General features: G+C 36.5%; 33 protein-coding genes and 2 pseudogenes. 24 read left to right on the top strand and 11 right to left on the bottom strand.

Annotated features, from left to right (window positions below; genetic code table 11):
- The first annotated feature begins 332 nt into the window (after positions 1-332).
- A complete protein-coding gene (locus J3U16_RS11065) occupies positions 333-1,052 on the top strand; it encodes a DUF4184 family protein (RefSeq protein WP_267331116.1) in 720 nt (239 codons plus the stop codon).
- 36 nt (positions 1,053-1,088) lie between these two features.
- On the opposite strand, the gene gmhB is transcribed toward J3U16_RS11065, so the two are convergent.
- Positions 1,089-1,625, bottom strand: coding sequence for a D-glycero-beta-D-manno-heptose 1,7-bisphosphate 7-phosphatase (gene gmhB / locus J3U16_RS11060; RefSeq protein WP_065562818.1), 537 nt, complete (start codon positions 1,623-1,625; stop codon positions 1,089-1,091).
- 116 nt (positions 1,626-1,741) lie between these two features.
- On the opposite strand from gmhB, the gene metN reads away from it, so the two are divergent.
- From metN to tsaA, 4 genes are all read left to right on the top strand, one after another.
- Entirely contained in the window at positions 1,742-2,773 is a 1,032-nt protein-coding gene (gene metN / locus J3U16_RS11055; protein ID WP_065562817.1) for a methionine ABC transporter ATP-binding protein MetN, read from the top strand.
- Between the two features lie 112 nt (positions 2,774-2,885).
- Positions 2,886-3,545, top strand: coding sequence for a methionine ABC transporter permease (locus tag J3U16_RS11050; RefSeq protein ID WP_065562822.1), 660 nt, complete (start codon positions 2,886-2,888; stop codon positions 3,543-3,545).
- A gap of 14 nt (positions 3,546-3,559) precedes the next feature.
- Complete coding sequence (gene metQ / locus J3U16_RS11045) at positions 3,560-4,459, top strand: methionine ABC transporter substrate-binding lipoprotein MetQ (protein WP_065733723.1); 900 nt, start codon at positions 3,560-3,562, stop codon at positions 4,457-4,459.
- A 79-nt stretch (positions 4,460-4,538) separates the two neighbouring features.
- Positions 4,539-5,246, top strand: a complete 708-nt coding sequence (tsaA, locus tag J3U16_RS11040) for a tRNA (N6-threonylcarbamoyladenosine(37)-N6)-methyltransferase TrmO (protein WP_267331115.1) — start codon at positions 4,539-4,541, stop codon at positions 5,244-5,246.
- 211 nt (positions 5,247-5,457) lie between these two features.
- Here tsaA and hslO read toward each other — a convergent pair whose 3' ends face one another.
- The 3 genes from hslO to J3U16_RS11025 are packed head-to-tail and all read right to left on the bottom strand — an operon-like array spanning position 5,458 to position 8,325.
- Positions 5,458-6,345 (bottom strand): Hsp33 family molecular chaperone HslO, encoded by an 888-nt coding sequence (gene hslO, locus J3U16_RS11035; RefSeq protein ID WP_065733721.1) that lies wholly within the window; start codon positions 6,343-6,345, stop codon positions 5,458-5,460.
- The gene (gene hslR, locus J3U16_RS11030; RefSeq protein ID WP_065733720.1) at positions 6,323-6,715 is read right to left on the bottom strand and encodes a ribosome-associated heat shock protein Hsp15; all 393 of its coding nucleotides are present in this window, start codon (positions 6,713-6,715) and stop codon (positions 6,323-6,325) included. The genes hslO and hslR overlap by 23 nt, the downstream gene beginning before the upstream one ends.
- A gap of 59 nt (positions 6,716-6,774) precedes the next feature.
- Positions 6,775-8,325, bottom strand: coding sequence for a hypothetical protein (locus J3U16_RS11025; RefSeq protein WP_267343051.1), 1,551 nt, complete (start codon positions 8,323-8,325; stop codon positions 6,775-6,777).
- Positions 8,326-8,601: 276 nt separating this feature from the next.
- Here J3U16_RS11025 and greA point away from each other — a divergent pair, with 276 nt between their 5' ends.
- Positions 8,602-9,078 (top strand): transcription elongation factor GreA, encoded by a 477-nt coding sequence (greA, locus tag J3U16_RS11020; protein ID WP_065562811.1) that lies wholly within the window; start codon positions 8,602-8,604, stop codon positions 9,076-9,078.
- A gap of 44 nt (positions 9,079-9,122) precedes the next feature.
- On the opposite strand, the gene yhbY is transcribed toward greA, so the two are convergent.
- Positions 9,123-9,416 carry a ribosome assembly RNA-binding protein YhbY gene (yhbY, locus tag J3U16_RS11015; RefSeq protein WP_065562810.1) on the bottom strand — a complete coding sequence of 98 codons (294 nt, stop codon included), beginning with the start codon at positions 9,414-9,416 and terminating at the stop codon, positions 9,123-9,125.
- Between the two features lie 98 nt (positions 9,417-9,514).
- Between yhbY and rlmE the strand changes: the two genes are divergently transcribed.
- From rlmE to folP, 3 genes and pseudogenes are all read left to right on the top strand, one after another.
- Entirely contained in the window at positions 9,515-10,141 is a 627-nt protein-coding gene (gene rlmE / locus J3U16_RS11010; RefSeq protein WP_065562809.1) for a 23S rRNA (uridine(2552)-2'-O)-methyltransferase RlmE, read from the top strand.
- A gap of 75 nt (positions 10,142-10,216) precedes the next feature.
- Positions 10,217-12,070, top strand: a pseudogene (ftsH, locus tag J3U16_RS11005) (ATP-dependent zinc metalloprotease FtsH); the annotation flags it as partial.
- Positions 12,071-12,262: 192 nt separating this feature from the next.
- Positions 12,263-13,099: a dihydropteroate synthase gene (folP, locus tag J3U16_RS11000; RefSeq protein ID WP_267331113.1), complete on the top strand. Its 837-nt coding sequence runs from the start codon at positions 12,263-12,265 to the stop codon at positions 13,097-13,099.
- 132 nt (positions 13,100-13,231) lie between these two features.
- Here the strand turns inward: folP and ubiA are convergent, their stop codons facing one another.
- The 5 genes from ubiA to J3U16_RS10975 all read right to left on the bottom strand — a co-directional run bounded on the left by ubiA (position 13,232) and on the right by J3U16_RS10975 (position 18,781).
- Complete coding sequence (gene ubiA, locus J3U16_RS10995) at positions 13,232-14,062, bottom strand: 4-hydroxybenzoate octaprenyltransferase (RefSeq protein WP_065733716.1); 831 nt, start codon at positions 14,060-14,062, stop codon at positions 13,232-13,234.
- A 180-nt stretch (positions 14,063-14,242) separates the two neighbouring features.
- Entirely contained in the window at positions 14,243-14,818 is a 576-nt protein-coding gene (locus J3U16_RS10990) for a TorD/DmsD family molecular chaperone (protein WP_065733715.1), read from the bottom strand.
- Positions 14,819-14,853: 35 nt separating this feature from the next.
- Entirely contained in the window at positions 14,854-15,693 is an 840-nt protein-coding gene (locus J3U16_RS10985; RefSeq protein WP_267331112.1) for a dimethyl sulfoxide reductase anchor subunit family protein, read from the bottom strand.
- A gap of 1 nt (position 15,694) precedes the next feature.
- Positions 15,695-16,309: a DMSO/selenate family reductase complex B subunit gene (locus J3U16_RS10980; protein ID WP_267343381.1), complete on the bottom strand. Its 615-nt coding sequence runs from the start codon at positions 16,307-16,309 to the stop codon at positions 15,695-15,697.
- Positions 16,310-16,330: 21 nt separating this feature from the next.
- Positions 16,331-18,781 (bottom strand): DMSO/selenate family reductase complex A subunit, encoded by a 2,451-nt coding sequence (locus J3U16_RS10975; protein WP_267331110.1) that lies wholly within the window; start codon positions 18,779-18,781, stop codon positions 16,331-16,333.
- 223 nt (positions 18,782-19,004) lie between these two features.
- Here J3U16_RS10975 and parE point away from each other — a divergent pair, with 223 nt between their 5' ends.
- From parE to J3U16_RS10920, 11 genes are all read left to right on the top strand, one after another.
- The gene (gene parE, locus J3U16_RS10970) at positions 19,005-20,894 is read left to right on the top strand and encodes a DNA topoisomerase IV subunit B (protein ID WP_065733711.1); all 1,890 of its coding nucleotides are present in this window, start codon (positions 19,005-19,007) and stop codon (positions 20,892-20,894) included.
- A 27-nt stretch (positions 20,895-20,921) separates the two neighbouring features.
- A complete protein-coding gene (parC, locus tag J3U16_RS10965; RefSeq protein WP_220225393.1) occupies positions 20,922-23,150 on the top strand; it encodes a DNA topoisomerase IV subunit A in 2,229 nt (742 codons plus the stop codon).
- 1 nt (position 23,151) lies between these two features.
- On the top strand, positions 23,152-23,991 hold the full coding sequence (gene djlA / locus J3U16_RS10960; RefSeq protein ID WP_220225394.1) for a co-chaperone DjlA: 840 nt from the start codon (positions 23,152-23,154) through the stop codon (positions 23,989-23,991).
- A gap of 14 nt (positions 23,992-24,005) precedes the next feature.
- Positions 24,006-25,451, top strand: a complete 1,446-nt coding sequence (locus tag J3U16_RS10955) for a TrkH family potassium uptake protein (RefSeq protein WP_065733732.1) — start codon at positions 24,006-24,008, stop codon at positions 25,449-25,451.
- Between the two features lie 143 nt (positions 25,452-25,594).
- Complete coding sequence (locus tag J3U16_RS10950; RefSeq protein ID WP_065562799.1) at positions 25,595-27,169, top strand: TerC family protein; 1,575 nt, start codon at positions 25,595-25,597, stop codon at positions 27,167-27,169.
- Between the two features lie 275 nt (positions 27,170-27,444).
- Entirely contained in the window at positions 27,445-28,755 is a 1,311-nt protein-coding gene (locus tag J3U16_RS10945; RefSeq protein ID WP_065562798.1) for an NCS2 family permease, read from the top strand.
- A gap of 443 nt (positions 28,756-29,198) precedes the next feature.
- Positions 29,199-30,641 (top strand): D-xylose transporter XylE, encoded by a 1,443-nt coding sequence (xylE, locus tag J3U16_RS10940; RefSeq protein ID WP_065562797.1) that lies wholly within the window; start codon positions 29,199-29,201, stop codon positions 30,639-30,641.
- 39 nt (positions 30,642-30,680) lie between these two features.
- Positions 30,681-32,000 (top strand): xylose isomerase, encoded by a 1,320-nt coding sequence (gene xylA / locus J3U16_RS10935; protein WP_267331109.1) that lies wholly within the window; start codon positions 30,681-30,683, stop codon positions 31,998-32,000.
- A gap of 70 nt (positions 32,001-32,070) precedes the next feature.
- Positions 32,071-33,528, top strand: a complete 1,458-nt coding sequence (gene xylB, locus J3U16_RS10930) for a xylulokinase (protein ID WP_267331108.1) — start codon at positions 32,071-32,073, stop codon at positions 33,526-33,528.
- Between the two features lie 359 nt (positions 33,529-33,887).
- The gene (locus tag J3U16_RS10925) at positions 33,888-35,534 is read left to right on the top strand and encodes a family 43 glycosylhydrolase (protein WP_267343049.1); all 1,647 of its coding nucleotides are present in this window, start codon (positions 33,888-33,890) and stop codon (positions 35,532-35,534) included.
- Between the two features lie 18 nt (positions 35,535-35,552).
- Entirely contained in the window at positions 35,553-36,788 is a 1,236-nt protein-coding gene (locus J3U16_RS10920) for an MFS transporter (RefSeq protein ID WP_267331106.1), read from the top strand.
- 69 nt (positions 36,789-36,857) lie between these two features.
- Here the strand turns inward: J3U16_RS10920 and J3U16_RS10915 are convergent, their stop codons facing one another.
- A complete protein-coding gene (locus J3U16_RS10915; protein WP_416379963.1) occupies positions 36,858-38,045 on the bottom strand; it encodes a XylR family transcriptional regulator in 1,188 nt (395 codons plus the stop codon).
- Between the two features lie 427 nt (positions 38,046-38,472).
- Here J3U16_RS10915 and rpsL point away from each other — a divergent pair, with 427 nt between their 5' ends.
- From rpsL to J3U16_RS10895, 4 genes and pseudogenes are all read left to right on the top strand, one after another.
- The gene (rpsL, locus tag J3U16_RS10910; protein WP_034883792.1) at positions 38,473-38,847 is read left to right on the top strand and encodes a 30S ribosomal protein S12; all 375 of its coding nucleotides are present in this window, start codon (positions 38,473-38,475) and stop codon (positions 38,845-38,847) included.
- Between the two features lie 100 nt (positions 38,848-38,947).
- Positions 38,948-39,418 carry a 30S ribosomal protein S7 gene (gene rpsG / locus J3U16_RS10905; protein WP_034883788.1) on the top strand — a complete coding sequence of 157 codons (471 nt, stop codon included), beginning with the start codon at positions 38,948-38,950 and terminating at the stop codon, positions 39,416-39,418.
- A 109-nt stretch (positions 39,419-39,527) separates the two neighbouring features.
- Positions 39,528-41,633 carry an elongation factor G gene (fusA, locus tag J3U16_RS10900; RefSeq protein ID WP_065562791.1) on the top strand — a complete coding sequence of 702 codons (2,106 nt, stop codon included), beginning with the start codon at positions 39,528-39,530 and terminating at the stop codon, positions 41,631-41,633.
- Positions 41,634-41,701: 68 nt separating this feature from the next.
- A pseudogene (locus J3U16_RS10895) lies at positions 41,702-41,778 on the top strand (elongation factor Tu); the annotation flags it as partial.

Genomic DNA, 41,778 nt, shown 5'->3' with positions numbered 1-41,778 from the left:
GATTTCTTGCTTCAGTTTGCTGTCTCAAGGGCTGCGTATACTACGCTACACCTTTTTATTCGTCAAGATCTTTTTTTAAAAAATTTGATCTTGTTCACCAACTTCATTATCGCCTGCTTTCGCTGACGCCGTGTCAGTGGATGCGCATTATAGAGCCTTAGAAAAATCATGCAAGCGATTATTGCAAATTTATTTCCGTTTGTGTTTTTTTTACACATAGCGCTGTGAAAATAAACTAATTCTATACAAATTTTACAAACTTTCTTTAATTTACTATTGATTATATAATTGCTTTTTTTCTATTTCAGTCTAACTTTTTAAGTGGATTTTTTATGCCTTTCACTTTTGCACATCCAGCAATTGTTTTACCTTTTTACAAAAAGCCTAAATTTTTTTCCATGACAACCTTAATTATAGGTAGTATGTCACCTGACTTTGAATATTTTCTTAGAATGAAAATAAAAAGTGATATGAGCCATACTTTATTAGGTATCTTTTATTTTGATCTACCAATAACATTAATGGTTGCTTTTATCTTTCACTTTATTATTCGTAATGAATTGATCAAGAATTTGCCCCATTTTCTTTATAAACGATTTGCTCATTATCTAAATTTTAATTGGAGTGAATATTGCTACCATCACTGGTTTATTGTCATAACTTCTGCATTAATTGGCGCACTATCTCATTTAGGTTGGGATAGTTTTACCCACTTAACGGGCTTTTTTGTACAGCACCTACCTTTTTTACAACAGACAATTTCATTAAAAAATACTAATATTCCTATCTACCAATTACTCCAACATGGAAGTACTTTGATAGGATTTAGTTTAATATGTCTCTTTATTTTCAGATTACCGATCTTGGTTGATAAGACAAATAAAATTAGCTTTCTATATTGGGGGACAGTGTTTTTGATTTTTTTAAGTTGTTTTTCTCTTTTTTTCGCCAATACTATTCATACCTTTGGTCAAAGTGTGGTGAACTTTATTAATGCACTATTTTTGGGGTTAATATTATCACCTCTTATCGTGAAAATTATACGGCACTAATTTTAAATGCCGTATAACAATAGTATTTTTAGAAAATTATGACTCTGCTTTTATTTTATTGGGTAAATCCGCCAAGCTATCAATTACCCAATCAGCTTGCGCTAATGCTTCTTCAGTAATGGCATCACCGGTTTTCACCAAAACCGTTTTTTTAACTCCGGCCTTTTTCCCCGACAATAAATCAGACACTCGGTCACCGACCATATAAGAGTTGGCAATATCAATTTTTAACTCTTTCGCTGCTGTTTGTATCATACCGGGATTTGGTTTTCGGCATTCACAGTCATCAACCAGAGGATCATGTGGGCAATAATAAACACCATCAATGTCAACACCTCGGTCTTGTAATGACCAATCCATCCATTCTGTTAAGGTATTGAATTGCTCGTCAGTAAATATGTTTCTCGCAATACCAGATTGGTTAGTTGTAATAACAAGTAAAAAACCCATTTCTTTGAGTTCTCGCATTGCATCAATTACACCATCAATAAAGTGGAATTTATCAATAGTGTGTACATAATTGTAATCTATATTAATTGTACCATCTCGATCTAAAAATATAGCAGGCTTCATGTTTAATCATCTTCCTTTTATAGAGGTGTCTATCTAGCTTTATATAGGATATTATCGATTGACATAGATGTCTAGACGTCTTAATATTTATCCATTCCTTTTTATTAGTATATATCATGATAAAACTTGAACACATCTCAAAAAATTTTGAGCACAATAAAACCACTATCCATGCTTTAAAGGACATTTCATTAAATGTTCCTCAAGGTAAAATTTATGGTGTTATTGGCAAGTCAGGCGCAGGTAAAAGCACATTAATACGTTGTGTCAATCTATTAGAAAAACCAACCAGTGGAAAAATATTTTTTGACAACCAAGATATCACCCATTTATCTAATCGAAAATTAATTGAAGTACGCCGAAAGATTAGCATGATTTTTCAGCATTTTAATTTGTTATCATCTAGAACTGTATTCGATAACATTGCTTTTCCACTTGAACTAAATAAAACACCTAAAAAGGTAATCAAGCAAAAAGTAAATGAGCTTATTGAACTTGTAGGTTTAAGTGAAAAGGCTGATGTCTATCCAGCTAATTTATCGGGTGGACAAAAACAACGCGTCGCTATTGCTAGAGCGTTAGCAAGTGATCCTAAAGTATTATTATGTGATGAAGCAACCAGTGCCCTTGACCCTGAAACAACACGTTCTATTTTAGCATTATTAAAAGATATCAACCAAAAACTAGGTTTAACCATTTTATTAATCACTCATGAAATGGATGTTGTTAAACAGATTTGCGACCAAGTAGCAGTTATTAGTAACGGAGAATTAGTTGAACAATCTTCAGTCGGTGAAATGTTTTCGCATGCTAAAACAGATATTGCAAGGCAATTCATTCAATCAACATTACACCTTACTATTCCAGATGATTATTTAGCTAGACTAACACCAGTACATAAAGAAGGACTTAATCCACTTGTTCGTTTGGAATTTTCTGGTGTATCGGTAGATTTACCTTTACTGTCTCAAATAGCTAAAGAATTCGAAGTTGATAGTAATATTATCAGCGCTCAGATGGATTATGCGGGTGGCGTTAAATTTGGTTTGATGTTAACTGAAATGAAAGGAAAACAGAAAAGTACTGCATCAGCAATTGCGTTTCTAGAAAAAAATAATACTAAAGTTGAGGTTTTAGGCTATGTTTGATTTTATTCCTTCATTTAAACCATTTGAATCGATTTTTCGCTATTTAGCTCAACATGGTTTCTGGGAAGATTTTGTTACCTTTTGTTCTTCATTTAATGGTTTTAGTGAAGCAATGCTATTCAAAATGGCACAAGCAACCGATGATACTATTTATATGGTGTTGTTATCAGGTTTTTATGGAACGTTAATTGGATTACCATTAGGTATATTGTTGTATGTCACCCGAAAAGGTAACATACTTGAAAATGACATTGTAAATTTTACATTCTCTTTTCTCACAAATATATTTCGAGCAATTCCTTTTATTATATTAATTTTATGGATAAAACCTTTCACAGTAGAAGTAATGGACATTATAACCGGCCAAGCCACCTTTTTAGGTAGACAAGGTGTTATTGTTCCGCTTAGTGTAGGTGTTGCACCTTTAATTGCAAAAATGATTGAAAATGCTTTACTGGATATTCCTAAAGGTTTAATTGAAGCTGCTCGTTCAATGGGAGCCACACCATTACAGATTATATATAAAGTTCTTATTCCCGAATCTCTACCTATTATTATTAATAGCATGACAATAACACTGATAACATTAACAGGCTATATTGCACTCAGTGGAGCTGTTGGAGCTGGAGGCTTAGGGCAATTGGCTATTCAATATGGCTATAATAGTTACAAACCCGCTATAATGAATACAGTTGTTATTTTATTAGTTATATTAGTATTCCTAATCCAAGCTATTGGCAATAGGATTGTAAGGTATGTTACTCATCATTAATTTTGGAGAAAATTATGTCAATTAAACAGCTAGCACTAGCCACTACTTTGGTAAGTGCATTTTTTTTAACAGGTTGTGATAATAAACAATCGTCTGTAACTGATAACAAACCAGCAGAACCAGCAAAAGTAAGTACTATTAAAGTTGGTGTAATTTCAGGTCCTGAACAAGAAGTAGCAGAAGTAGCCAAACAACAAGCTAAAAGCCTTTATAATCTTGATGTTGAACTTGTGATTTTTAATGATTACGTTACTCCAAATCAAGCATTAAATGATGGATTAATTGATATTAACGCTTTTCAACATAAACCATATTTAGATGAACAAATCAAAGAAAGAGGTTATAAATTAACTGTTGTTGGTAACTCATTTGTTTACCCTATTGCAAGTTACTCACACAAATTAAAACCGATTGAGAATAACAGTGAAACTGGGGAAGGTGTAAAAGTAACCTCACCTCGAGGCGAAACGTTCTTTATTCCAGCTAAATCAACAATTGCCATTCCTAATGACCCTACAAATTTAGGTCGTGCATTACTTTTATTACAACATGAAGGTTTAATTACTGTTGATAAGACAAAAGGTTTATTGCCAACTGTACTTGATATCACAAGTAACCCATATGAATATAAAATTATCGAACTAGAAGCTCCGATGCTACCTCGTTCGCTAGATGATTCGCAAGTCGATCTTGCTATTATTAACAATGCATTTGCTGGACAAGCAAATTTAACACCAAGCAAAGATGGTATTTTTGTTGAAGATAAAGAGTCTCCATATGTTAACATTATCGTATCGCGTGAAGCGGATAAAGATAATGAAAATGTAAAAAACTTTGTTAAAGCTTACCAAACTGATGCAGTAGCGCAAAAAGCTGACCAAATTTTTAATGGTGGCGCAATTCGTGGTTGGTAAATTAGCAAGCTATAATTTATTATATTCCGTCGGCATTCGTCGACGGAAATCATTAAAATAATTAAATAAAGAATCAACAATGACATATCAATTTGAACCAATTGGTATCATCCAGTCACCTTATGTTGAAAAATTTGCAGTGCCTCGTCAACCCAATCTGGTCAAAGCTGCTCAAGGTGAACTACATTTACTTACACCATATAACAATCCTATCAGTGTCAAAGGATTAGAACAGTTTTCTCATCTATGGCTTTTATTTCATTTCCACCATATTGAGCCAACCAAGAGGAGATTAACGGTACGTCCACCTCGTTTAGGAGGAAACAAAAGTTTAGGCGTATTTGCAACAAGATCTCCATATAGACCTAATAATATTGGTCTTTCAGTTGTTGAATTAATAGATATTATTGTTGAAAAAAATCAGGTGATTTTGAAGTTAGGGGGATTAGATCTCGTAGATGGCACACCTATAATTGATATAAAACCCTACTTACCTTACTGTGATAGCCATCCTGATGCGAAAGCGGGTTACGCTCAAATGCTCCCTGAACATAAACTTGAAGTTTCATTCTCAGCTAACGCTAAATTATTTATTGAATCCCAACAAGATTATCCACAACTAACCGAATTAATTGAACAAGTAATATCTCAAGATCCAAGACCAGCTTATAAACAAAAAAACAACCATGAGCAAACTTATGCAATCTCACTATATCATTTTAATATTAAATGGAAGGTGATAGGCTGCTTAGCCGTTATTGAAAATATACATATTATTGAACGGTAATGTTAATTTATTTAAATGATAAATTTACAAAACAATGAGATATGTAATTAAATATTTTTTTTGTAAAAATCCTTTACAAAAGAGTTACATAATACCGATAATATAGGTTGGTAAGGAAGCTTAATTCTGCTAAATTAAATGAGGGTTTAATTCCCTATATTTCACTTTGCCACTAAAGTTTTAATAATTTTAGTGGCACCTTTTATTTGCATCAATGATAATTGTTATTTTTCTTATTTCTCAATTCAGCAATATCTATCGCATCAAACAGATAATGTTTTCCACAATAATCACAATGAATGTCAATTTTGCCATCGTCTTCATTAAGAATCTCATCAATTTCCTTGGCTGGTAATGTCATTAAACTATCTTCACAACGTTGTCGTGAACAACCACATTTAAATACAATTTGTTGAGTTTCAAATAAGCGAACTTCTTCTTGATTATAAAGACGATATAAAATTTCATCAGTAGGAAGTTGAAACAACTCTTGGCTAGTGATGGTTTCAGTTAATGTGCTTAGAAGCTCAAATGACTCTTGAGTATTTTCATTTGCAGGTAACACTTGCAATAAAATCCCTGCAGCCATCGGTGTGTTATTATGCACTCCAGTTTTAACGAATAAACGAGTAGGCAGTTGTTCAGACTGCATAAAATAATTTTCAATACAGCCAGTTAGCGTTTCTTTTTCTAATCCAACGATGCCTTGATAACGTTCGCCTTTTTTAGGCGTGATGGTAATTACAATGTAACCGTTGCCAACCATCTCCCTAAGAGTAGCATTATCGGCAATTTCACCATTTACTCGCGCAACACCACGTAATTCTTGTAGATTATTGCCATTTACCACTGCTAATGTTAATGGCCCATCCCCCTGTAATTGCACAGCAATATCACCATCGAATTTCAATGTAGCGGTTAATAAACTGGTGGCTACTAATAATTCACCTAATAAATTCTGTACTGGAATAGGATAATTATGGTTTTCTAAAATAGATTGGTATGTTTTTTCAAGTCGCGTGATTTCCCCTCGAACAGGATGATTATCAAATAAAAACCGATTTAAAGTATCCATATTAATTGCCTTGTTGTCTTTCATATTTAAATTTAATTAATGTACGCCGCTCTTTTTTATCAGGTCGCCGGTCCGGATGCGGCATGGCTAATGCATTAAGTTTTCTTGCCTGAGCAATATTTTCACGTTTTTCAATGCTCTCTGGGGTTTCTTGGTAAAGATATTCCGCTTCTCTTGCGGTTCTACGCTGGTCATTAATGGCTAAAACTCGAATTGTCTTTTGCTCATTACCTTGCCTAAGCACTATCATCGCCCCAACTTCAACTATTTTGCTTGGCTTTGCTCGTTGGCCATTATAATGAACTTTTCCACCTTCAATCATTTCACGAGCAATGGAACGCGTTTTATAAAACCGCGCGGCCCATAACCATTTATCTAATCTGACGAGATGCATTGTTTCCTCGTTTAAGACTTAATACATTTATAACTAATATAAGTATCGTTTTATTAAAATCAATGTTGTGGATGAATTGAATAATCATTGCCACCTGTCGAAAAAATTCCAGATAAACTAAATGGAGCTATCTTACCGCGCAAATCAGCTCGATAATTTAACGACTCTGGAGGATTCTGTACTAACTTCCATCGATTAAGCAGCTCACTTGTGGTACCTTTGCTAATGAGGTGAAATGATTCAAATTCAGAATGCAAAGGATTAATTATTGCAGTTGAGTCAATTATTCCGCCATTAACTAATGCATTAAAACTTAATAATGTGCGATGCTGAAGATCAATATCTACCGACACACTAGGATATTTAATACTTACTTTATTAACTGAAGCATTATTAGCTTTAAGAAATAGTGAGCCTGAATATAACCCCAATTTGTTGTCTTCAACTAAGCTCACATTTTTCCCCGAAACATCAAAGTTTGCAATGTTAAAAGGATAATCAGATTTAATACTGGTTAACATACTTTGCAATATGATTAACTGATCAACGTCAACACGATTAAATATATCTGGTAATAACGGTTGTTTTGCTTCATCAGATAATTCATAACTGATGCCTGTCAACAATAACTTATTCAAATGTAATGAATTATTTTTCCAACTACCATCTAAATGAACATCACCGTTATGCCATCGAGCAACCGCTTTTTTGATATCAATTTCATTATCTTTAAAAGACAATTGAAGCAATAAAGAAGAATATATTTGATCAAACCAAACCACATTATCTGCATTAAAAATAAAGGAAGTTTCATTCAGATTCCACTGATTATCATAGCTAATATTGGTTATTTCAAAATTTCCCTTAGCAATAATTAAATTAGGTAATTGAATATTACTGTCTAAAATTAAAAGTTCTTCTAACCTAAACTTTGGAAATTTAGGCAAATACTTATTTAATTCAGTATAATCATCTGGTTGAAAACGGATATTATTTAATCTTAATTGGGCTATATCTAAGCTACCATCGGCTAATACTTTTAATTTACTAACAAAAAAACCATTATCCATATTACCGCCTAAATTGGTGATTGCTGTAACCCCATCACGATAATATCCTTGTAACAAGATTTTGTTTATCGGTATCTGATTAAATGATGCTTTTTGTGAAGTGAAATCAAATTGATATGGCTCTTTACTACTTAAATCAAAGGGTTTAATACGGCCATCAACGCCTTTTAAAGAAAGAGAATCTTGCTCATCATTGAACGAAAAATTTATTGTAGAATTATAAAACTTTAATACATTAGCCGAAAAATTAGTAATATCAACACCATTAAATTCACCATCAATCACATTAATATAATTAAAATGATGAAGTTGCCATAAATTTTTCTTATCAAAACCAATAGTTAACTTTCCAATTTTAGTCACTTCTTGCTTATCATTTATTACCAATAAATTATCAATACTTAACTCATAAAAATTAACTAATGAATGATTTATCTTACCAATTGAAATAGTGTATGTTCCAAGCTTTGATAATTGTTGACTCAGTATTTTTGCTCCATAGTTGGTTTGCAAGGCAAAATAACTAACTACAATTAACAACCAGATAATCGAAAAGAGCAAAATTAAACAAGATCGTAACCGTCTCATAAATAAGCAGTATAGTAATAAAAATGGATTAAAATTTATATAACAATACCTGATTTTGGGTAAAATAGCACTTGATTTTAATATAAATGATTTGTTGTTAAACTAGTTTTAACGTTAATATATAGCCAATTATGACTTTAGAATAACAAATTCACGGAATTAATCTTCATCCTTTGATTAAGGTGAAAAATTCTTTTTTATTGACCATATAAACAGGAAAAAATCGAGATGAAACAGATCCCAATGACAGTAAGGGGAGCCGAATTATTACGAGCAGAACTTGAAGAACTTAAAAATATTAAAAGACCTCAAATTACTGCTGCTATTGCAGAAGCCAGAGCGCACGGAGATTTAAAAGAAAACGCGGAATATCATGCAGCAAGAGAACAACAAGGTTTTTGTGAAGGTCGTATTCAAGAAATCGAAGGCAAATTATCTCAAGCGCAAATTATTGATATTACCAAAGTAAAAAATACTGGACGCATAATTTTTGGTGCCACAGTGACTGTAATTAATATCGATACCGATGAAGAAACAACTTATCGAATTGTTGGCGATGATGAAGCAGATTATAAACAAAATTTAATTTCGGTTAACTCACCTATCGCTCGAGGTCTTATTGGTAAAGAAGATGGTGATACCGTCCAAATCAAAACACCAGGCGGTAATGTTGAATTTGATATTGTTAAAGTTGAGTATATCTAATAAAACTCAACTGCAATAAAAAACAGGGCTATTGCCCTGTTTTTTTATTTGGGTAAAGTAATTTTCTTATCTTCGCTAGGTCTAAATACCGTAAAAATAGATCCGACTTGTTGAACGGGTAATGCATTTGTTTCGCGGATAATAGCTTCACAAATTAATTTTTTCGTTTCACGATCTTCGGCAGCGATTTTAATTTTAATTAACTCATGGAAATTTAGTGCATTTTCGATTTCGGCAAGAACGCCTTCGGTAAATCCATTAGCACCAATCATCACTATCGGTTTTAAATGATGAGCTTCACTTTTTAAGTACTGTTTTTGTTTATTCGATAAATTCATTAATTTTTTATCACATTAAGTTGCAATTTTGCTATTCTACCCTTATATATATTTGTAATCAATTGAAGTAACCTCTATACACTAAGGATTTATTCGCTGTGAGTAACAAAAAACGCTCAGCAAGTTCTACTCGTTGGCTAAATGAACATTTTAAAGATCGCTTTGTACAACAAGCACAAAAAAAAGGCCTACGTTCTAGAGCATGGTTTAAATTAGAAGAAATACAAAAAAGTGACAAACTATTCAAACCAGGAATTACTGTCGTGGATTTAGGGGCAGCACCGGGCGGATGGTCGCAATATGTTGCATCACTCATCGGTAATAAGGGACGAATTATTGCTTGTGATTTATTACCGATGGATCCAATAGTTGGCGTTGATTTCTTGCAAGGTGACTTTAGGGATGAAGCCGTATTAAATACCTTACTTGAGCGCGTTGGTGAAGAGAAAGTACAAGTTGTTATGTCAGATATGGCTCCGAATATGAGTGGACAGCCTGCAGTTGATATACCAAGAGCTATGTATTTAGTTGAACTTGCATTAGATATGTGTAAAGACGTTCTTGCACCTAATGGGAGTTTTATTGTAAAAGTATTCCAAGGCGAAGGCTTTGAAGAATATCTAAAAACAGTTAGATCGCTGTTTAAAACAGTCAAAATTCGAAAGCCTGAAGCTTCGCGCGCACGGTCTCGAGAAGTATATATTGTAGCAATGGGGATGAAGTAGCCAGCCGTACAATTTTGTAGTACCATACTTGGTTAATTTTAGTCGTAACTGTTAATTTTATGAGAGGTTTTTCTTTTGAACGACATGGTAAAGAATTTACTGATCTGGGGCGTTATCGCGGTAGTATTGTTTGCTGTATTCAACCAATTCAGCGCGTTATCCAATAGCGGTCCTCAAGTCGATTATACCAAATTTAATTCGGATGTAACGAGCGGCAAACTCAAAGAAGTACATATTAATGGTCGCGAAATTGTTGCTACAACTAAAAGTAGTAGTAATTATGTTACTTATATCCCTTACCTTGATGAAAAACTAGTCGATAACTTGGTGCTTAATGATATTGCTGTTTACGGCAGTCCAGATGAAAAACCAAGCTTATTGGTTAGTATCTTGATTTCTTGGTTTCCAATTATCTTATTACTTGGTTTTTGGTTCTTTGTTATGCGCCAAATGCAAGGCGGGGGTAAAGGTGGCCCAATGTCGGTAGGCAAAAGTAAAGCCAAAATGTTAACGCCTGACCAAGTTAAGACTAAATTTACAGATGTAGCAGGCAGTGAAGAAGCTAAACAAGAAGTAACAGAAGTCGTCGATTTTTTACGTGATCCTGGCAAATACCAAAAATTAGGCGGTCGTATTCCTAAGGGGATTTTAATGGTTGGACCTCCGGGTACGGGTAAAACATTATTAGCTAGAGCCATTGCGGGTGAAGCAAACGTGCCTTTCTTTAGTATTTCAGGTTCAGATTTTGTTGAAATGTTTGTCGGTGTTGGCGCATCACGTGTACGTGACCTCTTTGAACAAGCCCGTAAACATTCACCATGTATTATCTTTATTGATGAAATTGATGCTGTTGGTCGAAAACGTGGTGCCGGCTCAATGGGCGGACATGATGAACGCGAACAAACTCTAAACCAAATGTTAGTTGAAATGGATGGCTTTGAAGCTAACAGTGGTATTATCATTATTGCAGCAACAAACCGTGCGGACATTCTCGATCCTGCATTACTTCGTCCGGGTCGTTTTGACCGTCAAGTTCAAATTGATTTACCGGACTTAAAAAGCCGTGAACAAATTCTGGCAGTACATGTACGTAAAGTGCCTTTAGGTTCTGATGTTAATCTAGCAGTATTAGCTCGCGGAACACCAAATTATTCCGGTGCTCAATTAGCTAATTTAGTTAATGAAGCTGCGCTATTTGCCGCGCGTCGTAATAAACGTTTAGTCACGATGGATGAGTTTGAAGAGGCCAAAGATAAAATCGATATGGGTACTCAACGTCGTTCGTTATCCATGACAAAAGAGCAATTAACCAATACAGCTTATCATGAAGCGGGACATGCAATTGTAGGTTATTTAATGCCAGATCATGATCCGCTTCATAAAGTAACTATTATTCCTCGAGGAGGGGCATTAGGTGTAGCCTTCTTCTTACCAGAAGGCGATCAAATTAGTCAAAGCCGTACTCAGTTAGAGTCTAAAATATCTACAGCTTATGCAGGAAGAATTGCCGAAGGCCTAATTTATGGTGAAGATAAAATTACCTCAGGTGCATCTAGTGATATACGATACGCTTCTAACATAGCCAGAGCAATGGTTACACAGTGGGGTTTCTCAGATCGTTTACCACCTGCATTATTTGAATATGAAGAATCTTCTTATGGAATCATGAAAAAAATATCTGATGGTACAGCAAAAATTATTGATGAAGAAGTTGATGCAATCCTTCAACGAAACTATCAACGAGCTAAAACAACACTAACTGAAAATATTGATATTCTTCATGCAATGAAAGATGCTTTACTGAAATATGAAACAATTGATAAACAACAGATTGATGAACTGATGAATCGCCAGCCAGTCACACCACCAGAAGGCTGGACAGCCAGTGATGAAATAGCAGCTCAAGAAGTTCCGAATGAAGGTACACCACCTGAATCTGATGATTAATCTGTTTTAATTTTTATAACGCGCTACGGCGCGTTTTTTATCGGATAATTTAAATAAATCTAAAATAAAAGTGATTTTCAAAACAGGTAATAAACTTGAATGATTTTGCTATCGTTTAGCTTATAACAAAGCTTAGCGATAACAAAAAGCAGGTGACTCAAATAAGGCATAATCATGGAAATTCGTTTCAACAATCAAATTATGGATCTCTCTTTTCCACAGGTAATGGGTATCGTAAACATGACGCCAGATTCTTTTTCTGATGGCGGTAATTATAACAATCTTGATGATGCCATGCGTCGAGTTGATAATATGATACAAGCAGGCGCAACATTTATTGATATAGGGGGCGAATCAACTCGTCCTGGTGCAGCCTTTGTCTCAGTTGAAGAAGAATTAGATAGAGTTGTGCCTTTAGTTGAAAAAGTGGCTTGCTATTTTGATGTTTGGATTTCGGTTGATACCTCTAAGCCTCAAGTTATGACTGAATCAGCAAAAGCAGGAGCACATTTAATTAATGATATCCGAGCATTAACAGAATCTGGAGCAGTCGAAGCCGCAGCTCAAACAGGATTACCGGTTTGCATTATGCATATGCAAGGCGATCCCCAAACTATGCAAAATGCTCCGCATTATCAACAAGACATCTATCAAGAAGTTGATCAATTTTTTGCTCATCATATCAATCGTTGCATAAACGCAGGAATTGAACGAGAAAAAATTATTCTTGATCCGGGTTTTGGGTTTGGTAAAACATTGGCACACAATTATCGATTACTAGCAACACTTGAAAAATTTCATCACTTTCATTTACCGCTATTAGTTGGCATGTCTCGCAAATCCATGATTGGACAAGTATTAAATGTTTCGCCTAAAGAACGTATGTTAGGTAGCGTTTCTTGTGCAGTAATTGCAGCCATGAAAGGTGCGCAGATTATTCGAGTTCATGACGTAAAAGAAACCTTTGATGCACTGCGAATTGTGCAAGCCACTTTAGCTGAACAGGAATAAACGGGGTTTAACTTTAACAAAATAAGCCATTATTTTATTAAAAAGGGAATTTTTAGACAAATACTATAAAAATCCCTTTTTGTTTTATGCTTGAGAATTTTCAATTTTTGGCATCACTGTTTCAAATAATTTTTAAACAATAAAAATACTTAGAAACATCATAAAACCAACATAATTATTATTTTGAAAAGCTTTAAAGCATCGAGTTCTATCACGATCATTGATTAACCATTGTTGATAAATAAACAGTAACGACACAACCAATAATCCACAATAATAAATAAAAGATAAATGATTATTGAGACCAATAATTATCAAGCAAATCAATGTTATTATCTGTAGAATGCCTATCCACAATTTATCATAGTAACCAAACAAAACAGCCGTCGATTTAATGCCAATTTTGATATCATCATTTCGATCAACCATGGCATATTCGGTATCATAAGCAACTGTCCAACAAATATTTGCCAAACACAATAACCAACAGGTTAACGGAAACTGTTCAATTGTGGCCGCATAGACCATTGGAATGCTCCAACTAAATGCAATTCCCAACACTATTTGTGGAAAATAAGTATAACGTTTCATAAACGGATAAATCATCGCAGTTAACAATGCAAAGCCAGCAATCAACCACGACAAAGCGTTTAAAAATAATAATAGACAAGCGGCCATTAATAATAATATCAATAATGTCCATTTAGCATTCTTTGCTGTTAATTCACCCTGCACTAACGGACGGCTTTGAGTTCGCTCTACATGCGCATCAAAATGGCGATCAGCATAATCATTCACAACACAACCGGCGGATCGCATAACAATGACACCTAGCGTAAATATCAAAACCAGTTTTTCAGTTGGATAGGGATCAGCAAGCCATATTGCTGACAAAGTCGGCCAAAGTAGCAGTAAAATGCCGATTGGTTTATCTAACCGCATCAGTTTTATATAAGCTAACATATATCTATCCTCAATTATAATGGGCGGATTATACCTGATCTTGTTAAAGCTGCAATGCGGATAAATACCGTTTTTATTTGATGCTGCTACATGTGTAATCAATCAAGTCAATTTACCTAATATCGTGTCATATCCAAAACGGTTAATCTAACTAAATTGATTAATTGTGGTAATAAAGCGTTACAACAAAAGTAAATACTGCTCTGCCATCACGGCTAATGCCCGATAAAATTGGCTAACTTGATTATGTTTTAATTGATCTAGATAAGCTGATGACCAAGTCATTAAGTGTTCATCAATCAGTTGATTCGCCGCTTGCGTTTTTTGTTTTTCCAGCAATATCGCATAAGCCATTAACATTAAACCAAACTGATCTTCCGGCTCATTCATACCGGTATTAAGCGTTAAACCATGCTGCTGTAAAAATTGACGATAGCGCTCTTGCGATTCCCCCATTAATAGTTTTTCTTGATCCAAATAGACAGATCCCCAAGGCGGGGCCGGCATTTTGCCTTGCCCTTCAAACAATAACGAGAATTGATAATCCAGATCGGCATGGCTGATTTGCGTTGCCAATATCTGGCATTGCTGGCTAATGAGCTCTGGATTTTGCCAATCCGCCAGTTGGTCAATATGCAATAGAGCCTCAAGCAACGGTTCAACGGTTTGACTATTAGGCGGATAATAAAAAAAAGCACCCAGTACTTTTGCTAGGGTAGCACAAGTGAGATTATCGAATCTTTTCTCTTTATTCATTGACATTACTTGTTGTCGGTCAGTTATATTGTTAATTATAGCGGTATCATCCATAAATTATAAAAGGCAATACGGCCACAAACTTCAGCAATAAACACACAAGCAAAAGCAGTAAGATAAATTATTGCATGATGTTTGGCGCGGTAAATGTTAAAAGCAACCAATAGTAGTGCCACTATGATTAAAATGCACTCAGCAATCATCCAACTTGCTTGCGCACAAGCCAGCTCCGGGCTTATGGTCGTCATTAAATTATAATAGGGAATTTTTAATAATATAATCAATACACTACCAATGAGAAAAGCTGCGTTGCCTAAACGATATAACCCAAGCATTGCGCTAGCAATTCCACCCAACGCCAGCATCGCTGTATACATTTGAATTGCAGTATAGTTGGTATCCCATGTTTTCACTGTTGGTAGCATGTAAGTTAAAACAATCGTCCACACAAAAACTAAACTCAGTAGGATTAAGATGATGGCTATCAGCTGGTTGATATAGGGAAAGCGATTAATCTTTAAACAAAGCGGTTTAATCAATTTCAGTTTTTGGCTATCCGGATTGAGAGAAAAGTAGTGGATTAATACTGAGGCGAATGTAACGCCAAATACCACACCAAAAGTGAAAATCTCATTACTCATCGGCGAACGTCCAATCCCATAGATCACATTTAACGCCCGCAAAGGATGCCCTAAATGGAATGAGGCAAGCAGCATACCAATAGCCATAAAAACCAGCGCTAACAGATTAATTTTTTGACGAATAATGGGATTAGCTTGTGAACAATTCATTAAGCAAGATAAGCTGCTTAACAGCACCATTCCGGCAGATAATTGCCCAAATACCGTAAAAAAAACCAATGGTAATTCATGCATATTATACCTCCTCCGGATTGAGCACTTTTCCTTGTGTATCGCCTGAGCTTCTAGCCAAAGCATGTGGTTTGATAACAATATTCGGTTTAGTCAACTCTGCATTAGGCAAAGGGGCAATATTACGTTCATCACCATGACGCTCACGTAATTTCCCTATCTCGTCAAAATCTAAAGCACGTTGCGGACAAGATTCGACGCACACAGGCTTTAAGCCTTCGGCTACACGCTCATAACAACCATCGCATTTTGACATAACCCGCTTTTGATGATCAAACTGTGGCGCACCATATGGACAGCGCATTTCGCAATAGCGGCAACCAATACACACATCTTGATTAACAACCACTAAGCCGTCTTGTTGGCGTTTATGCATCGCACCAGTTGGACAACCTTGCACGCAAGTTGGTTGCTCACAATGATTACATGAGATTGACAAATAATAAGTAAAAGTATCATTTTGCCAAATCCCATCCACTTGTTGCCACGATCCACCACCATACTCATAAACTCGGCGAAAATGCACGCCCAGCGCATTATCTTTTTCGTCTTTACAGCTCAACTGACAGGTTTTACACCCGGTACATTTGGAAGAATCAATAAAGAATCCATATTGCATTTTAATCATCTCCCTTTTTAATTATGATGCCGCTGGCATAGTTGATAATGGTTTGATTTCAACCAAATTAGTATGCTGCGAATTTGACTTCGCTAACACTGACGGGCGCAATGAGGTTAAACGATTAATACAACCACCAATATCCACACCAGCAGCATTAGTTTTTGCCCATAGCCCTTGAGGTATAGCGATCACGCCCGGTAATATACGAGGCGTTACTTTAGCCGGAATATAAAGCCGACCACGATCATTAAATACTTCAACTAATTGCCCATGCTTAATTTGTCTTTGTTCAGCATCAATTGGGTTAATCCAAACGCTACTGGCAACAGCTTCTCGTAGTTGGGGAAGATTACTATAAGAGGAGTGACAATGCCCTTTAATATGAAATCCAATCATTTGCAGCGGATATTTATCGCGTTTTTGTTGATCTTCGCTCCCTTCAATAGCAGGCAAATAAGCAGGAATTGGGTAGAGTTTATCGTCCGGCTCAATCTCCCATTCACCCGCTATTTTTGCCAGCGCTTCTGAATAAATTTCAATTTTGCCAGACGGGGTATTTAATGGCTGATTAATCGGATCATCCCGGAATGCTTTTAAGGCAATTTGCGCATCGCTATCCGCTAACTTACGATCGACAATACCCTTACCGTCAGTGTCAGCAAAAGGCGGTAAATCAGGATTTTGCTTGCGCATTCTTTCATAGCTATACGCTATCCACTCATCTTGCGTTCGCCCTTCAGTAAATTTATCTTTAACGCCCATTTTTTCTGATAACTCAGTTAACACATCATAAGACGATCGATTTTCCCAAAGTGGCTTAATAGCCCGTTGCATACGAATAACATAATGGTAAGCACCGGATGCATAAGAATTATTAATTAAATCGTTACTTTCCACAGATGACACATCCGGTAATAACAGATCGGCATACCGTGCTGATGCGGTCATGTGAGTATCCCACACTAAGATAAATTCGCATTTAGATTCATCTTGTAAAATTTGGTGCGTTCGATTGAGATCGGCATGCTGATTACCAATTACATTACTGGCGTAACTCCAGATAAACTTGATACCGACATCCAATTTATCTTTACCAAGTATATAAGCATTCTTTGCGGTCATGCTTTGCGGTGATTCGATTGCTTTAGTCCATAAAAAAAATGGAATACTGGTTTTAATCGGATTTAATAAATTCAGCCCCGGAACCGGATAAGTCACGCTTCCGCCCCAAGTACCAATATTGGTGCCCGGTTTACCAAATTGACCAGTGATAATAGGCAATATCATAATTGCTCTTGTAGTATGCTCACCATTTTGCCAACGTTGTGCTCCCCAGCCTTGCGAAATCCATGCTGCTTTAGCGTTAACAATATCCAAGGCAAGTTTACGAATTTGTTTAGCGGGGATACCGGTTTTTTTTGCTGCCCACTCCGGCGTTTTCGGTGTTCTATCATCACCTAAACCTAAAATATAAGATTTATAATCACTAAAAGGGGGTGCGCTATCCGGCAATGAGTCAGCATTCCAACCCACACAATATTGATTAAGCATTGCCTCATCAATTTTATCTTCTTCCAGTAAAGCATAGCCAATTGCAGCAACTAACGCCGCATCGGTACCGGGAATAATCGGGATCCACTCGGCATTATAGCCAACCACACTTTCGCTACGCCTAGGATCGATAATAATCACTCTGGCTTTACTTTGCGCTAAAGCATGAAACAGTTCCGTTACTTGCCCACCGCCTGACATTCGCGTTTCAGCAACATTATGTCCAAACATAACAACCAAATCTGAATGTTTAATTTGATCAATGAGCGACTCTTTAGCATTGCCATAAATATAAGGCTTAATAGCAGTTATCTGTCCACTTGAGTAATCGCCATGATAATTTAGATAACCACCGATAGTACTTAAAAACCGTCTACAAGCACTGCGTCCGGCGATATTTGCGCCGGTGGTACCTGTTCCATATTGACAATAAATAGCTTCATTGCCATAACGATTAATGGTGTATTTAAGTTTATCTGCCAATAAAGTTATTGCTTCATCCCAGCTTATACGTTTAAATTTACCTTCACCACGCTTACCTATTCGCACCATAGGGTATTTTAAACGCTCCGGATCGTAAGTTCGCCAGCGTACTGCTCGCCCCCGCAAACATGGGCGAATTTGATGTTGACCGAAGATAGGATCATTAATACCGTCTTCGGATGAGATTTTAGTAATAATATCGTTTTTAACATGGACTTTTAGTGGGCAGCGACTACCGCAATTCACTAAACAGGCGCTGTAGAAAATCTTTTCATCATTAGTGGGATTAGGTATCAATGCTTTATCGTGATTTGTTTCAGATGTTGCATAAGCAAAAGGTAATTGCAAATTATTTGCTAGTGCTGCCACACCACCAATTGCTAGTGATTTTTGCAAAAAATCACGCCGAGTTATTTTGTTTTCTGACTTGCTCATCCTATTCCCTTATTTTTTATTTGGGATGTATTTATCATAATACTATAGATAAGATTATAAAACAGAAAAAAGGCTAAAATCGAAATTAACTTAAAATAAATTAATAAAATAAGAATTATTATCAATTAAAAATTTAATTTGATTTTCATTATCAATTTAATTTCATGCATCTTAAAGAAAGATTGGTATAATATGCCCATTTATTCGAATAAATAGAAAACTTATGTCACAATCCACTTATAATGCTGTTGATATTGAAGTCCTAAAAGGACTCGATCCTGTCCGCCATCGACCAGGCATGTATACTGATACTGCTCGCCCAAATCATTTGGGACAAGAGGTTATTGATAATAGTGTAGATGAAGCTATTGCAGGACATGCCCGCCAAGTTAAAGTTACACTCTATGAAGATAATTCACTTGAGGTTATTGATGACGGGCGAGGTATGCCGGTTGATATTCATCCTGAAGAAGGTGTACCAGCTATTGAACTTTTACTTTGCCGTTTACATGCTGGAGGTAAGTTTTCCAACAAAAATTATCAATTTTCAGGCGGTTTGCATGGTGTTGGGATCTCCGTTGTTAATGCATTATCAAAGCGTGTAGAAGTTACTGTAAATCGTGATGGGCAAGTTTATCAAATCGCTTTTGAAAATGGTGATAAAGTTGAGGATTTACATGTAATAGGTACATGTGGTCGTCGAAATACCGGTACAAAAGTACGTTTTTGGCCTGATGAAAAGTATTTTGATTCACCACGATTTTCTGTACCCCGCTTAACTCATTTACTTAAAGCAAAAGCGGTACTCTGCCCAGGGTTAGAAATCATTTTCAAAGATAAAATTAACAATACTGAACAACGCTGGTGTTATCAGGACGGTCTAAAAGATTATTTAATGGAATCTGTTAGTGGTTACACACTATTACCTGAAGAGCCATTTACTGGTAGTCATACCGGTGAAACAGAAGCAGTCGAATGGGCCTTACTCTGGTTACCAGAAGGTGGGGAACTTTTAACTGAAAGTTACGTTAACTTGATTCCAACTGTACAAGGTGGTACTCATGTTAATGGTTTACGTCAAGGTTTACTTGATGCTATGCGCGAATTTTGCGAGTTCCGTAATTTACTTCCTCGAGGCCTAAAGCTGACCGCCGATGATATTTGGGAACGCTGCGCATATGTGTTATCCGTAAAAATGCAGGAACCTCAATTTGCTGGTCAAACCAAAGAACGCCTTTCATCAAGACAAAGCGCTGCATTCGTTTCGGCAATTGTTAAAGATGCATTCAGTCTTTGGTTAAATCAAAATGTGCAAATTGCAGAATTATTGGCTGAAATGGTCATTTCAAGTGCGCAAAAACGCCTACGAGCATCTAAAAAAGTTATTCGTAAAAAGCTCACAAGTGGTCCTGCTTTACCTGGTAAATTGGCCGATTGTTCTTCACAGGATTTAAGTCGTACTGAACTATTTTTGGTAGAAGGTGATTCTGCAGGTGGTTCAGCCAAACAGGCACGAGATAGAGAATATCAAGCCATAATGCCATTAAAAGGTAAAATTTTAAATACTTGGGAAGTATCATCAGACGAGGTATTAGGCTCACAAGAAATCCACGATATCTCGGTTGCCATAGGTATTGACCCTGATAGTGATGATTTAAGTCAATTGCGCTACGGTAAAATCTGTATTTTAGCTGATGCAGACTCAGATGGATTACATATTGCCACTTTGCTTTGTGCGTTATTTGTTCGTCATTTTCGGGCGATGGTTGAACATGGGCATATCTTTGTTGCTATGCCTCCGCTTTATCGTATTGATTTGGGTAAAGAAGTGCATTATGCCCTTGATGAAGAAGAAAAAGAAGGGATTTTAGATCAGCTTAAACGTAAAAAGGGTAAACCGAATGTACAACGTTTTAAAGGTTTAGGCGAAATGAATCCATTACAACTCCGTGAAACAACGATGGATCCTAATACTCGTAGATTAGTTCAGTTATCACTAGATAATGCAGAGGAAACCATGGCATTAATGGATATGCTGCTGGCTAAGAAACGAGCAGAAGATCGCCGAGAATGGTTACAAGAAAAAGGTGACCAAGTTGAACTTGATGTCTAATATACAGAATAATTTAGAGGAACAATAATGAGTGAGATAACTCATGACGGAGTAGAAGTTCAGTCGCTACGTACTTTTACAGAGAGCGCATATTTAAACTACTCAATGTATGTCATTATGGATCGTGCACTACCGTTTATTGGTGACGGTTTAAAACCTGTGCAACGCCGTATTGTTTATGCCATGTCAGAATTAGGGCTTAATGCTCAGGCTAAATTTAAAAAATCAGCTCGTACTGTAGGTGACGTGTTAGGTAAATACCATCCTCATGGTGATAGTGCCTGTTATGAAGCAATGGTGTTAATGGCACAACCATTCTCTTACCGTTACCCATTAGTAGATGGTCAAGGAAACTGGGGAGCTCCAGATGATCCTAAATCATTTGCGGCTATGCGTTATACCGAATCTCGTCTATCAAAATATGCAGAATTATTATTAGGCGAATTAGGGCAAGGCACTGTTGATTATACGCCAAACTTCGATGGCACCTTACAAGAACCTAAAATGTTGCCAGCTAGATTACCCAATATTTTATTGAATGGTACAACCGGCATTGCTGTTGGTATGGCAACTGATATTCCACCACATAATATTCGTGAAGTAGCAAATGCTGCTATTATGTTAGCAGATAACCCAAAAGCAACACTTAGTGAAGTGATGGCTCACATACAAGGCCCTGACTTTCCAACAGAAGCCGAGATTATTACTGCGCCAGAAGATATTGCTAAAATTTATCAAACTGGACGAGGATCAATCCGCATGCGTGCAGTTTGGAAAAAAGAAGAGGGTGATATTGTTATTACTGATCTTCCTCATCAAGTTTCAGGTGCTAAAATCTTAGAGCAAATTGCTTCGCAAATGCGGGCGAAAAAATTACCATTAATTGAAGATTTACGCGATGAGTCAGACCATGAAAATCCAACCCGTTTAGTAATTGTCCCAAGATCTAATAGAGTGGATTTAGAGCAAGTTATGAATCATCTATTTGCTACCACGGATCTTGAAAAAAGCTATCGCGTCAATATGAATATGATTGGACTTGATAATCGTCCATCAGTTAAAGGATTAGTTGAAATATTAACTGAATGGTTAGAATATCGACGTTTGACGGTAACACGTCGATTAAATTATCGTTTAGATAAAATCCTAAAAAGATTACATATTTTAGATGGCTTATTAATTGCGTTTCTAAATATTGATGAAGTTATTGAAATAATTCGTCATGAAGATGAACCAAAAGAAGAATTAATTAAGCGATTTGCCTTAAGTGAAATACAAGCAGAAGCTATTTTAGAGTTAAAACTTCGTCATTTAGCTAAATTGGAAGAGATGCGTATTAAAGGCGAACAAGCTGATCTTGCTAAAGAACGGGATCAACTACAAGCTCTACTTGCTTCACCAAGAAAACTCAGTAATTTAATCAAAAAAGAATTGCAAGAAGACGCTGAAAAGTATGGCGATGAACGCCGTTCGCCAATCGTTGAGCGAAGTGAAGCTAAAGCGATCACTGAACAAGAATTAACACCTTCTGAACCCGTCACAATTGTATTATCTGAAATGGGATGGGTAAGAGCGGCTAAAGGTCATGACATTGACCCCGTCGGATTAAGTTATAAAGCAGGCGATAGCTTTAAAGCTGCTGCAAAAGGTAAAAGTAACCAGCCAGTTGTCTTTATCGATTCAACTGGGCGAAGTTATGCTATTGAGCCAAATACTTTACCATCAGCTCGAGGACAAGGCGAGCCAATTACCGGTAAATTAGCATTACCAGCAGGTGCAACTATTGAACATGTTTTAATGTCAAACGATGAAGAACAAAAATTCTTACTTGCTTCTAGTGCCGGATACGGTTTTATTTGTCAATTTAGCGATTTAATTGCGCGTAATCGTAACGGTAAAGCAGTAATTAATTTATCTAATAATTCAAATGTACTTGCACCGATTGAGATAGTATCAGAGGAAAGCTTGCTTTTATCAATTAGTCAAGCGGGTAGAATGCTTATCTTCCCGGTGAAAGATTTACCAGAGTTATCTAAAGGTAAAGGAAATAAAATTATCTCATTATCTGCCAGCGATGATAGCCTAGCTTATATGATGCTGATAACGCCTGAAACCTCACTGACGTTGTATGTTGGTAAACGCAAACTTACGCTTTCTTCTACTGATTTACAAAAATTTAGAGCAGAGCGTGCTCGTAAAGGAACATCACTACCGCGTGGATTACAAAAAATCGATCGAATTGAGGTAAACGAATAATATGTCTTTTATCTGGTCCATTATTCTCGGGTTAATACTGAGCTCAGTTTTCAAATCCGGATGGGGATTTATACTTGGTCTATTAATAGGTCCAATGTTGTATCAAGCATTTGGCAATAGATTAAATGAAAAAAGGACACAATCAAACCCAACTTTGTACTTAATTGTTGCTTTTGAAGTATTGGGGCATCTGAGTAAAGCTAAAGGTGTTGTTACCCAAGATGATATTAATCTTGCTCGGCAATTTATGGATCGGCTACAACTTGATGCAGCCGGTCGCCAATTAGCCCAAGAGTCATTTAATCGTGGTAAAGCAAGTGATTACCCACTTCGATCGCGTTTACGAGAACTCTACTTTCAATATCGTTTTAGAAGAAATGTTTTAAATATATTTTGTGAACAATTAATTCAAGCGGCTTTAGTTGATGGTAATTTAGATGAAAAAGAGTCACAAATTTTGTTTATTGTTGCTGAAGAATTCCATATTCCTCGCCAACAAATGGTTATATATATTCAGATGATGATGGGAAGCTTTCATTTCCGTCAAGAATATTATAATAATCAACAAAATAGTCAATATCAACAAAGCAATAATTATGGCAATTATCAAAACAGTTCTCACCAATCAGATTTGCAAAATGCTTATAGAATTTTAGGGATAGATTCATCTGCTGATATTCCTGAAATCAAAAAAGCTTATCGCAGGTTAATGAATGAACATCATCCAGATAAATTAGCATCAAAAGGCTTACCAAAAGAGATGTTAGAGGCAACCAAAAAGCGAGCACAAGAAATTCAAGCTGCTTACGATCTTATAAAAGCATCTCGTGGATTCAAATAGAGATTATTACTATGATGCATTGGCGCTCAATTATAAGAATTATCGGTTTATTAATATCATTATTGTCGATATTTATGTTAATACCGGCACTAGTCGCATTAATATACCGTGATGGTGCTGGCGCAATTTTTGTCCGTTCTTTCTTCGCTGCATTAATTTTAGGAGTATTGTTGTGGTTCCCTAATCGAAATCAGCGTCATGAGTTGAGTACTCGGGAAGGTTTTTTCATTGTTGTATTATTCTGGGTAGTTTTAGGTACTATTGGTGCATTTCCATTTCTTTTTGATAATCATATCAATCTTAATTTAACCACTGCTTTTTTTGAGTCTTTTTCTGGGTTAACAACAACAGGCGCTACAACTATTGTTAATTTAGATCATTTACCTAAGGCCCTTTTATTTTATCGTCAATTGCTACAATGGCTTGGGGGAATGGGAATTATCGTACTTGCAGTTGCTATTTTACCATTATTAGGTGTTGGTGGAATGCAGCTCTATCGAGCTGAAATCCCAGGTCCTCAAAAAGATAGTAAAATGCGTCCCCGCATTGCTGAAACGGCAAAAACATTGTGGTCTATTTATATTTTACTTACCACGTTATGCGCAATAAGTTTGTGGTTTGCTGGAATGAATATCTTCGATGCTATTTCGCATAGTTTTTCGACGATATCGATGGGAGGATTCTCAACTCATGACAGCAATTTAGCTTATTTTAATAGTCCAGCAATTAACTATATTGTTACTATTTTCCTAATTTTATCTGGTTGTAATTTTGCACTCCATTTTGCCGCATTAAATGGTATTTCACTTAAAGTTTATTGGCGCGATCAAGAGTTCAGAACGTTTATCTTTATCCTTCTTATTTTAATTGTTATTTGTGCCTTTGTTATCTATTTTTATCAACCACAACGAAATCTTGGTATTGATAAAATTGTGTTACAAGTCGTATCGGTTTCTGCAACAGTCGGTTTTACCGTCGATGATATTAATACTTGGCCATCCTCATTACCAATCTTTTTATTATGTGCTTCATTTATTGGGGGCTGTGCTGGTTCTACTGGAGGAGGGTTAAAAGTTGTTCGCGTTCTACTATTATTTATGCAAGGTTCACGTGAATTAAAACGTCTTATACACCCGAATGCAATATATACCTTAAAATTGAATAATCGAGTTGTACCGGAACGAATTATTGAGGCAGTATGGGGATTCTTTTCTGCCTATGCATTAGTTTTTTTAATTAGTCTATTTATCATTATGGCGTCTGGAATTGATGCAACTGACTCATTTTATATTGTTGCCTCATCATTGAACAATTTGGGGGTTGGTCTTGGCAGTGTGAGTGATAATTTTGCGCATGTAAGTGATATGGTTAAATGGGTAATGGTTGTGGACATGTTATTTGGACGACTTGAAATATTTACCTTATTGGTTTTATTTACACCAACCTTCTGGCGAAGCTAATTTTCACTTAACAATTTAGTGTTAAACCTGGATTTTTTAGAAAAATGGCTAAAAATATAAATATTTTATTGATTATTTAGTCAATTGCAGACAGAATTACTAAGCAGCATGTGCTGTGTTCATTAGAGGTAATCACCTGACATATGGAATGGATCATGGATCCTACAATTTGGATTGGTTTATCCACTCTAGTTGTACTTGAAATCGTCCTTGGCATTGATAACATTGTTTTTATTGCCATTCTTGCCGAGAAACTTCCGCCACAAGAACGAGATAAAGCACGCATTACTGGTCTTGCTTTTGCATTAATTACACGAATATTGTTATTAATGTTTACTGGTTGGTTAGTTACACTCACTACCCCTCTATTTTCTATATCCGGAATCAGTTTCAATGCTAGGCAATTGATAATGTTGCTTGGTGGTATATTTTTGCTTTTCAAAGCCACAATGGAACTCAATGAACGCTTAGAAGGCGCTTCACATGAAGATGGTAAACCCAAAAAGACTTCACATTTTTGGACTGTTGTCGCTCAAATCGTTGTACTTGATGCCGTATTTTCACTCGACTCAGTAATTACTGCAGTGGGTATGGTCGAACATATTCCAGTAATGATTATTGCTGTTTGTATTGCTATTTGTATCATGATGGTAGCAAGTAAACCATTGGCCTATTTTGTTAACTCCCATCCAACGATTGTTATTTTATGTTTAAGTTTTTTACTTATGATTGGTTTTAGTTTGGTTGCCGAAGGTTTTGGGTTTATTATTCCAAAAGGCTACCTATATGCCGCTATTGGTTTCTCAATTATGATTGAGTTTTTTAATCAATTAGCTATATTCAATCGCCGAAAAGCATTAAACAAAAAACCATTACGTGAACGCACCGCTGAAGCGATTTTACATTTACTCAAAGGCGATGCAGAAGAAGATCCCGAAACTCACAATATTGATGTTGTTTCTGATAATAATAAGAAAACATCAGTATTTAATCATCAAGAATTAAACATGGTCGAGCGAGTGTTAGGATTGGCTCAACGTTCAGTTAGTAGCATCATGACCTCTCGATTAAATGTTGATATGGTCAATATAAATGATGATCGTGAGGTGATATTAAAAGAGATATTTGATAATCCTCATTCACGTTTAGTCGTAACGGATAATGCTTCAATTGATGAACCATTAGGCATTATTCAAGTTAATGATCTATTGAAAGATGTTTTACAAGATAAACAGCATATTGATATTAACTCTTTAATAAAGCAGCCATTAATTTTCCCTGAAACGGTATCTTTACTTGTCGCACTGGAACAATTCAAAAAAGCGAAAACCCATTTTGCGTTTGTGGTTGATGAATTTGGTTCAATGCAAGGAGTTGTGTCTGTTACTGACATTATTGAAACCATTGCTGGTGATTTCCCAACTGAAGAAGAGGAAATTGATGCCAAACACGATATTCAATGTATTGATGATAACAGTTGGATTGCTAATGGTTACATCCCTGTAGAAGAATTAGTAAGGTATGTTCCTATACCAATAGATGATAAGCGAGAATACCATACTCTTGCTGGATTGTTGATGGAAAAAGCCCAACATTTACTTAATGTCGGTGAAACAATACAAATTGGCGATTATTTATTTGAAGTTGCCGAAATTGAAAGTCACCGTATTTTAAAAGTGAAAATCACTAAGAATAAATTAGATATATTAAAGAACTAGGTTAGTGATATTCTACCCATTGTTTAGCTCATCTCAGATGAGCTAAACAACTATTTTAGAGGTAAGTTATAAAAATTATCTATCAATTACTAAACGATATTCTTAATATGAATAACGCTTGACCAAAATAAATTACAGGCAATAATAGCGCTGTGTTTTTTCGTTTTTTGAGATATGAAGTGATACTTTGTATCTTTTTTATTTTTACTGCAAAATAAATTAGGTAAAAATAAAGGTTATATCGATTACTATCAAACTAAATTGGGCTTTAACTTATGAATTCACTATTCGAAAAAATTTTTCAACTGAAAGAGAAGAAAACCACAATCAGTACAGAGGTTATAGCAGGCTGTACAACTTTTCTAACCATGGTTTATATTATCTTTGTTAACCCTTCTATCTTATCTGTAACTGGCATGGACAAATCAGCAGTTTTTGTTCTAACGTGCGTCGTAACAGCTTTTGCTACTATTTTAATGGGGCTGTTTGCCAATCTACCGATTGCTTTAGCTCCAGCTATGGGACTCAATGTTTTCTTTGCCTATGGAATATGCGGTGCTATGGGCTATTCTTGGCAAGTGGGTATGGGGGCAATATTTTGGGGCTCATTAATCTTTTTTGCATTATCATTATTTAAAGTTCGCCATTGGTTAATTGAACATATTCCGCAATGTTTGCGAGCAGGAATAAGTGCTGGTATTGGACTATTTATTGCTTTTATGGGATTTCAAAATATGGGAATTGTGGTCGCATCACCAGAAACATTACTAACCTTAGGCAATATCTTATCACTTAAAGTATTATTAGGTTCACTAGGATTTTTTATTATAATAATTCTAGCAACTCGTAATTTCCATGCGGCTGTACTAGTTTCAATTCTTGTTGTTACCTTACTTGCACTTTGGCTTGATCCTAATATTAGTTATCAAGGAATTGCATCAGTTCCACCAAGTGTTAGCAGTGTTGTTGGTCATGTCGATCTAGCTGGTTCACTTAATGTGGGTATTATGGGTGTTATTTTTTCAGTTATGATTGTAAGCCTATTTGATTCTTCCGGTACAATTTTAGCTTTAACCGACAAAGCAGGAATTTCTGACGAAAAAGGGCGTTTCCCTAAAATGCGTCAAGCTTTATTAATCGATAGTTTTAGTTCTTCACTTGGTGGTTTATTTGGAACTTCATCAGTACTAACTTATATTGAAAGTTCTGCTGGTATTTCAGTTGGTGGGCGTACAGGTTTAACTGCAGTTGTAGTTGGATTATTATTTTTATTAATGACCTTTTTATCGCCTTTAGCCCATTTAGTTCCACCTTATGCGACATCTGGTGCTTTAATATTTGTTGGAATCTTAATGGTTTCAAGTTTAATGAAAGTTAATTGGTCTGATTTAACTGATGCAACACCAGCATTTATTACCGCATTAATGATGCCTTTCGCTTTTGCTATTACCGAAGGTGTAGCACTTGGTTTTATCTCTTACGTTGTGTTAAAAACATTAACTGGTAAATTTAAAGAATTAAATCTTTGCGTCATTATTTTTGCCCTTCTATTTGCATTAAAATTTATCTTTATCGATCATCATTAATTTTAATCATCAAATTTCTATCGCTGAAAAGCGATAGAAATAATCCAAGAAATTGAGTTAAAATTCACCACTAATCAAGCAACAAATAACTTTCTAATTTTGTTGATCATATCTCAATTGCCATCATCTAATAAAGTAAAATAAGCCTTACTGCTTATCTTATAATAACTATCAGCAATAAAATCGATCACCTGATAATTCACTTTCAGCGATAAGACCAAAAACTTATTTTCATTAAAAATCAATTAATTAAAAAAATATTTTAAATAATAAAATTTATACAAGTAGTTTATTAAATGGAGTTTGATCTACTTCACAAAAATAAAAAAACATAAAATGCTTACGAAATTTAATAATTGTTGTTAGCTAAATAATTCATGCATATTGAATGAGAAGTTTAGATTATTTTTATCTAAACCTAACTTGATAAGCAGGAATGAAATATGAGTACGCATTACAATTCATTATACGTTTTCAGAATCACTCTAGTTGCAACTTTAGGTGGTTTATTATTTGGTTATGATACAGCAGTTATTTCAGGAACAGTCGGGTCTATTTCAAAAGTCTTTGTTGAACCTCAACATCTAAGTGAAACTGCAGCCAACTCTTTATTAGGCTTTTGTGTGGCAAGTGCTTTAATTGGTTGTATCATCGGCGGTTTAATGGGAGGATATTTAAGTAACCGTTTTGGTCGTCGCAATTCATTATTAATTGCCGCATTTTTATTTTTTATCGCAGCAATTGGATCTGCTTGGCCTGAATTAGGATTTCGTTCAGTAGAATCTCAAGAAATTCCTTACTATTTAGCAGGATATGTTCCTGAATTTGTTTTTTATCGCATCGTTGGTGGTATCGGCGTTGGTTTAGCTTCTATGTTATCTCCGATGTACATTGCCGAAGTCGCCCCAGCTGAAATTAGAGGTAAACTCGTCTCCTTTAACCAATTTGCTATTATTTTTGGACAGCTTCTAGTCTATTGTGTCAATTATGCTATAGCAAGTTCAGGTGATCAAGATTGGTTAAATATTGTCGGTTGGCGATATATGTTCTTATCACTAGCTATTCCAGCCTTACTTTTCTTTGGCTTATTATTTACCGTCCCGGAAAGCCCTCGCTGGTTAACAGCACAAAATAAAATAAGTAAAGCTCAAAATATACTATCCCGTATATTGGGAAGTCAAAGAACTGAAGAAGCTCTTAATAGCATAATTAGTTCATTATCTTCTAATTCGACTAAAAAGAGTAGTCCACTTTTAAAATATGGAATTGGTGTTATTGTTATCGGAATTTTATTATCAGCATTCCAACAATTAATGGGCATTAATGTTGTACTTTACTATGCACCAGAAGTATTTAAAAACTTAGGAGCAAGCACCGATTCAGCATTATTACAAACTATTATTGTTGGTGTTATTAACCTTTCGTTTACCACTATTGCAATATTCACTGTTGATAAATTAGGGCGAAAACCATTACAGATCATCGGTGCTATAGGCATGGCGATTGGCATGATCACATTAGGAACAACTTTCTTTCTACAATTACCAGCAATTATTGCGCTTACTTCTATGCTGTTTTACATCGCTTCTTTTGCTATCTCATGGGGGCCTGTATGTTGGGTATTACTATCTGAAATATTCCCTAACTCCATTCGAAGTAAAGCTCTTTCTATCGCTGTTGCAGCACAATGGATTACAAATTACTTGGTATCCTGGACCTTTCCTATTATGGATAAAAACACCTACCTTGTCTCACATTTTAACAATGGATTTGCCTATTGGTTATATGGAGTTATCAGTGTAGTGGCTGCAATTTTCATATGGAAATGGTTACCTGAAACGAAAGGAAAATCTTTAGAAGAACTTGAACAGTTCTGGAACAAATAATTACAACATTAATTTCATAACCAAATTTAGGAGAATATTATGAAACAATATTATGACAAAATAGAACGCATCAACTACGAAGGCACTCAAACTGACAACCCTTTTGCATTCAGGCACTATAATCCTAGCCAAATCATTTTGGGTAAAACCATGGCGGAACACCTACGCTTATCGATCTGTTATTGGCACACTTTTTGTTGGGCAGGAACAGATATGTTTGGGTCAAGCTCATTTCAATATCCTTGGCAAACAGGCTCAGATCCTTTAGCTAATGCAAAAGCGAAAGCTGATGTTGCCTTTGAGTTTTTCTATAAAATGAACGTGCCTTTTTATGCTTTTCATGATGTCGATGTAGCACCGGAAGGCAATTCAATCAAAGAATACATCAATAATTTAGCAGTAATGAGCGATATTTTGTTGGAAAAACAACAACAAACAGGCGTTAAATTACTTTGGGGCACAGCCAACTGCTTTACCAATCCTAAATATGCTGCAGGTGCCGCCACGAATCCAGATCCGCAAGTATTTGCCTGTGCTGCCACACAAGTTGTCCATGCAATGAATGCAACACATAAATTAGGTGGGCAAAATTATGTCCTTTGGGGCGGACGTGAAGGATACGAAACACTGTTAAATACTGATCTCAAAAAAGAGCGTGAGCAGCTTGGCAAGTTTATGCAATTGGTGGTTGAAAACAAATATAAAATCGGTTTTAAAGGCGCTTTACTTATTGAACCAAAACCGCAAGAGCCAACCAAACATCAATATGATTATGATGTCGCAACTATTTATGGCTTTTTAAAACAATTTGGCTTAGAAAAAGAAATTAAAGTTAATATCGAAGCTAACCATGCAACACTAGCCGGCCACTCATTCCAACATGAAGTTGCCTCAGCTATCGCACTTGATATCTTTGGCTCACTTGATGCAAACCGAGGCGATCCGCAACTAGGTTGGGATACCGATCAATTTCCAAATAGTGTAGAAGAAAATAGCCTTGTCATGTACGAAATTCTCAAAAGTGGTGGTTTTAAAACCGGTGGACTTAACTTTGATGCCAAAATTCGCCGTCAAAGTGTTGATAAATATGATGTATTTTACGGGCATATTGGCGCAATCGATACCATGGCATTATCATTGAAGTGCGCAGCCAAACTAATTGAAGATAACGTTCTTGAGCAAAAAGTTACACAACGATATGCCGCTTGGGACGAAGAATTAGGTCAACAAATCCTTCACGGCAAAATGACGCTGCAAGATATTGCCCAGTATAGTTTAGCCAATAATCTGCAACCAAAACCTTGCAGTGGTGAGCAAGAGAAGTTAGAAAATCGAGTTAATCAGTTAATTTTTGGCTAAGTTAATTGTTCGAAGCAAACTAATCAGGGTATAGTTTACCCTGATAGTAAGCTGTGAAATGGAGAAGAGTATGTATATTGGTATTGATTTAGGCACTTCGGGTGTCAAAGTGATTTTAATGAATGAAAAACAACATATTATCACAACATTAACCAAACCACTCACCGTGTCCCGCCCACATCCATTATGGTCAGAGCAAGATCCGGAGCAATGGTGGCAAGCAACCGATACAGCAATGTGTGAGCTTAGTAAGCAACATAATTTACAATCGGTAAAAGCCATAGGTTTAAGTGGCCAAATGCATGGTGCGGTATTACTCAATCAACAATCACAAGTATTAAGACCAGCAATACTTTGGAATGACGGGCGCTGTGATGTTCAATGCCACCAACTAGAACAACAGGTACCCACTTCCCGTCAAATTACTGGCAATCTAATGATGGCTGGTTTTACCGCTCCTAAAATTAAATGGGTACAACAGCATGAACCGGAAATCTTTGCTCAGATCGATAAAGTATTGCTCCCCAAAGATTATTTGCGTTTTAAAATAACCAATCAATTTGCTTCAGATATGTCCGATTCAGCCGGGACAATGTGGCTTGATGTAAGAAAACGTGATTGGAATGATGAACTACTAAAAGCCTGTGGCTTAACACGACACCATATGCCAACGCTATTTGAAGGCAATCAGATCACCGGTTATGTGACTGATGAAATCGCTAAACGTTGGGGCATTAATCAGATTGCGGTGATTGCTGGCGGTGGTGATAATGCAGCCGGTGCGGTTGGGGTAGGTTTACATCAATCGGGACAAGCGATGCTCTCACTGGGTACCTCCGGCGTCTATTTTGCCGTGACCGATCAGTTTATTAGCAACCCCGAGCAAGCCATTCACAGTTTTTGCCATGCCTTACCAAACCGCTGGCACCTAATGTCGGTAATGTTGAGCTGTGCTTCTTGCCTCGATTGGGCGTGTCAGTTATTGGACATTGAAGATGTCCCAACCTTACTAACTCTAATTGAGGCGCAACCGATCGATGACAAACCTTCGGTCTATTTTTTACCTTATTTATCCGGCGAAAGAACACCTCACAATAATCCCGAAGCTAAAGGTGTATTTTTTGGCTTAACTTATCAACACAACAAAGTCGATCTGGCAAAAGCAGTATTACTGGGCGTTAGCTATGCCCTTGCTGACGGCATCGATGCAGTTCATCAAACTGGCGTCACACCCGATAAAATTTTGGTAATTGGTGGCGGAGCCCGCAGCCGTTATTGGCGACAATTGCTGAGTGATGTTTCCGGTTATTGCATTGAATATTGTGAAGGTAGCGAAGTGGGTCCAGCATTAGGGGCAGCAAAACTTGCACAAATCGCTTGTCATCCCAATACGGCGATAAGCGAACTACTTGCGCCATTGACAATTGTTCAAACGCATCAACCCGATAGCAATCTCCACCAATATTATCAGCAACAGCGCACTATTTTTAGAGATGTTTATCAGCAACTTAAACCATTGATGTCATAATTATGACTTGCAGAATACCCTGTTAGGGTGTTCTGCACCTGTTATCCTGCCTTTTTTACCTTCTTAAAGATATTGAACAATTTATCACTATTTATCTTTACCAAACTAAAAATAACGCTTATTAACCAATATATTACTTGCTAAGTTAACCCTGTCTTTTTCTAATTATGTTAATTGAATAGGTAAATTTTATTACTCAGAGTGTGACACATATCTCATTAATAAGATTTCATAAATTTGAAACCAAATTTGATAATAACATTATCGGCATAGATAAATTATATTGGGCAAAACAACCTTAAAACTTATTTTTTTGATAAGTATTTTTATCAATAATCTAACATTAAGAGAAAATAAAAATGCCTAAAATAAAAAATCCGGTGATACCGGGCATGTCTCCTGACCCGTCAATCATTCGTGTTAACGATACTTACTATATTGCCACATCCACTTTTCATTGGAATCCAATCATTCAAATTTTTCAATCAAAGGACCTCGCTAATTGGCAACTAATTGATTATGTATTTAAAAATGGTGAAGTCAATTTATCCGGAACAAATACCCCCGCCGGTGTATGGGCGCCACATTTATCTTATGATTCGATAAATAAAAAATTTTGGCTAATATACTCGCATATGATAAACATGGCCGGGCGAGAGTTTAATGCTGACACTTATGCAATTTGCGCTGAGAATATTAAAGGGCCTTGGTCAGCGCCAATTTATCTTACCTCTATCGGTTTCGATCCGGCGCTGTTTCATGATGATGACGGTAAACATTATTTAACTATTTTAGAGTGGGAAACACGACAAGGTTATCAAGCTCCGGGACATATTGTCATTGCTGAAGTCGATCTTGCTGAAGGAAAACTCGCCAGTCCGTGGCATCGTCTAACGCAAGGTTTTACAACTCGAGGTTGCGCTGAAGCGCCGCAGATTTATAAAAGGCTTGATAACTATTATTTGATAATAGCCGCCGGTGGTACTGGTTATGCGCACGGTATTGAAATCGGTCGAGCTAAAGATATTTATGGTCCTTATCAGCCCCACCCGTCCGGAGAGCCTATTGTCACTTCCTCACCTAATCATCTATTTTCATTGGGCGATCCCGATGCCGGCCATTTTGAAATGTTCAATCCTAATTCACTAATGCAAAAAGCTGGACACGGCTCACTTGTTGAGAGCCAAAACAGCGATTGGTATATTGCCCATCTGATGTCTAGACCAATAAAAGACACACTACTCAATCCACTTGGTCGAGAAACCTCAATCCAAAAAATGCATTGGACTGAGGATGGTTGGCTTATCATGGCAGACGGCTCTAATTTAGCCAAAATGGAATTTGATTTTGCCTTACCACTTGAGGACGAAATAAGCCATGACGTGATTGAAGAGTTCGACCATGGCTATCAATTGTCCTTTATGACGCCTTATCAACATCAATCCCCTCAATGGGTAAACACCCATGAACGCCACAGTCATTTGAGAATTTATGGACAAAACTCGCTATTTTCTCAAGTAAAGCCGTCGATTATGGCAACTCGGGCTACTTCGTTTGATTATTACATTCAAACTAAAGTTGAATTCCACCCGGAACACTACTCACAAACCGCTGGTGTTGGTCTTTATTATGACTCAAATAATTGGCTCTATTTACATTTAACCTATAGTGAACAACTGAAGACCCCGATTTTAACCACACTACAAGCAAAACTGGGTACCAGAATCGAATATGTCAATCACCGTATTGCCATCCCAAACGGAATTGTGGAACTAAAATTATCCTACCAACACGGCAAGGTTGCACTACTTTACAGACTCGATGAAGCATGGATGCCAATTATGCAAACGATTGATGTCCTTTACTTATCGGATGAAGGCGTCAATGGCGAACCGGGGGAAATAGGTGGATTTACCGGCTTATTTAATTTTATTGCAGCTGTCGATAGCTACCAACATCAATCTTATGCCGATTTTGATTATTACTACGTGATCAACAATGGTTAACATTTTAGGTAAAGTATTATGAAAACAACAATTCCATTAACTCGACTTATTCCCGGGCTAATTATCGGCCCTGCATCGTGGTTAGGTCCATACATTGCCGCATCAAGTCTCTTTTTACCAGCGTTAATTCAACAAATTGATGAAGTAAATAAGATCCACTTATTAGCGCTATTTTCTGCGTGTGGTATGGTGGTTGCGGCAATATCGAATATGCTTGCAGGTTATTTATCAGATCGAACACGTTCAAAATTCGGTAATCGCTCACCTTGGATTGTAGTGGGCGCTATCGCCTTTATGTTATCCATGATATTAGCCTCAACAGCTAACAGTATCCCTTTTTTGTTGTGTTGCTGGTTACTCGGTCAAGTTGCTTTAAACTTTATTGTTGCCCCTATGGTAGCTTGGATAGACTTTGCCGCTGAAGATAGAAAAGGCTCGGCCTCTAGCGCTTATGGTGGTTTAGGTATGGCATTAGGTAACAACGGTTTTACGATACTTGCTGCGATGTTTTTAGGCAGCTTTCGATTTGGCTTTATCGTTTTTGGTATCATTACATTCATTGGCGTATTCCTAGCGGTATTGATTGTAAAAGAGCCGTCAAACCTTAAACAAACCAAGGAAAACAAATTACTCAAAAGCGATAAAACATTTAAAAACGCATTGGCTATATTTCCCAAATGGTCAATCGGTCGGGACTACTATTTGGCGTTAATTGGTAAGCTTTTTCAAGGCATCAGTAACTTTACTATTACCGGTTACCTACTTTTTATTTTGACCGATTTTATGCAGAGCAATTCTTCCGATACACAAAATGCTATCCAACTCATTAATTTAATTATGTTAATTTTCGGCATTTTAATGGGATTTATTGCCGGTCCGATCTGCGATAAATTAAAAGTGCTTAAACTACCAGTCGGTTTATCTACGCTCTTTTTAGGCATTGGTGCACTGGGTTTATCGCTATGTCCAAATCAAACAGGCGTATTAATTTATGCATTTTTTGCGGGAATCGGCATGGGAATATGGAATTCACTCGACAATTTACTAAATTTGCAAGTCATACCTGATCGGCAGCAAGTAGCCTTTTTTTTAGGGATCTATAATCTTGGTAATACAATTACCCAAGCGCTCGCACCAATTATTGCCGCTTGTGTGATAACGTTATTTGGCTTTTCCGCTATTTTTATAGTCTCTTTTGTGTTTGCTATTGTTGGCGGTACTGCCATATTTTTAATTCGTTCAGTTGACAAATAAACCCATCAAAAAGGAAAAAGCAACAGAAATATTTGAGCTTTTTCCTTATTATTACGGTTACTATTGATATTAAAGCGTCGCCGAATTTAGTGTGGTAAATTGACACCTAAAATCTTTAGGGGTCATGCCATAACGCTTCTTAAACAGGAAATAGAAATACTGAACTGACGGATAACCACATTGCTGAGAAATGGTTTGAATGGGTAATGATGACTCAAGCAGAAGATATTTAGCCTGATTAAATTTTTCTTCATGAATTACCGCATGAATGGTTTTACCTAATGATGATTTAAATCGAATTTCCAAATTAGATCGTGATATCTGCATCTGAGAGATCACTTGCTCAACCTTAATTCCTTTACAGGCGTGATCACGAATATAGTGAATGGCTTGGATGACATAGGGATCGTGAATAGAGCGATAATCTGTTGAACGTCTGGCAATAACTTTTTTAGGTGCTATAAGTAAAGGACATACCGGCACATTACCTTTAATAAAGTGTTTTTGGAGTAAGTTTGCGGCATTAAATCCCATCTCTTCAGTGCCTTGCTTAACGGTTGATAACGATACCATTGACAAATCATTGATGACTTCCTCATTATCAATACCAATAAGGCATAACTCTTCCGGTATTTTTATGCCTGCTCTATCACACGCTTGTAAAATATGGTGTGCCCTAGCATCATTAACCGCAATAATGCCAGTATTCATTGGCAAAGATAGCAACCATTTAGAAAGTTTATCTAAGCCTTCTTGCCAATTATCAAGCGAGGTAGACAAACCTTGATAAATAAACCCTTCATATCCTTTCTGCGCCAAGATTTGCTTAAAAATTTCTTCTCGCACACCTGCCCATCGGCAATATCGGTTTGACGGTAAACCATAAAAAGCAAATTGACTAATTCCCTTAGCACACAAATGATTAAATGCACTTTCAATAATGGAAAAATTATCAGCAGCAACATAAGGCACATTTGGATAGCTCGACTTACCATGATATGAGCTACCCACACCAATTATTGGTATTTGAACATGTTTAAGCAAATCGGCAATATCAGGATCATCAAAATTAGCAATAATTCCATCGCAGTCAAAACGAAAAGAGGTGGTCGTGTCATAACGCAGCGTTTCAGAGATATAAATATTCCAGTGAATATTATGTGACTTCAAAAAATCACCAATACCTTTTAAAATTTGACGATCGTAAATATTATTAGCATTAAATAGTAATACAACTTTGTAAGGTTCATTGTTTATATTCATCATTGTTACACACGACATTTATTCAATACTCAGTATCATATTACCGTTTTTTTAGGCAAAAATTTAGCTTAAATTTATACAGTTTGTCTTTTACTATCTTAATGGCCATATACCTATGTCACACTGCCATTAAATATTTACGCTACATTAAATAGTTATTGTGATAAGAAATAATGCATAAAATCTCACCAACAACTTACGAATGAAAAAGATAAACTTTGTTTAACTATCTGATGCTTAACAATCTAAAATAGTTTAATTAAATAACATAATAAACTTGTGGTAATACTTGACATTATGCCTGTTGAGGTCTAGAATCTTGCGACCCAAAACTTATATACATAGGCTTTGGGCTACAGTTATTAATTACGTATCTAAAAAGCAATTTTTAAATTTATTTTAATTAATCAGGAGCTTATTAATGGCAACAATTAATCAGCTGGTACGCAAACCAAGAGCGCTAAAGGAAGCGAAAAGTAACGTTCCTGCCCTTGAAGCATGCCCGCAAAAACGTGGTGTTTGTACACGTGTTTACACCACTACACCTAAAAAACCAAACTCAGCATTACGTAAAGTATGCCGTGTACGTTTAACCAACGGTTTTGAAGTGACTTCTTATATCGGTGGTGAAGGTCATAACTTGCAAGAACATAGCGTGATTTTAATCCGCGGTGGTCGTGTTAAAGATTTACCTGGTGTTCGTTATCACACTGTTCGTGGTGCATTAGACTGCGCAGGTGTTAAGGATCGCAAACAAAGCCGTTCTAAATACGGTGTAAAACGACCTAAAGCTTAATGGAACTCCGTTAAGTAAGGCCAAACTATAATAATTCCATTTAACTCATTTGAGTTTTGGGTAAACCTGAAAATTTATAACATATAAACGGAGTATTCCAATGCCACGTCGTCATGTTGTCGGTCAAAGAAAAATTTTACCTGATCCGAAATTCGGTTCAGATTTGCTGGCGAAATTTGTAAATATTTTAATGATAGATGGTAAAAAATCTATCGCAGAATCAATCGTATATTCAGCTCTTGATAAATTAGCTGAGCGTAGTGGAAAAGACCACTTAGCAGCTTTTGAAGTTGCATTAGATAACGTAAGACCAACTGTAGAAGTTAAGTCTCGTCGCGTTGGTGGTTCTACATACCAAGTTCCTGTTGAAGTGCGTCCAGTTCGTCGTAATGCACTTGCAATGCGTTGGATTGTAGATGCTGCACGTAAACGTGGCGATAAATCAATGGCGTTACGCCTAGCGAATGAACTTATGGATGCTTTTGAAAACAAAGGCACTGCTGTGAAAAAACGCGAAGATGTTCATCGTATGGCTGAAGCTAATAGAGCGTTTGCACACTATCGTTGGTAATCTTTCCACTGATATTAAGTGGCTTGAAATTAGACTGACAGCACATATCTACTGTCAGTCAACCTAAATGATATTTTATTAAGCAAACGATTCTAAATAGAGGATTAATATGGCTCGTACAACCCCTATAGCACGCTACCGTAATATCGGTATCAGTGCACATATTGACGCAGGTAAAACAACAACTACCGAACGTATTTTGTTTTATACTGGTGTAAGTCACAAAATTGGTGAGGTTCATGATGGCGCAGCTACCATGGACTGGATGGAACAAGAACAAGAACGTGGTATTACTATCACTTCAGCAGCGACAACTGCATTCTGGTCAGGTATGGGACAACAATTTGAACCACACCGTATCAATATCATCGACACCCCGGGACACGTTGACTTCACAATCGAAGTTGAACGTTCTATGCGTGTTCTTGATGGTGCAGTAATGGTTTACTGTGCGGTTGGTGGTGTTCAACCTCAATCAGAAACAGTATGGCGCCAAGCTAACAAATATAAAGTTCCTCGTATCGCATTTGTAAACAAAATGGACCGTATGGGTGCTAACTTCTTACGTGTGGTTGAACAAATCAAAACACGTTTAGCGGCAGTGCCTGTTCCATTAGTATTACCAATCGGTGCTGAAGAAGGCTTTACTGGTGTTGTTGATTTACTTAAACGTAAAGCAATTAACTGGAATGATGCTGACCAAGGTACAACCTTTACTTATGAAGATGTGCCAGCTGACATGGTTGAGCAAGTTGAAGAATGGCGTGCAAACTTAATCGAAGCTGCAGCAGAAGCTAACGAAGAGTTAATGGAAAAATACCTAGGTGGTGATGAGTTAACTGAAGAAGAAGTTAAAAAAGCACTACGTGAACGCGTACTTGCTAACGAAATCATCTTGGTAACATGTGGTAGTGCATTTAAAAATAAAGGCGTTCAGTTCATGCTTGACGCAGTTATTGAGTATCTACCTGCTCCAACTGATGTCCCTGCGATTAAAGGTGAATTACAAAATGGTGAACCAGCAGAACGTCATTCAAGTGATGATGAACCATTTGCTGCACTTGCATTTAAAATTGCAACTGACCCATTTGTTGGTAACTTAACCTTCTTCCGCGTTTACTCTGGTGTAGTTAACTCTGGTGACTCAGTTCTTAACTCAGTTAAAGATCGTAAAGAACGCTTTGGTCGTATCGTACAGATGCATGCGAATAAACGTGAAGAAATCAAAGAAGTTCGTGCGGGTGACATTGCAGCAGCAATCGGTCTTAAAGATGTCACAACTGGTGATACGCTTTGTGCTGAAAATTCACCAATTATTCTTGAAAGAATGGAATTCCCTGAGCCAGTTATCTCGGTTGCAGTAGAACCTAAAACTAAAGCTGACCAAGAAAAAATGGGTATTGCTTTAGGTCGTTTGGCAAAAGAAGATCCATCATTCCGTGTATGGACTGATGAAGAATCAAACCAAACTATCATTGCTGGTATGGGTGAATTACATCTTGAAATCATCGTAGACCGTATGAAACGTGAATTTAACGTTGAAGCGAATGTCGGTAAACCTCAAGTTGCTTACCGTGAAACAATTCGTACAACAGTTAAAGATATCGAAGGTAAACATGCAAAACAATCTGGTGGTCGTGGTCAATACGGTCATGTTGTTATCGACTTGTATCCATTAGAAGCGGGTGGTGCTGGTTACGAATTTGTTAACGAAATCAAAGGTGGGGTAATTCCTGGTGAATTTATTCCAGCAGTTGATAAAGGTATCCAAGAACAATTGAAATCAGGTCCTTTAGCTGGCTATCCGGTAGTGGATCTTGGTGTGCGTTTACATTTTGGTTCTTACCATGATGTCGACTCATCCGAAATTGCCTTTAAACTTGCCGCATCAATGGCATTTAAAGAAGGCTTCATGAAAGCTAAACCTGTGCTTTTAGAACCAATTATGAAAGTAGAAGTTGAAACCCCTGAAGATTATATGGGTGACGTTATCGGTGACTTAAACCGTCGTCGTGGTATGATCGAAGGTATGGAAGATACTGCAACTGGTAAAACAGTTAAAGCACAAGTTCCACTTTCTGAAATGTTTGGTTATGCGACAGACCTTCGTTCACAAACACAAGGTCGTGCTTCTTACTCTATGGAGTTCTTGAAGTATAACGAAGCACCTTCAAACATCGTAACAGCAATTATTGAAGCTCGTAAAGCGAAATAATTATTTATATAAATAAAGTAACACTTCCCTACAAAATTAGGGAAGTGATTTAATAAAGGAACATTAAGATGTCTAAAGAAAAATTTGAACGTACAAAACCCCACGTTAACGTTGGTACAATCGGCCACGTTGACCATGGTAAAAC

Source organism: Gilliamella sp. B3023, assembly GCF_026536845.1.
Lineage (GTDB): Bacteria > Pseudomonadota > Gammaproteobacteria > Enterobacterales > Orbaceae > Gilliamella > Gilliamella apicola_E.
This window is presented reverse-complemented; position numbering and strand designations above follow the sequence as displayed.

What these genes read in the sequence shown, in the direction of transcription:
- yhbY (WP_065562810.1), bottom strand. Translation starts at nt 9,416, where the DNA reads ATGAATTTATCGAATAAACAAAAACAGTACTTAAAAAGTGAAGCTCAT.
- rpsL (WP_034883792.1), top strand. Translation starts at nt 38,473, where the DNA reads ATGGCAACAATTAATCAGCTGGTACGCAAACCAAGAGCGCTAAAGGAA.
- parC (WP_220225393.1), top strand. Translation starts at nt 20,922, where the DNA reads ATGAGTGAGATAACTCATGACGGAGTAGAAGTTCAGTCGCTACGTACT.
- J3U16_RS10980 (WP_267343381.1), bottom strand. Translation starts at nt 16,309, where the DNA reads ATGCAATATGGATTCTTTATTGATTCTTCCAAATGTACCGGGTGTAAA.
- folP (WP_267331113.1), top strand. Translation starts at nt 12,263, where the DNA reads ATGGAAATTCGTTTCAACAATCAAATTATGGATCTCTCTTTTCCACAG.
- J3U16_RS10945 (WP_065562798.1), top strand. Translation starts at nt 27,445, where the DNA reads ATGAATTCACTATTCGAAAAAATTTTTCAACTGAAAGAGAAGAAAACC.
- greA (WP_065562811.1), top strand. Translation starts at nt 8,602, where the DNA reads ATGAAACAGATCCCAATGACAGTAAGGGGAGCCGAATTATTACGAGCA.
- hslO (WP_065733721.1), bottom strand. Translation starts at nt 6,345, where the DNA reads ATGAAAGACAACAAGGCAATTAATATGGATACTTTAAATCGGTTTTTA.
- tsaA (WP_267331115.1), top strand. Translation starts at nt 4,539, where the DNA reads ATGACATATCAATTTGAACCAATTGGTATCATCCAGTCACCTTATGTT.
- xylB (WP_267331108.1), top strand. Translation starts at nt 32,071, where the DNA reads ATGTATATTGGTATTGATTTAGGCACTTCGGGTGTCAAAGTGATTTTA.
- hslR (WP_065733720.1), bottom strand. Translation starts at nt 6,715, where the DNA reads ATGCATCTCGTCAGATTAGATAAATGGTTATGGGCCGCGCGGTTTTAT.
- fusA (WP_065562791.1), top strand. Translation starts at nt 39,528, where the DNA reads ATGGCTCGTACAACCCCTATAGCACGCTACCGTAATATCGGTATCAGT.
- J3U16_RS10990 (WP_065733715.1), bottom strand. Translation starts at nt 14,818, where the DNA reads ATGAATAAAGAGAAAAGATTCGATAATCTCACTTGTGCTACCCTAGCA.
- J3U16_RS10975 (WP_267331110.1), bottom strand. Translation starts at nt 18,781, where the DNA reads ATGAGCAAGTCAGAAAACAAAATAACTCGGCGTGATTTTTTGCAAAAA.
- djlA (WP_220225394.1), top strand. Translation starts at nt 23,152, where the DNA reads ATGTCTTTTATCTGGTCCATTATTCTCGGGTTAATACTGAGCTCAGTT.
- J3U16_RS10950 (WP_065562799.1), top strand. Translation starts at nt 25,595, where the DNA reads ATGGAATGGATCATGGATCCTACAATTTGGATTGGTTTATCCACTCTA.
- J3U16_RS10925 (WP_267343049.1), top strand. Translation starts at nt 33,888, where the DNA reads ATGCCTAAAATAAAAAATCCGGTGATACCGGGCATGTCTCCTGACCCG.
- J3U16_RS11065 (WP_267331116.1), top strand. Translation starts at nt 333, where the DNA reads ATGCCTTTCACTTTTGCACATCCAGCAATTGTTTTACCTTTTTACAAA.
- ubiA (WP_065733716.1), bottom strand. Translation starts at nt 14,062, where the DNA reads ATGTTAGCTTATATAAAACTGATGCGGTTAGATAAACCAATCGGCATT.
- xylA (WP_267331109.1), top strand. Translation starts at nt 30,681, where the DNA reads ATGAAACAATATTATGACAAAATAGAACGCATCAACTACGAAGGCACT.
- J3U16_RS10920 (WP_267331106.1), top strand. Translation starts at nt 35,553, where the DNA reads ATGAAAACAACAATTCCATTAACTCGACTTATTCCCGGGCTAATTATC.
- J3U16_RS10955 (WP_065733732.1), top strand. Translation starts at nt 24,006, where the DNA reads ATGCATTGGCGCTCAATTATAAGAATTATCGGTTTATTAATATCATTA.
- metQ (WP_065733723.1), top strand. Translation starts at nt 3,560, where the DNA reads ATGTCAATTAAACAGCTAGCACTAGCCACTACTTTGGTAAGTGCATTT.
- J3U16_RS11050 (WP_065562822.1), top strand. Translation starts at nt 2,886, where the DNA reads ATGCTATTCAAAATGGCACAAGCAACCGATGATACTATTTATATGGTG.
- parE (WP_065733711.1), top strand. Translation starts at nt 19,005, where the DNA reads ATGTCACAATCCACTTATAATGCTGTTGATATTGAAGTCCTAAAAGGA.
- rpsG (WP_034883788.1), top strand. Translation starts at nt 38,948, where the DNA reads ATGCCACGTCGTCATGTTGTCGGTCAAAGAAAAATTTTACCTGATCCG.
- metN (WP_065562817.1), top strand. Translation starts at nt 1,742, where the DNA reads ATGATAAAACTTGAACACATCTCAAAAAATTTTGAGCACAATAAAACC.
- gmhB (WP_065562818.1), bottom strand. Translation starts at nt 1,625, where the DNA reads ATGAAGCCTGCTATATTTTTAGATCGAGATGGTACAATTAATATAGAT.
- J3U16_RS10985 (WP_267331112.1), bottom strand. Translation starts at nt 15,693, where the DNA reads ATGCATGAATTACCATTGGTTTTTTTTACGGTATTTGGGCAATTATCT.
- xylE (WP_065562797.1), top strand. Translation starts at nt 29,199, where the DNA reads ATGAGTACGCATTACAATTCATTATACGTTTTCAGAATCACTCTAGTT.